At 55.3% G+C, this 41,446-nt stretch carries 33 protein-coding genes and 1 pseudogene; 18 read left to right on the top strand and 16 right to left on the bottom strand.

Annotation, left to right across the window (positions count from 1 at the left end):
• Window positions 1–45: 45 nt before the first annotated feature.
• The 5 genes from L248_RS09305 to L248_RS09285 form a co-directional block, all read right to left on the bottom strand.
• Window positions 46–1,005 carry a hypothetical protein gene (locus tag L248_RS09305; RefSeq protein WP_040535950.1) on the bottom strand — a complete coding sequence of 320 codons (960 nt, stop codon included), beginning with the start codon at window positions 1,003–1,005 and terminating at the stop codon, window positions 46–48.
• On the bottom strand, window positions 1,002–1,337 hold the full coding sequence (locus L248_RS09300) for a hypothetical protein (protein WP_040535948.1): 336 nt from the start codon (window positions 1,335–1,337) through the stop codon (window positions 1,002–1,004). Before L248_RS09300 ends, L248_RS09305 begins: the two co-directional genes overlap by 4 nt.
• Entirely contained in the window at window positions 1,300–2,364 is a 1,065-nt protein-coding gene (locus L248_RS09295; protein WP_196812018.1) for a WxLIP family cell surface protein, read from the bottom strand. The genes L248_RS09300 and L248_RS09295 overlap by 38 nt, the downstream gene beginning before the upstream one ends.
• 91 nt (window positions 2,365–2,455) lie before the next feature.
• Window positions 2,456–3,199: a WxL domain-containing protein gene (locus L248_RS15240; RefSeq protein ID WP_022529943.1), complete on the bottom strand. Its 744-nt coding sequence runs from the start codon at window positions 3,197–3,199 to the stop codon at window positions 2,456–2,458.
• 301 nt (window positions 3,200–3,500) lie between these two features.
• Window positions 3,501–4,319: an AraC family transcriptional regulator gene (locus L248_RS09285; protein WP_022529942.1), complete on the bottom strand. Its 819-nt coding sequence runs from the start codon at window positions 4,317–4,319 to the stop codon at window positions 3,501–3,503.
• Between the two features lie 143 nt (window positions 4,320–4,462).
• Between L248_RS09285 and L248_RS09280 the strand changes: the two genes are divergently transcribed.
• From L248_RS09280 to L248_RS09240, 9 genes and pseudogenes are all read left to right on the top strand, one after another.
• Window positions 4,463–6,655 (top strand): alpha-galactosidase, encoded by a 2,193-nt coding sequence (locus L248_RS09280; RefSeq protein WP_022529941.1) that lies wholly within the window; start codon window positions 4,463–4,465, stop codon window positions 6,653–6,655.
• A 14-nt stretch (window positions 6,656–6,669) separates the two neighbouring features.
• A complete protein-coding gene (locus tag L248_RS09275) occupies window positions 6,670–7,938 on the top strand; it encodes an extracellular solute-binding protein (protein ID WP_022529940.1) in 1,269 nt (422 codons plus the stop codon).
• A gap of 16 nt (window positions 7,939–7,954) precedes the next feature.
• Window positions 7,955–8,827 (top strand): carbohydrate ABC transporter permease, encoded by an 873-nt coding sequence (locus L248_RS09270; protein ID WP_022529939.1) that lies wholly within the window; start codon window positions 7,955–7,957, stop codon window positions 8,825–8,827.
• 13 nt (window positions 8,828–8,840) lie between these two features.
• A complete protein-coding gene (locus tag L248_RS09265) occupies window positions 8,841–9,674 on the top strand; it encodes a carbohydrate ABC transporter permease (protein ID WP_022529938.1) in 834 nt (277 codons plus the stop codon).
• 231 nt (window positions 9,675–9,905) lie between these two features.
• Entirely contained in the window at window positions 9,906–10,085 is a 180-nt protein-coding gene (locus L248_RS09260; RefSeq protein ID WP_022529937.1) for a hypothetical protein, read from the top strand.
• A gap of 732 nt (window positions 10,086–10,817) precedes the next feature.
• Complete coding sequence (locus L248_RS09255) at window positions 10,818–12,122, top strand: ABC transporter substrate-binding protein (protein WP_040535942.1); 1,305 nt, start codon at window positions 10,818–10,820, stop codon at window positions 12,120–12,122.
• 126 nt (window positions 12,123–12,248) lie between these two features.
• Window positions 12,249–13,094 (top strand): carbohydrate ABC transporter permease, encoded by an 846-nt coding sequence (locus L248_RS09250; RefSeq protein WP_040535939.1) that lies wholly within the window; start codon window positions 12,249–12,251, stop codon window positions 13,092–13,094.
• Window positions 13,091–13,933 (top strand): carbohydrate ABC transporter permease, encoded by an 843-nt coding sequence (locus tag L248_RS09245; protein ID WP_022529934.1) that lies wholly within the window; start codon window positions 13,091–13,093, stop codon window positions 13,931–13,933. The genes L248_RS09250 and L248_RS09245 overlap by 4 nt, the downstream gene beginning before the upstream one ends.
• Window positions 13,934–14,138: 205 nt before the next feature.
• Window positions 14,139–15,078: pseudogene (locus tag L248_RS09240) on the top strand (DUF7916 family protein).
• 195 nt (window positions 15,079–15,273) lie between these two features.
• Here the strand turns inward: L248_RS09240 and L248_RS09235 are convergent.
• The 3 genes from L248_RS09235 to L248_RS09225 all read right to left on the bottom strand — a co-directional run bounded on the left by L248_RS09235 (window position 15,274) and on the right by L248_RS09225 (window position 18,218).
• Window positions 15,274–15,879 (bottom strand): RloB family protein, encoded by a 606-nt coding sequence (locus L248_RS09235; RefSeq protein WP_022529931.1) that lies wholly within the window; start codon window positions 15,877–15,879, stop codon window positions 15,274–15,276.
• Window positions 15,880–15,881: 2 nt separating this feature from the next.
• Window positions 15,882–17,165, bottom strand: a complete 1,284-nt coding sequence (locus L248_RS09230; RefSeq protein WP_022529930.1) for an AAA family ATPase — start codon at window positions 17,163–17,165, stop codon at window positions 15,882–15,884.
• Between the two features lie 174 nt (window positions 17,166–17,339).
• The gene (locus tag L248_RS09225) at window positions 17,340–18,218 is read right to left on the bottom strand and encodes an AraC family transcriptional regulator (protein WP_022529929.1); all 879 of its coding nucleotides are present in this window, start codon (window positions 18,216–18,218) and stop codon (window positions 17,340–17,342) included.
• A gap of 150 nt (window positions 18,219–18,368) precedes the next feature.
• On the opposite strand from L248_RS09225, the gene L248_RS09220 reads away from it, so the two are divergent.
• The 7 genes from L248_RS09220 (at window position 18,369) to L248_RS09190 (ending at window position 27,515) form a co-directional block, all read left to right on the top strand.
• Window positions 18,369–19,931 (top strand): glycoside hydrolase family 31 protein, encoded by a 1,563-nt coding sequence (locus tag L248_RS09220; RefSeq protein WP_022529928.1) that lies wholly within the window; start codon window positions 18,369–18,371, stop codon window positions 19,929–19,931.
• 36 nt (window positions 19,932–19,967) lie between these two features.
• On the top strand, window positions 19,968–21,164 hold the full coding sequence (locus tag L248_RS09215; RefSeq protein WP_022529927.1) for an MFS transporter: 1,197 nt from the start codon (window positions 19,968–19,970) through the stop codon (window positions 21,162–21,164).
• Between the two features lie 256 nt (window positions 21,165–21,420).
• Window positions 21,421–23,346, top strand: coding sequence for a BglG family transcription antiterminator (locus L248_RS09210; RefSeq protein ID WP_022529926.1), 1,926 nt, complete (start codon window positions 21,421–21,423; stop codon window positions 23,344–23,346).
• The gene (locus tag L248_RS09205) at window positions 23,346–23,795 is read left to right on the top strand and encodes a PTS sugar transporter subunit IIA (protein WP_022529925.1); all 450 of its coding nucleotides are present in this window, start codon (window positions 23,346–23,348) and stop codon (window positions 23,793–23,795) included. Before L248_RS09210 ends, L248_RS09205 begins: the two co-directional genes overlap by 1 nt.
• Before the next feature lie 20 nt (window positions 23,796–23,815).
• Window positions 23,816–25,243, top strand: a complete 1,428-nt coding sequence (locus L248_RS09200) for a PTS fructose transporter subunit IIC (protein WP_040535931.1) — start codon at window positions 23,816–23,818, stop codon at window positions 25,241–25,243.
• A 236-nt stretch (window positions 25,244–25,479) separates the two neighbouring features.
• The gene (locus tag L248_RS16545) at window positions 25,480–25,614 is read left to right on the top strand and encodes a putative holin-like toxin (protein ID WP_022529923.1); all 135 of its coding nucleotides are present in this window, start codon (window positions 25,480–25,482) and stop codon (window positions 25,612–25,614) included.
• Window positions 25,615–25,829: 215 nt separating this feature from the next.
• Complete coding sequence (locus L248_RS09190; protein ID WP_022529922.1) at window positions 25,830–27,515, top strand: MutS-related protein; 1,686 nt, start codon at window positions 25,830–25,832, stop codon at window positions 27,513–27,515.
• Window positions 27,516–27,692: 177 nt separating this feature from the next.
• Here L248_RS09190 and L248_RS16540 read toward each other — a convergent pair whose 3' ends face one another.
• The 4 genes from L248_RS16540 to L248_RS09175 form a co-directional block, all read right to left on the bottom strand.
• A complete protein-coding gene (locus tag L248_RS16540; RefSeq protein ID WP_081701279.1) occupies window positions 27,693–27,857 on the bottom strand; it encodes a putative holin-like toxin in 165 nt (54 codons plus the stop codon).
• A gap of 141 nt (window positions 27,858–27,998) precedes the next feature.
• Window positions 27,999–30,911: an AAA family ATPase gene (locus L248_RS09185; protein WP_040535926.1), complete on the bottom strand. Its 2,913-nt coding sequence runs from the start codon at window positions 30,909–30,911 to the stop codon at window positions 27,999–28,001.
• A 441-nt stretch (window positions 30,912–31,352) separates the two neighbouring features.
• Entirely contained in the window at window positions 31,353–32,174 is an 822-nt protein-coding gene (locus L248_RS09180) for a hypothetical protein (protein WP_040535924.1), read from the bottom strand.
• A gap of 15 nt (window positions 32,175–32,189) precedes the next feature.
• Window positions 32,190–33,872 (bottom strand): DUF4091 domain-containing protein, encoded by a 1,683-nt coding sequence (locus tag L248_RS09175; RefSeq protein WP_022529918.1) that lies wholly within the window; start codon window positions 33,870–33,872, stop codon window positions 32,190–32,192.
• A 448-nt stretch (window positions 33,873–34,320) separates the two neighbouring features.
• On the opposite strand from L248_RS09175, the gene L248_RS09170 reads away from it, so the two are divergent.
• Entirely contained in the window at window positions 34,321–35,964 is a 1,644-nt protein-coding gene (locus tag L248_RS09170) for an ABC transporter ATP-binding protein (RefSeq protein WP_040535918.1), read from the top strand.
• A 253-nt stretch (window positions 35,965–36,217) separates the two neighbouring features.
• A complete protein-coding gene (locus L248_RS15630; protein ID WP_081701278.1) occupies window positions 36,218–36,328 on the top strand; it encodes a putative holin-like toxin in 111 nt (36 codons plus the stop codon).
• Between the two features lie 179 nt (window positions 36,329–36,507).
• Here the strand turns inward: L248_RS15630 and L248_RS09165 are convergent, their stop codons facing one another.
• The 4 genes from L248_RS09165 to L248_RS09150 all read right to left on the bottom strand — a co-directional run bounded on the left by L248_RS09165 (window position 36,508) and on the right by L248_RS09150 (window position 41,399).
• A complete protein-coding gene (locus L248_RS09165) occupies window positions 36,508–37,494 on the bottom strand; it encodes a phosphotransferase (RefSeq protein WP_022529915.1) in 987 nt (328 codons plus the stop codon).
• 94 nt (window positions 37,495–37,588) lie between these two features.
• Window positions 37,589–39,046, bottom strand: coding sequence for a response regulator (locus L248_RS09160; protein ID WP_040535915.1), 1,458 nt, complete (start codon window positions 39,044–39,046; stop codon window positions 37,589–37,591).
• Complete coding sequence (locus tag L248_RS09155; protein ID WP_022529913.1) at window positions 39,018–40,748, bottom strand: sensor histidine kinase; 1,731 nt, start codon at window positions 40,746–40,748, stop codon at window positions 39,018–39,020. Before L248_RS09155 ends, L248_RS09160 begins: the two co-directional genes overlap by 29 nt.
• Before the next feature lie 39 nt (window positions 40,749–40,787).
• Window positions 40,788–41,399 (bottom strand): YesL family protein, encoded by a 612-nt coding sequence (locus L248_RS09150; protein WP_040535913.1) that lies wholly within the window; start codon window positions 41,397–41,399, stop codon window positions 40,788–40,790.
• Window positions 41,400–41,446 lie beyond the last annotated feature (47 nt).

Genomic DNA, 41,446 nt, shown 5'->3' with positions numbered 1-41,446 from the left:
TCCAAGATTTTGTACGTCTCTATCCATTTTCGCCACCTTCATGAATTATTGGGGTGTCCACTGATAAGATGGCGTAAAGCCAGTTGGAAATATCTTCACATCATCTAAAAGAGCAGGCTTGTATGATATTGTTTTGTTTACTATCGTTGTCTGAGGGAGCAGGCCACCCACAATAACGTTGGCATTCCCCGAAACGGTTTGCGGGTCGGCCCCTGCATCATTTGTTGCTTTGGCTGGAATGTTAAGGTAAAGTCCGGAGTCATTCCTCAGCATTGCGTCAGTGGGCGGGGTGATTGATGTAAATGTAGTGGACGTACCAGTGGCAATTGAAAGATTGCCATAATTACTTGGCTCCGTCCAGGTAATGTCCGCAGTGGTATTAGCCGGCTGTACGTTCGCTGCCAAACTAGTACTTTGACCCCAAAAAATGGTTCTCGGCGTAGCTTGAGGATCTATTGCGGTCGCAGGAACAGGATTGGCCAAAATATTCACTTTGGTCATGGCACTATATGCTGTCGCCTGGAAAGGCCAGATGGTACCGTAATTGACAGCAAATTGAAAATAATAGGTGCCCACTGGAAGTGAATTACCAATATCGACGTTCACGGTTGCGCCTGGTGTCACAGCATTAGTCAAGCTCCATGAAGCAGAGCTTGAAAAGTCACTCCACTTTCCATTACGAAAGATTTGCGTTGTTACACTGGTAATTTTATTGACGACACCACTATCATACGTTGATGTAAACGATACCACTCTCTTTGATTCACTTACAACAAAGTTCGCACCACCTGGTTGCGCTGTTAAGCCGTTCCAAATAAACCAGCCTCCAAAAAGAAGAGGAAGTGCCCATCCGTTACTAGTTTGATCTTTCGGTGGCGTTGGTGCAGTATCCGCTGCCTGAACATTAATTAATCTACTGGCAGGCGGCTGATACCCAATCAGTGTTGTACAACCTAGGGCAAAACAGCTCAGAATTATAAAAGTCTTCAGCAACCACTTCTTCACTCCGCCCGCCTCCTTTCCCACAGCTGGTAACCAGCCATGCTGGTCAACGCGACCAGCTCAAAACCAATGACCACCAGGAGCGGTGTGGTCACTTCGTTAGTTTGCGGGAATACGCCGCTCTGTTTCTTATGGATTGAACTGCTTGGTTTCGTTTGGTCGTGGTGGGGCGGCGTTGGTTTCTTATCCTGGACCACAGTAAACTGCACTGTGCTCTTGCCCGTGCCCTCGGCTTGCACGGTGCCCGGTTGAGCGGCCGTCGTCAGTGTAAGGGCGCACCACAAGACTACGCCAGTCTTATAGAGAATGGTCAGTATGCTTTTCCTCTTCGTCATGTTTGTGCCCCCTTCGCACGCCGAGCAGGTAAAGACCATAAGCAACAATCAGGACAGCCAAGGCGATGGCAGCCCATAACAGCCATTTCTGCCAATCCAGTTTCTTGGCCGGTTGGGTAGCACCCAGCTTATTCGCATCTTGTTGACTCACCGTGAAGTTGCGTTTGAAGTGCCACGTCTTCCCCACCGCATTGATCGTCATATAGAGTGTGTAATCCCCAGCCGGAATGCCGTCTTTGTTCACGGGGACCGGCAAATCAAAGTTGGAATTTGGCGCCATCGAGCCATTCGTCAAAGTTTTCTTGAACTTCGTCTTACTGTCGCCTTTCGCTGTAATACGGCTGTTGACGGTCATCTTACCGAACAACTGAGGTGCCCGGTTCTGAACTCGGGCGAAGACGACGGGTGTTTTGTTTTCCACGCCGGGCCGCACTTGCTGAAGCTTCAGATCGGGCATCAAAGTTTTATCCGGATTTTCGCTGAGCAGGACACCCAAGGCCATAGCAAACCGGTTATGCAGCATTTCACTCTTGTCTGCCGCCTTCACCGGCGTCACGTCCAGCGCATAGATGCTGCCCGCAATCTGCCCCTTGAAACCCTTTGCCGGCACCTGATACTCGAAGGTGACCGACTTGCCCTCGCCAGGAGCCAAGGTCACCGTGACCCCCTTCGACATCATCCCAGCCAACGGATACTTCAGGGTCGGATCGGCTTTTTTCGTGCTGGGGGTGTAATTCATCTGCCCTGCATTGGTCGTCGTGGCCGTTACTGGCGTCAGCTTGATTGTTCTCGTATCGGTTTTGCTGGTATTCTGCACCTGCACACCGAATTTGCCGCGTTGCCCCGGTTTAACCTTCAAGACGAAGTAGCCAATGTTGGTATCCGTTTGGTTGCTCGGATAAAGCGGTGAGATGTAAAACTCGGACCCCTGCTGACCCGCTGCTTGGACAGTTGGCATGACCCAGAAAGCCGACAGCACCGCCAGTAAAACAGCCAAGCCGACACCCCATCGTTTTTTCCGTACCATACTGATCCTCGCTTCCTGATCAAAAGTCATTAAGAGAAAGATGGCGGCGCTTGCGTGCCGCCATCGTGGTGCTTATTTCAAAGTGAAACGGTTAAACTGCGCCGGCAGTCAGTGTCCAAATAATGTCGGATTGGTAAACAGCACCATTGGGCACTTTCCCGGTGGTCGCTTTGAATTCAAGGGAGGCTGATGCCGGTGTATTGATTACCCACTTCGTCTCACCTTTGCCCTCAGTGGCCGCAGCAGTGTACAACGTGGCCGCCGTCGTGCCAATGGTGGGCGCATTGATTGCCGGGTTGAGTGTAGTGTTGACTTTGTTGGTCCCGGTGGCTGTGAGGGCCATTGTGGTTCCGGTAATTGGGTCAGCGCCGTCTGTCATAGATGTGAAGGACGGACCCAACTGCGCTGTCAGCTTCCAGCCAGCAGTCGCCCCGCGCAAGTCATTAACAATCAAATTACCGTCGGCATTCCCGTCAAATGCCGTACCGTTCTTAGACACTACCCCGGCAGTGGCGACATCATTGTTAACCAGCTTCTGTGTCCCACCGTACAGCAGCGTTTCCATCGGCACTTCGCCGAAGTTCAAATCAGGGACAGCCATCAGCTGCAATGCACCGGCCCCTACCGTAAACTGGGCTGTTGAGTTGGCTTTTGCGGCACCGTCACCATCTGCGATAAAGCCTTGACCAGTGCTCTCAACAACGGTTGTCAAAGCCGAGGCTGTATCTTTACCCGGTCCATGATTGACAGCCGCCTTCGCCGGCGCGGCCGTGAACATCGCCCCGCCAAGCCCCAGCAACGCTGTCGCTGCCAATGCAGCATATGTGCGTTTCATGAAAAATCGCTCCTCTCAAAACTCCTTGTTAATCGGTTCACGCTACACCTTAATTATACAGAATCCGCTGCCACTGGACAATATCAGCCTAGCCCAAATGGCCGTCAAACGGTTTCAATATTCATTAAGAATATGCATGATTCTTGATATTAACCCCTTTTCCTGAAAAACACCAGCAAAAGGGCCCGCTTAGCCAATCCCCGTACAACTGCGGAGCAGCACCGATATAGTCCCACTTTTTAAGTACCCAGCGGCTGTTGGTTGATGCGTCTGCCACTCCAGTTTCCACGCTATACAGCCGTCACTGCCGAAACGCCCGCGGGCTGACCCCCACCGCCCGCTTGAACGCCTTCGAAAACGTGAAGGCGTCGCGGTAGCCCACGCGGTCGGCAATGGCATCGACACCGCTGGCCGTGTCCCGCAGCAGCTGCTTGGCTTCGTCCATGCGCAGCTGGGTCAGGTACTGTTGGGGGCTCATGTCCGCAAAACGGCGGAACAGGGCATATAAGTAACTGCGGGACACATGCAGTGCCGCGCACACGTCGGTGACGTTGCAGCGGCGGGCGTAATTCTGGCGCATGAAGGCCACTGCTTGGTTCATCGTCGCCGTGGCGCCGGCCCGCTCTTGCGCCCCCTGCCCCGGGAACTCTTGCAGCAGATCCGCGAACATGGCATACAGCCGGCTCTGGACCTGGAGCTCGTTGACCAGGCTGGTCGCGCCGTGCAGCGTCTTGAACAGCGCCGCGAACTGTGCTGCAAAGCGGCTATCGCCCACCTTTCTTAACCAGTACTTGTCGCTCAACCCGCTGCGGGCAAACAGCTCGCCCAGATGCAGGCCGGACAAGCCGATCCACTCGTAGGCCCAAGGATCGTCGCCATCGGCCTGGTAGAAGCACGGCACCGCCTGAGGAAGCAGAAAACAATCCCCCGCTTGGAGGGCCACAGTCTTCCGGCCCGCACTGGCGAACCGGCCGCGACCGGACACGATGAGGTGGAGGACGTAACTGTCCCGGACATTATTGCCGCCGAAGGCATAATTTGGGTGGGTCTGCTCCTGACCGTAAAACACAATGTTACAGTCTACATGTTCAATATCGACCCGCTTGTACTCAATGTCCATCAGTATTCCTCCTGATATATCTGTCATTATGTCCTGTCTCCATTATGACATATTTCGAGCGGACTCCGCCATGTTTATGTTTTCTCCCCGCCGGTACACTGAACAGTATAGAAAACGATTGCAGAACCAGGGAGGAATTCAGCATGTCAGACTTGATCACGTACGACCCGGATCAGCGGGTCTTCCACCTGCACAACAGCAGCATCAGTTACCTCTTCGCCATCGAAGACGGTGATGTGCTTAGCCACTTATACTTTGGCCCCGCCGTCGCCGGCTATCACGGCCAGCGCCGTTATCCCCGCAAAGACCGGGGCTTCGCCGGCAATTTGCCGGTGGCCCATCCCGAGCGCGGCTTCTCCCTGGACACCCTGCCCCAGGAGATCAGCAGCCGCGGGGAAGCCGACTTCCGCACCCCGGCCTTCGTTGTCCGCCAAGCCAGCGGTGCCGAGGCCAGCCGCTTCACTTACCAGAGCCATCAGATCATCGCTGGCAAGCCCAAGCTGCCCGGACTCCCCGCCGCCTACGTGGAGTCCCCCGACGAAGCGGCCACGCTGATCGTCACGACCATTGACCAGCCCAGTGGTCTGCTCGCCGACCTGTACTACACTATCTACCGCGACCGGGCGGTCATCGCCCGCTCCGTCCGTTTCCGCAACCCGGCGGCCGCGGAGCCTGTCACCTTGGTCCGCGCCGCCTCCGCCCAGCTGGACTTCCCTGCCGGCGACTGGCGCGTCCTTTCTCTCCCCGGTGCCCATGCCAATGAGCGCCACGTGCAGACCGAGTGCGTCGGTTACGGCGTGAAGGCCTTCGCCAGCGGTCGCGGCACCACCAGCCACCAGATGAATAACTTCATCGCCCTGACCAGTGCGGATGCGGACGAGTGCCACGGCGACGTCTACGGCATCGACCTGGTCTACTCCGGCAACCACGCCCTCACCGTCGAGCGCGACCAGATCGACCAGGTCCGGGTCGTGGCCGGCATCAATCCGGCCAACTTCTCCTGGGCGTTGCAGCCGGGGGCTGAGTTCCAGACCCCTGAAGCCCTGCTGGTCTATTCCGACACCGGCCTCAACGGCATGAGCCAGACGTACCACAGCCTCATCCGCGAGCGCATCGTCCGCGGTCAGTACCGCGACCAGGAGCGGCCCATCCTCGTCAACAACTGGGAGGCCACCTACTTCGACTTCACCGAAGCCAAGCTCAAGCCCATCGTCGACGACGCCAAGCGTCTGGGCATCGAGATGTTCGTCCTGGACGACGGCTGGTTCGGTCACCGGGACGACGACACCACCAGCCTCGGCGACTGGGTGGTCGACCGCCGCAAGTTCCCCCTGGGCCTCAAGCATTTCGCCGATTACGTCCACCAGCAAGGCCTCCAGTTCGGTCTCTGGGTCGAGCCAGAGATGATTTCTATGGACTCCGACCTCTACCGCGCCCACCCGGATTATCTGTTAGCGGTACCAGGAAGAAAACCGTCGCCTTCCCGCTTCCAATACGTGTTAGACCTGAGTCGAGAGGACGTGCGCGCCAATATTGCCGGGCAGTTATCCGACCTCTTGGACGGCGGCTACATCGACTACATCAAGTGGGACATGAACCGGCACTTGAGCGATGTTTATTCCCAAGCCCTGCCGGCCGCGCGCCAAGGCGAGGTGCTGCACCGTTACACCCTGGGCCTCTACGCACTGCTGGAAGAGCTGACCACCAAGTACCCCCACGTTCTGTGGGAGGGCTGCTCGGGCGGCGGCGGCCGCATCGATACCGGCTGGGCGTACTACATGCCCCAGTCCTGGACCAGCGATAACACTGACGCCGTGGCTCGCCTGGGTATCCAGTACGGCACCTCGCTGGTCTACCCGCCCAGCACCTTCACTGCCCACGTGTCGGCGGTGCCCAACGAGCAGACCGGCCGCACGACGCCGCTGGCCACCCGGGCCGCCGTGGCGATGAGCGCCGTCTTCGGCTACGAGCTGGACCTGACCAAGCTGACCAAGACCGAGCAGAAGGCCATCGCCCAACAGGTCGCCACGTACAAGCAGCTGCGTCCGCTGGTCCAGTTCGGCCGGTTCTACCGGTTAGAACGCGGCAACGACTACGCCTGGATGTTCGTGGCACCGGATCAAAGTGAAGCCTTACTGGTCACCTGCCACCTGCTGGTGAACGGCCAGCCGCCGTTCCACATCGTCAAGATGACCGGCCTCGACCCGGCCAAGCACTACGAAGACACCGCTACCCATACCGTTTACGGCGGTGACGAGCTGATGCACTTGGGACTGTACCAGCCTGTCGTGCGGGAAGACTTCGCCGCGCACGTGGTCCATTTTCTAGCTAAATAAAGGAGTGGGGAAACATGACACACTGGTTCAGAAAATTCGCCGGCATTACCTTGCTGGCCACCTCCGCGATGCTGCTGCTCAGCGCCTGCGGCAGTAATAGTAACAGCGCTGGCGGCGTCACCACCATTGAGTTCTTCAACCAGAAGACCGAAATGACGGCGACCTTGCGCAGCATCATCAAGGACTTCGAGAAGAAGAATCCGAAGATCAAGGTCACCTTGAGCAACGTGCCCAACGCCGGCACTGTTCTTAAGACCCGGATGCTGTCGGGCAACGTGCCGGACGTGATCAATACGTATCCGCAGAACATTGACTACCAGGAATGGGCCAAGGCCGGCTACTTCCAGGACATGACCCACGAAGCCTACATCAAGAACATCAAGAATCACTACGCCCAGCAGTACGCGATCAACGGTAAGGTCTACAACGCCCCGCTGACCGCCAACGTCTACGGCTTCTACTACAACAAGACAGCGTTCGCCAAGCTGGGGCTGAAGGTGCCCCAGACTTGGAGCGAGTTCGAAACGCTGGTGAAGACCATCGAGGCCAAGGGCAAGACGCCCTTCGCCCTGGCCGGGACTGAGGGCTGGACGCTGAACGGCTACCACCAGCTGGCGCTGGCCACCGTCGCCGGCAGTGCCGACGCAGCCAATAAGATTCTGCGTTACAGTCCGGTCAACGGCATCAAGCTGAGCAACCCCGTCATTCAAGGGGACATCACCCGGCTCAACCTGCTTCGCGGCAATAACGCCGCCCAGAAGAACTGGAAGGGTGCCAGCTACAACGACGCCGTCGTCGCCTTCACCAAGGGCGAGGCGTTGATCATGCCTAATGGTTCCTGGGCGAACCCGGTCATTAAGACTCAGGAACCCAAGTTCAAGGTCGGCACCTTTGCCTTCCCCGGCAAGGAGAAAGGCCAAGAGCTCACGGTCGGTGCCGGAGATATGGCCCTGAGCATTTCTGCCACGACCAAGCACAAGGCCGCGGCCAATAAGTTCGTCGCCTACATGGCCTCCCCCGCTGCGATGCAGATGTATTACGACGTGGACGGTTCGCCTTGTTCCGTCATCGGCGTCAAGCAGAAGACCGGGGCTGACACGCCCCTGGGCGGTATCGCCAAGCTGGCCTTCACCAAGCACCAATTCGTCTGGATGGCGCAGCATTGGAACAGCGAGAACGATTTCTTCACCCTGACCACCGATTACGTGACCACCGGCGACAAGAACAACCTGGTCGCTGAAATGAACGCATTCTATAATCCCATGAAAGCCAATAACAACTAGGAGGGGGACATCCATCATGCAAAAATTCATTAGTAAATACTGGGGCTGGCTGTTCCTCATCGTCCCCCTCGTACTCCAACTGATCTTCTTCTACGCCCCGCTGATCCAGGGCGCGTTCTACAGCTTCACTGATTGGACCGGCCTGACGTACAACTTCCACATGGTCGGGTTCAACAACTACAAGATCCTCGCTTCGGACCCGCGCTTCCTCAAGTCCATCGGCTTCACCCTCATCCTGACCCTGTGCATGATCGTAGGAGAAATTGCCTTGGGCATCTGGATCGCCCGCATCCTGAACAGTAAGATCAAGGGCCAGACCTTCTTCCGCGCCTGGTTCTTCTTCCCCGCCGTTCTCTCCGGCGTGACCGTCTCTCTGATCTTCAAGCAGGTCTTCAACTACGGCTTGCCCGGCATCGGCAACTTCCTGGGCATCAAGTGGCTGCAGACATCGCTCCTGGGCACCCCCGCCGGCGCCATCTTCTCGGTCATCTTCGTGATGCTCTGGCAAGGCGTGGCCATGCCCATCGTCATCTTCCTGGCCGGCTTGCAGAGCATTCCTGACGAGATCAAGGAAGCCGCCCGCATCGACGGCGCCAATGACAACACCATTTTCTGGAAGATCGAGCTGCCCTACCTGCTGCCCAGTATCTCCATGGTCTTCATCATGGCGCTCAAGGGCGGGCTCACCGCCTTCGACCAGATCTTCGCGCTGACCAGCGGCGGTCCCAGCAACGCCACCACCTCGCTGGGCCTGCTGGTCTACAACTACGCATTCAACAACAACTCGTACGGCTACGCCAACGCGATTGCCCTGGTGCTGTTCATCCTGATCGGCATCATCTCGCTGATTCAGCTGCGCATCTCGTCGCACTTCGAGATCGATCAATAAGGGGGAGCTTAATATGATAGAAGAAAAGAAAACACATAACGTCGGCAAATACATCCTGCTGACGGTCGGCGGTATCCTCATTCTGATTCCGCTGCTGGTCACCCTCTTCAGTTCCTTCAAGACGACGAAGGACATCATGGCGAACTTCTTCGCCTGGCCCAAGCCCTTCACGCTGGACAACTACCAGCGCCTGCTGGCCGACGGTGTTACCCACTACTTCCTGAACTCGGCGATCATCACCGTCGTCTCGGTCCTGCTGGTGATGCTCATCGTGCCCATGGCCGCCTACTCGATTGCCCGGAACATTTCTAAAAAACGGGCCTTCAGCTTGATGTATACCTTCCTTATTCTGGGAATCTTCGTCCCCTTCCAGGTCATCATGATTCCCATCACCGTCCAGATGAGCAAGCTGGGGCTGGCGAACATGTACGGGCTGATGCTCTTGTACTTGACCTACGCGATCCCGCAGACGCTGTTCCTGTACGTCGGCTATATTAAGATGAGCGTGCCGGTCAGTCTGGACGAGGCGGCTGAAATCGACGGCGCCAACAAGATCACGACGTACTTCAAGATCGTGTTCCCGATGCTGAAGCCGATGCACGCGACGACGCTGATCATCAACGCGTTGTGGTTCTGGAACGACTTCATGCTGCCGTTGCTGATTCTGAACACGGATAACAAGATGTGGACGCTGCCGCTATTTCAGTATAACTACCAGTCACAGTACTTCAGTGACTACGGCCCGTCCTTTGCCTCGTATGTCGTCGGTATTGTGACCATTACCATCGTGTATGTGATCTTCCAGAAGAATATTATTGCTGGGATGAGTAATGGAGCGGTGAAGTAAACCGCCACCCGACAGTAATTGCAATATTGTATTGGCAATTCTGCGCATGTCATCGCAGAATTGCCTTTTTTCTGGCGGGTTTTGGGTGGGATTGGTATCACAGCAATCAGTTGCGGTTTCCGACATGTTACTGTTCTCTTTTACAACCGACACATTACTCATACCTGTGGACATCTACGTTGGCAGCCACCATGCGTGTTGGTTATAATACACTAATGAGGTGGTTGACTGATGGAATATAAATACAGCATGGACGAAATGGACAAGCAAATTGACGAATTCTATGACAAGTATGATGTTTACAAGATCGTCGCTGTCATGGCCGGTTTGGAGCCACCGTTGAAGCCTCATTACGACAAAGATGGCAACCTTTTACCCGTTCGGCCGTCCAAAACCGAAAAGTTCCATTAATCAGTCGGGAACCAAAATACTGGCCGTCACAGCAGGAGTAATTTCCACTGTGACGACCAGTAGCTTTTTGCCTTTCAACTGAAATATAGAAATCCAAATTCAGCTGAATCTCTTGGCGGAAATGGCTTAGACGCCCCAAAATTAAGTACACGCCATTAAACTAGGGACGTTCCCCAGCCTCCTGGCCGCGCCATATTGCGAAAAACCCGGCGACATGTCTCGATCACCCCGGCTAATAACTCCGGTATGCGACGCAGAAGAAAACTTGCGCTTTTGTCGTGCAGTCATAAAGTCTAGAACGACGGTCTTGAAGGGCAAAAAGGCCGATTGAGCTTTCACATTGCAGCAGCAAGGTAAAACTTTGCCTCAAAATGTACCAGATCAAGCAAAGCACCTCATACCATTCACGTAGAAGTGGGATGAGGTGCTTTTATTCTCCTTTGTACTATTGAGTTGTGCACGCCTAATTCAGCGCAACAACAAGATGACCAATTTGAGGTTTCATTCACTAAATGTTTTTCTTTTCGTTTCCTGTCAAACCAGCCGAATAATGGGCACTATGACCGCCTACCTGCCTTTATTTGCGGATTTTATGTGCACCGTGCCCAATCAAACTGATATATATCGAATCGTTTAGTGAATTTTGTTGCTTTTTTACCGGTAAAGATCTACCATTGAACTTGAAGTTGGGAACGCTTCCAATGGGAGACTGTTTCTTGAGGAGGAAAAATCATGAAGTTAAAACATTTATTGGCCGGTGTGGCTGTAATCGCACTTGGTGCTCTTTTAACCGCTTGCAGCGGTGGTGGCAGCAAAACATCATCTAGCAATAATAGCAGTGGAAAAACTCTGACCGTCTGGTGCTGGGACGAGACATACAACACCAAGGCAATGCAAGATGCCATTGCCTCTTACAAGAAGGCAAACGGCAAACAGAAGGTAAAAATCGTCACGATGGCTCAAGACGACATCGTTCAGAAATTAAACACCGGCTTGGCCTCGGGAAATAACAAGGGATTGCCTAACATCGTCCTGATTGAAGACTACCGCATTCAAGGCTATCTGACTTCTTATCCAGATGCTTTCAGTGATTTGAGTAACATCGTTAAGAAGGATGACTTCTCCAGTTACAAGGTTGCCGCAGGTACAAAGGGCGGCAAACGTTATGGTGTGCCATTCGACAGTGGTGTCGCTGGTCTCTTCTACCGGACGGACATTCTGAAGAAAGCCGGCTACTCCGATGCCGACATGCAGAACATCACATGGGACAAGTTCGTTCAAATCGCCAAAGATGTAAAATCCAAGACAGGCACTTATATGATGACCCAAGATCCCAGTGATTTGGGCTTGTTGCGCATCATGATGCAATCCGCTGGCTCTTGGTACTACAAGTCCAACGGTAAGACTGTCAATTTAGCAAATAACCAAGTACTGAAAGACGGTCTCAAAGTCTACAAGGAATTGATGACTGATGGGACAGTTGAAAAAGTCTCCGGCTGGGATGCTGGCGTCGCTGCAGTACAAAAAGGTAAAGTGGCCACTGCCCCGACTGGTTCCTGGTATTCAAGTACTATCCAAGGCGCCAAAGATCAAAGCGGCAAGTGGCGAATTGCACCGATTCCTCGTCTAAGCGGTGATGATTCTGTCAATGCGTCGAGTATCGGTGGTGCAGGTTGGTATGTTTTGAAAGGATCCGGTAATGTTGCCGGTGCGAAGGACTTTTTGAAAAAGACCTTTGCTAGTGATCCCAAGCTGATGAATACCATTGCCAAAGATATCGGTGCGGTCGCTTCACTGAAGAGTGCCTTAAAGCAGCCCAACTACCAAGCAGAGTATCCTTTCTACTCTAACCAGAAGGTCTTCAATGACCTGTTGACCTGGGCTAAGAAGGTCCCAGAGGTTAACTATGGCAGCGGCACATATCAAATCGAGGACGTATTGAAAGATCCTGTTTCAGCCATCGTGAAGGGTGCCAATGTGGACTCCACTTTGAAGGATGCCCAAACACAGGCAGAAGCAGCTGTTAAGAACCAGTAAAGCAGCACATGTATCGTACAATGCAACTCGTCTTTCATCGATACGAGTTGCATTGTTCATTTTTCCTACCATTTCGGAAAGAGGGATGCAACTGTGAAAGACAACTTAGCACGACGCAAAAATCGAATGGGATGGGGATTTTTCAGTCCAAGCGTGATCCTAATCTCCGTGATGGTCTTCATCCCCATGATTTATGCGCTGTTCACTTCATTCATGGCTGGTCCGCCAGTCAACATGCACTGGGTCGGCTTGCAGAACTACCAAGCGATGTTCAGCGATAAGACCTTCCTCACGGCCGCAAGTAACACTTTCCTGTACCTTATTGTACAGGTCCCTATCATGTTGTTCCTGGCGATGATTATCTCAGTTATGTTGAACGATAACCGATTGAAATTCCGCGGGTTGTACCGCACCGCGATTTTTCTGCCGTGTATCACCTCGCTGGTTTCTTATTCCTTGATTATGAAAACAATCTTTGCTCCGACGGGTATTGCTAACAAGCTCTTGATGGATGTCCACCTCATTGGCGCACCCATCCAATGGCTGACTGATCCGTTCTGGGCTAAAGTACTGATCATCATTTCAATCACGTGGCGTTGGACAGGGTACAACATGATTTTCTTCCTGTCTGGACTACAAAACATTGATACCGAAATCTACGAGGCTGCCGAAATCGACGGTGCTTCCCGGTGGAAGCAATTCACCCGGATTACGATCCCGATGCTGAAGCCCATCATTCTGTTCACGGCAATCACCTCAACAATTGGGACATTGCAACTGTTCGATGAAGTAAACAACATCACCAAAGGCGGCCCAGGGAATGCCACGACAACGCTGTCTCAATACATCTACAATCTCAGTTACAAGTACACACCGAACTTTGGATATGCAACAGCCATTTCCTTCGTTGTTGTCATTGCCATCGTGGTTCTATCACTGATTCAACTGAAGGCTGGGGGTGAAGACAAATGATGCGTAAGAAAAGTCATTGGGGATTGATTGGCGAGTACGTATTCCTAACCATTATCGCCATCATTTCAGTTTTCCCATTTTACTTTATGATTGTTGGGATGACTTCCACTTCGCAAAACATTGTTGCTGGGAGCTTAGCCTTTGGTGGAGAACTGTTCAAGAACTTTCAAAATCTGTTCTCCAATAATTTAGGATTCGTTCGTGCATTGGGCAATTCTGCTTGGATTGCCGTCATCCAGACAATCCTCGCTCTATTTATCTCATCGTTAGCAGGTTACGGCTTCGTCATCTACCATACCAAGCTATCGAACAGAGTGTTCAATACGCTGTTGCTCTCGATGATGGTCCCGTTCGCCGCTTTGATGATTCCGTTGTACCGGATGTTTAGCGCGTTAAGCAACACACCGTTCGAAATCTTCGGAATCAACACATTTGCGTCTGTCATTTTACCGTCGGTTGCCACTGCCTTTCTGATTTTCTTCTTCCGTCAGAATGCAAAGGCATTCCCAATCTCGTTAGTTGAGGCAGCACGCATGGACGGCATGAGTGAGTTCAATATCTTCACCCACATCTACATGCCGTCATCAAAAAACACGTACGCCGCTGCAGCCATCATCACGTTCATGAACTCCTGGAATAATTATCTGTGGCCATTGGTCGTATTACAGTCCGACGACAAGCGGACAATTCCACTGGTACTTTCCGCCATGGGTGCATCGTACACACCAGACTACGGCATGATGATGTGCGGCATCGTGATTTCCACCTTACCGACCGCGATTCTGTTCTTCTTCTTACAACGGCAATTTGTTCAGGGTATGCTGGGATCCGTTAAGTAGCATCACTACCTTATCGATTGCTGATTCAAAGCGCCTCGGGAATTTTCCCGAGGCGCTTTTTTTCAGAAATGTGAACCCCAATCCAGCAATTTCAACTACTGCGATACTATATAATGGCATTGTGACTATCAATGAGCGAGCAGTCAGGCTTCCTTTTGATTTGTCGTCACCTTCACGCAACTTGTTTTGCGGGATGACGCATTGACTGCGGCAACTAAAGAAAAGAAATCCACCCACGACAACCAGATTAATCAGCGCCAACACCGCGAAGTCCTCAAAGTGAACGGCACCGAACTGAAGCAAAGCATCAAGGTCGGGTCGTTCTCAGCGAGAACGTCGTCGGCCACGAGGTCGGGGACGGCTTACCGAATCAGAGATCGCCGCAGCCTTCGGGGCCGACCTCATCCTCCTGAATGGATTGGACGTCTTGAACCCTACCATCTTCGGTCTCTATCCGAACAAAAGGGCCGTCGTTCATCACGACGGCCAGAGTATCAAGCGGCTGCAGCACCTGGTGGGCCGCCCCATTGGGGTGAACTTGGAGCCAGTGGATCCGAATGCTGATATGGCAGGGAACCGGTTAGAAATTTCGGCTGGCCGCCAAGCCAGCACGGAAACGATGGTCGAAGCTGAACGGTTGGGCTTCAACTTCATCTGCCTCACCGGCAATCCTGGCACCGGGGTGACCAATGCCCAAATCGCCGCGAATGTGCAGGTCGCCAAAGAAGTTTTCTCCGGCTTAATCATCGCCGATAAGATGCACGGCGCGTGTAAATGAACCCGTTGTCAGTTTGGCTGCCGTCCGTTCCTTCCTGGAGGCAGGCGCTGATGTTATCCTGGTGCCGGCAGTGGGTACGGTTCCTGGTCTGACCGACGACGAAGTCCAGGCCGTCCTGAAGCTGGCTCACGCTCAGGACGCGCTGGTGATGAGCACCATCGGCACCAGTCAAGAAGGCTCCGGCGCCCGGTACATCGAAGATGTTGCTATCCGTAACAAGACCAACGGGGTGGACATTCAACATGTCGGCGATGCCGCCTGGGACATTCAGTCGCCATTCGAGAATATTTACGCAATGAGCATGGCCATTCGCGGCGAGCGATTCAGCGGATGCGCGGTCGCTCAACCGCTAATTCAGAATCAATAAGAAATGGACCGGTACTGGAAGTAGCCGTTGTTGACGCAATGATGACACTCTGGTCGCAGTTCATTTTTGACTCTTACATCCAGCTTTATTTGTCATCAGACAGCGGCCAACCACAGATTGCCCCACACGAACAGAGCCGGACCACCACAGACGTCATAAACCCTGTGGTAGTCCGGCTTCTTCCTCCCAGCAGGGCTAGAATTCATCTGTGCCGAATATTTCCCCAATGTACTGGTCAATGTTAGTGTACGGATTATTCTGAAACCACGGGGTATTTTCTCCAACATGGAGCCTGTGGGCATTCTCAACAGCGATCTTTACTCGGTCATAAAGATAGTCATCGTATCGCTGACCTTTGAATTGTTGATATTCGGTATTGAAATATTCCTCCCGAGAAAGAATGCGATACAGTTCGGTTGGCGTATAAGCGCGCGTCACGGGCTGGAAATGGAGTAGAATCCACACTTCGATATTAATGCTGGAAAAAATGATTCGCATGTCGTTTGCCTTCGCCAAGGCAATACACTCGCGCATTTCGGAATCTGAAATTTGGTCGCGGTCAAAAACCACATACGCCCTTTCAATACGCTTTTCTCCGGATAGCCGATTCATCTTCGCAATAGCTTTTTTGAGCAGCGGGAGTCCCTGCTTACGCAACGTGTCGACCTGTATTTTCTGAGGATGGACATTAACACTGCCGTACTTTGCCTTGAGCATCTCAAAATAGCGTGTTTCCGACTCGCCCTCGCAGTATATGGCAATAATGGGCTTGATTGGGAGATTTCTCTTCTTTCTGGCCATCGTTACTTCTCCAAATCCTGTGCGGGCTGGGATTGATTTAATGCCTCCAGCATACCAGACAGCCGAATTTGCGGCACCGCACCGAAGCGTCCTTCAATGTATCGCTTCATGAACTGGACATCGTTACGTGCGCTTGACCGACTGTCTTGAAAATCAAAAATGGATTTCAATTCGCTTCGTCCTTTGAAATTCTTCTCTACGAGATAGATTTGGTCTGTCCGCAAGTTGGAATTCAGCAGTTGCAGTTCGTGGGTCGTGAGAATGAACTGATTTTGATTCTGCTTTGAGTTAAACACATCGAGGAGGGCACGAGAAAGCTCGAAATGCAGTGAATCGTCAAATTCATCAAAAAGCAGCGTCTTACCATTGCCAGTCAGTTGAGCATAAATAATGGATAACGCGATCAGAAATATTTTCCCAGTCCCTTTCGATTCGCTTGCCAGTGGAATTTCCTGCTGCCCCACGACATCACCGTCTGCATTGTACTTCTTGTGCACAGCGTACAATTCTTGGCGTGCTTGGGGAATATCACCTTCGAACTTAAGCGCCCGCAAGACCTCAACAAATTGTTCAGGCACTGTCACTGGCACATCACGAACCTTGACGTCAATAATGTTGAAGTCTGCAAATTGTAAAAACCGCAACAGTTCATTTTTGATTCTGTCATCATTGACCAACTCTGCCAATTTATCGGGAATTTGCACATCGTTGACAAAAAGCAGATCCTCTTGGAACCACTGCATCACTGAAATGGCGGCAGCATCATTGCTTTTCTGGGCCCCAAAAAGAAGAAGCGAATTGCTCTTAGTAGCGTTGGCAACAGACTTGAGCTGCTCCGGTAGAACAGGGAACTGCTGACCTTGACGTTGAAAATAGACCTTGTGGCTCGCCTTACTAAATGTCGTCAATTGTTCTCGAACGATTTGATCACGGGTATATTCAAACTCGTATTTGAATTCCTTGCCGCTGTGGTTGAACCGCACGGAAAACAACGTTGGTTGGTTGGGCGATTCCGTTTGCAACAAAAAAGGCCGATAGGGAAGCTTGTCGGTTGCTTTGGTGGTATCGTTCAAGACCATGGAACGCATGTAACGGAGCCCTTCCAATAAATTGGACTTACCGGAACCGTTGGGTCCAATCACGACGAGACTCTTCAGAAGATTGGTCGTGTTTTCTCGGATGGTATTGGTTTCTTTCAGGCGGCTCAGTCGGGCCCCCGTCTCAGCGGACAGTGTTACCTCACGTTCGAATGACGCAAAGTTGCGCGCAGAAAAATCAATCAGCATGGAATCCCCTCCTTGACTTCAAACCACAAGTCTTTCCGCCATTGTATCATTTTTTGACGGAAATTATTCTTTCAGTTCACGGATTCCTGTGATTTGGGAGACTTTTTAATAATTCAGACTGCGGCAGCACCCCGCGAATACCTGTAACGGTTTGTCCGCCTTTCTTCCACCCTCTCACCCCGTCACATGCGCCTCCGGCCGCCCCAACCGCGCTGCCCGATATGCCCGCGGACTCACCCCCGTCGCCCGCTTGAACGCCTTCGAGAAATAACTGGCGCTGCGAAACCCGCTGGCCTGGGCCACTTCGGCCACCGGCCAGTCGGTAGTGAAGAGGATCTCCTCACTGCGCGAAATGCGAAACGTATTGAGATAAGCCTTGACCGAGAGACCAGTATACCGCTTGAAGACGGTGGATAGATAAGCCCGGTCGAGATTCAGACGGGCGGCCAGGGCGGTGACCGTCAAATCGTCGCGGTAGTTCTTCTGGATCAGCTGGATAACCGCATTGACATGGTTCCAGGCGGCAGAAGCGTGGCCGGTGATGTAATTGCGCTTGGGCGCAGTGAGTGCCACCGGTTCGTGGAGGCCAGCCAGCTCGGCCAAGATGGCACAGGCCCTGCTGGTGACGCGCAGGTTGCCGGCCCACGTGGGCTGATAGTCCCGCATCATCGCCGTCAGGGTCTGCCAGATACTTCTGGCCACCTCATCGGGGAGCGTTAAAAAAGGATAGTCGAAGCCCAGCGCCGCCACGGCTTGGAGTGCAAAAGAACCGGCCAAGGCGATCCAGCCGTAAGTCCACGGCTGGTGATGATCCGCCTGATAGTAGACCAGTTCGTTGGGGCGGATTAGAAAGGCTTGACCGGCATGCAGCCGATAGGTCCGACCGCCGACGATCAGGCGGCCCTGACCCGTGTGAATAAAATGCAGCAAAAAGTATGGCCGCGCACCGGGGCCATACGCATGATCTGGGAAACACTGAGACTGGCCGCAGAACGCCACCGTCAACGCCGGATCGCGCTCACCGGCCATGCGGACCAAGGTTTCTTTCTCCACTTTGCTCTACCTCCTCGCTTCCATTCTATACCCAACAAAATGACAAGTTTTCCGAACACCTTCGCCGGCGTAAATGCCGAAAGCGCTGTTATGATAAGAGTAGAAGGTTTGATAAGACTTGAAAGACATCATGCACTGGGGGCATTTGGTATGAGTAAGTTGAAAGAATTGCGTAGTACGTTAACCGACACGGTGACACTTCCCATCCAAGAAGGTGAATATTGGTACGGCGGCTGCGTCATGGATGGGCCGGTCTATCCGTTCACCCGGGGCGCAGACTACCGCCTGGATATGATTAATTTGAACAGTCCCAACCAGGTGGCGCCGAGCTTCCTTTCTACCCATGGCCGGGCCATCTGGAGCAATGAGCCGTTCAGTCTGCGGGTCGTGGGCGATAATATGGAGATCATCACCCGGTCACCCCTGTTCGTGGACGATTCCGGCAAGAACTTGAAGGATGCCCAGCAGACGCTGGCCAAGCACGTCTTCGCGCTGGGTAAGATGCCGCCGGCTGAGTTCTTCCGGATGGCCCAGTGGAACGACTGGATCGAGCTGCTTTACAAGCAGAACCAGGCGGACGTGCTGAAGTACGCCCACGGCATCGTGGACCACGGCTTCCCCGCCGGCATCATCATGATCGACGACTTGTGGGCCGAGTATTACGGCCGCTGGGCTTTCTCCGTGCGCAAGTTCCCGGACGCCCCAGCGATGGTCAAGGAACTGCACAATCTGGGCTTCAAGGTCATGGTTTGGGTCTGCCCGTTCATCACACCCGATACACCCGAGTTCCACTACCTGCGCGACCACCACATGCTGACGGAGAACAGCAGCGGTGCGCCGGTCATCCGTCAATGGTGGAACGGTTACGGCGCCCTGCTGGACCTTTCTAACCCAGATACGAGAAAGTGGCTCAGCGACGCCCTGCACAAGGTCGAGCACGATACCGGCGTGGACGGCTTCAAGTTCGATGCCGGCGACCCGCAGTTCTACGACGACAACGACGTTACCCGGATGCACCTGACCAAGACTGAGGGCAGCCAGCTCTGGGGCCAATTCGGTTTGAACTTCCCGTACAACGAGTACCGGGTGAACTTCAAGAACCAGGGCGCGCCGCTGGTCAACCGGCTTCAGGACAAGTCCTTCGAATGGGGCACCGGCGGCCTGTCTGAGCTGATTCCTGACACCCTCACCCAGGGCCTGCTTGGCTACTACTACAACTGTCCCGACATGATCGGCGGCGGCGAGTACCTGAGCTTCCTCGGGAAGAAAGGTGACCTGGACCAGGAGCTGATCGTCCGCAGTGCCCAATGCGCCGCGCTGATGGCAATGATGCAGTTCTCCGTGGCGCCGTGGCGGGTCCTGGACAAGAAGCACTTGGACCTCTGCATCGCGGCGGCCAAGCTGCACACGCAGTACGCGGATTATATTCTGGCGCTGGCCCAGAACGCCGCCAAGACCGGCGAACCAATCACCCGGCCAATGGTCTACGACTACCCGGAGACGCCGCTGCAGTTTGTGAAAACCCAATTCATGCTGGGCGATAAGCTGCTGGTGGCCCCGGTCCTGGAGAAGGGCGCGACCACCAAGACCGTCTACTTCCCGGCTGGCCAGTGGCAGTCGATCAATGATGCCGCCGATGTCGTCACGGGCAGCGGTGAGCAGACTGTCCCGGCGGACCTGAGCACCTTGCCGGCTTATAAGAAGATCGATTAACAAGTTTCACGTGAAACAACTGAAAGGACTGAAACTATGATGGATGCAAAAAAGCGTGAATCGACGCCTTTGCTGAAGTACTCGTTACTGTCCATTTCACTGGTCCTGACGAGTGCCTACGCCATTTCGGCGACGCTGCCCGCCATGCACCGGGCGATGCCCCAGCAATCCTTGGCGTCTTTGGAGACCTTGGCCACCGTGCCGACGTTCTCTGTGATGATCATGATCCTGCTGAGCAGCTGGATTGCGAAGAAAATTGGGGCGAAACTGACCGTCGCCATCGGCTTGCTGCTGGTGGGCTGTGCGGGGACCGTGCCGGCCTTTACCACCAACTACGGGCTGATCCTGGTGTCCCGGCTATTGCTGGGGGCCGGCTTCGGGATCTTTAACTCCCTGGCTGTCAGCCTGCTGTCCGTCTTCTTCAGCGGCGAGGTGAAGACCCAAGCGATTGGGTTCCAGAGTGCCTTCCAATCCATTGGGAATGCCGTCATGACGTTCATCGCCGGCTTGTTGCTGGCGGTGAACTGGCACCTTTCTTACCTGATCTACTTGGTCGCCTTCCCGATTCTGATCGTGTTCTGGCTGTTCGTACCGAATGTGGCCGCGACCAAGCCGGCGGACAAGACGACGGCGAAGGTGCATCAGCATGTGAACCTGAATGTCATCGGTCTGGCGCTGACGATGTTCGCCTTCATCGCCGTGCAGGCGGCGTTCAATGTGCGGATTCCCACGCTGGTAGTGGACGCCGGGTACGGCAACGCCACGGAAGTGAGCACCATCCTGAGTATCACGACGATTGTCGGGATGCTTGCCGGACTGCTCTTCGGCAATCTGCACAAGGCCATTAAGCAGTATGTCTTCCCGCTGGGGGCGCTGAGCATGGCGCTGGGGACTCTGCTGACAGGATTCTCGAATAATCTGTGGCTCACCGGCCTGGGCACGATCCTTGTGGTCGGTGTCGGCCCGACTCTGCTGGGTTCCTACGCCTTCAACCGGGGCACCGAAGTCGTCGATGAACAGTCGGGCACGCTGGCCACGTCGCTGATCCTTATCGGCTGCAACCTGGGCGGTTTCTGTGCGCCGTACATCATGCGCTTCGTCGAACTCTTCGTTAGCGGCAACGCCAACGTGATGCTGGTCTTCGGAATCTTCTCCCTGATCATGACCGCCGTTTTGTGGGCCGTTAGCGTTCGGTTGGGCCACCAGCAGCACTTGGTCAGCCACACCGCATAACGGTCTAGACCACGACTTAAGTCCCATTGAGAAAGCCTGCGGTCACTCATACAATGGAATGTTAACTATCCGCTCCGGGGGGAGTTTTCCGCCCGGAGTTTTTTTATGTTCTGAAAGTAAGGGCGCCCTTTGCTCTTGCTTTCATTCGAAAGAAGATGGGACCGATTATTGCCACAACGTTCTTGCAAAAGAAAACGTTTGCCCAGGGTGAAACCGCTTGTAGTATAGAAAATGAAAGTGAGATGGATGACCGACTGTGAAAGCCCGAGAAATTGAGATCCTGCGTTATTTATTGCATCACCGCTGGACCCATTATGCGGACATTGCTGCGGCCACTCACCTTTCTGAACGCACCGTAGCCAATTACCTGGACTTGCTGGCCGCGGACGTCACGCCTTACGGGGTCACCGTCGAACGGAAGCCCAGCGTGGGCATTCGCCTGACCGGCAGCCGCAGCGGCAAGCAGAAACTCGGCTTGCTGGTTCAGGCCAAGGGCGGTCTCACCTCTCAAGATGAGCGGGAACACTACCTGGAAGTGAAACTGCTGCTGACGGACCGGCCTGTAACGCTGCAGCAGCTGGCGGACGACCTCTTCGTCAGCCGCAGCACCGTTGAAGGCGACTTCAAAGCCGTTAAGCAGCGTCTGCAACAGCAAGGCGTCACGATCCGCAGCAGTCATACCGGTGTGGCCGTGACCGCCACGGAGGAACAGCGCCGCCACCTGATTGCCCAGCTGCTTCGCCAATACTGGGGCGATAACCTCTACGTGAAGCAGACCAAAGACGGCCAGCTGATGCAGAACGTGCAGCTGCCCCGGCAGTTGCAGACCTTCTTTTTACCGGCACTGGTGGACGGGGTAATGGCGGCCTTTGCGGAATTCACCGAGCAGACCCACGTCACCTTCAACGATTACGAGTTCCAGTCTTTGGCGATCCACCTGGTTATCGCCTATAAACGGGCGGAGGGCACCCCCGTACCGCCTGCTCGCGACCCGGCAGAATTACGGCCGGAAACACGGGTGCTGCTGGCCCTCCTCGCCAAGCACCTGCACCTCCAGCTGCCGCCCAGCGAGCAGGATTACATCAACCTCCACCTGACCAACATGCTGGACCAAAACCAGCATCCACTGACCGTATCGGCTGACGCCGACACGGCAGTGCTGAGTGAGCAGCTCACCGCCTGGCTGCGGGATTTGCAGCCCGATTCTGAACTGCTTCAGGGGTTGACATTACATCTGGCGTCGGCCCTTTACCGGCTCCAAGCCGGACTCAGTATCACGAATCCTTACGTGGCGGAGATCAAGCGCAACCTGCCCGTGGCCTTCGACACCGCCCTGGCGTTAACGAAGCAGCTCCGCACCGCGTACCGCGTCACGTTCAATGACGATGAAGTCTGCTACCTGGCCCTGCATTTTGCCTCGTTTTTCGAACGCCAGCCCCGCCGCCGGCGCATCGAGACGGTGGTGGTCTGCAGTTCCGGGATCGGCACCTCTCGCCTCTTGGCTCAGCGGTTGGAAGAAAGGTTCGCCGACAGTCTGCACATCACGCGCACCATCGGCTTGGCGGAACTGTTGAAAAACGGTGTCCACGCCCAGCTGGTGATCAGCACGATTCCCATTGAGGGGGTCGCGGCGCCAGTCGTTACTGTGAACCCGCTGCTGTCGCCAGCTGACGCCCAGCACGTCACCGCCGCCATCCAGCAGCTGACGCAAACGGCCCGGACGGATTCCTTCCTGCAATTGCTCCCGTCCGATATGGTCGTCGTCACCAATGAGGCGACAGCTTATACCGACGTGATTCCGGCCATTGCGACGCGGTTGGGTGAACACGGCGTCACGGCTTCGCCCAAGGTGGTCACCCAAGCCGCCGTCGCCCGGGAAAACTTGGCGTCCACCGCATTGAAAGATGTCGCCATCCCCCACGTCTCGCCGGAACTGATCCAGCGGTCCGCCATCTGCTTATGGATCGCGCCCCACGGCATCGCGTGGGCGGGCGGCGCCACCGTCCACTTGGTTTTCTTCATGGCCGTGAACCAAGCGGCTGAACAAGATCTGCGCCACATCTACGCCGTGATCAACCAAATCATCGACGACGAAACGTTCTGCCGCACCCTCAGCCAGGTACCAGACGCCGTCGCTGCCCGGCAAAAATTAACAGACTATATTGAAAGGTCGCACGAATAATGAAAACACTGGTTACTACCAATATCTATACCGACGTCACCGCGCCCACCGATAAGAATGGTGCGCTGGGCGTGATGGCCGGCCTGCTGGCCAAGGACCACCACCTGAACGAGAAGAACCTCTTAGCCGGTTTCGAACAGCGGGAAGCCGAGAGCTCCACCGGCTTCGGCAACGGCGTTGCGATTCCCCACGCCAAGATTGACGGCCTCACCGATCCGTTTGTCGGCGTGGTCACCTTCACCCAGCCAGTCACCTGGCAGTCCCTGGACGCCGCCCCCGTCACCATCGCCATCGCCCTAGTGATGCCCGCCGACGACCCGGACCAGCTCCACCTCAAGGTCCTCTCGAAGCTTGCCCGCAAGCTGATGGACGACGACTTCATCGCCGCCCTGCACAAGAATCAGCACGATGCGCAAGCCCTCGCCGATGTCTTGAACGAAGTCCTGTAAGTTAGAAAGGAAGTTTACCCATGCCCAGTTTTGTTGGGGTCACCAAATGCCCCGTCGGCGTCGCCCATACTTATATGGCCGCCGAGAAATTGCAGAAAGTCGGCCAATCCCTTGGCTATACCGTAAAGATTGAGACCCAAGGCGCCTCCGGCGTTGAGGACCACCTCACCCCAGACGACGTGAAAAACGCCGACTTCGTGATCATCGCGGCCGACGTCGAGATCGACGGAATGGACCGCTTCACTGATAAGAAGGTCCTTTTCTCGACCACTGCGGCCGCCATCAAGGATTCTGCCGCACTGATTGACAAGGCGAAGAAAGCCGACATCTACGGCGGTAAAGAAGACGCCGCGGACGAAAAGGTCGAAGGCGACGCCCACGAGCAGAGCCCGCTGATCAAACAATTGATGAACGGCGTTTCTCACATGATCCCGTTCGTCGTGGTCGGCGGCCTGTTCATCGCCCTTTCTATCACTCTGGGCGGTCACGCCACCAAGGCCGGTATGGTCGTGGCGCCGCACACGATTTGGGCCACCATGAACCAAGTCGGGACGCTGGGCTTCACCCTGATGATTCCCATCTTAGCCGGTTACATCGCCACGGCGATTGCCGGTCGGGCTGCCCTGGCACCGGCGATGCTCAGTGCCATGGTCGCCAACTCCCCGGACATTCTGGGGACGAAGGCCGGCACTGGCTTCATTGGCGCGATTATCGTCGGGTTCGCCGCCGGTTACCTAGTCAAGTGGTTCAACTCCTGGCCCGTTCCGAAGAGTCTGCGCGCCATTATGCCGATTTTTGTTATTCCACTGTTGGGCACCGCGATTATCAGCGGGGCGTTCGTCTTCTTCCTGGGCGGTCCGATTTCTTGGCTGATGACTGCGTTGACCAACATGCTGAACGTGTTGTCGAAGAACCCCCAAACCAGTATTATCCTAGGCTTGTTGCTGGGTGCCATGGTTTCCATCGACATGGGCGGTCCCATCAACAAGGTCGCCTTCCTGTTCGGTGTGGCTTCCATTACTGCCGGCAACCCGGAGATCATGGGCGCGGTGGCCTGCGCCATCGCGGTACCGCCCCTGTCTGCCGGTATCGCCACGCTGATCCGCAGCGATCTCAACTCCTCTGAAGAGACTGCGGCCGGCGTACCCGCCATCCTCATGGGCCTCATCGGCATCACTGAAGGGGCCATCCCCCTGGCGACGGCTAATCCGAAGCACGTCTTCCCCGGTATCATCACCGGCTCGGCAGTTGCCGCCGCCATCGGTATGTTCTTCAAGATTACCGATGCCGTACCCCATGGCGGTCCTATCGTCGGCGTCCTCGGGGCAACGAACAATCTGCTCCTCTTCTTCTTGGCCATCATTATCGGCGTCGCCGTTTCCGCGGCGATTATCGTGACGTTGAAGATTCGCGCAGCGGCACGTGAAGAAGCGCATGCCCAAGCTTAAGTGAGAAATTGGTTGAGCACGTCCAGCCGGGCGTGCTTTTTTATTGGTATATACCTACATTTAGTATGCAGTAGGATTTTCCGGTACAAAAATACCATCTGGGCACATCCACGTCCAGATGGCATACTATGTGAAGCAGAGTTTGTAGAGACGGTGGCTGCTTTGAATAGTTGCGGGAGGTGATGCGCTTCATGACATCACTGTTCGACCACGATCTATGGAAAGGATAGTCATTGATGGTGTCCCCCGCGGACACGTTGCTGGTCATGATTGCGTTCGGCTTATTTGTCGTCGCACTCATTGCCCTTGTGGTAACAATCGTTGTTGCCCTGAACAGCAGAAAAATAACCGTCTCTCGCTTGCAGGCCTAGACGGTTATTGTTGTCGTCGATTTAAGGGCCGCCGTCAAGCAGCTCTGTGTTTCAGAGGGCATCGCCTTGGGAAAGCGGTGCTCTTTTTCTGTCTTCAGTCTAACAACAATCCAGTCTCGTGTCATCTTCAAGACATATGCCACAATATCCGTCGTTCCAGTGCCTTTCTTCCCCCACATCCGCTATACTTAACCCAAGAAAGCAGGTGACGCACCATGTCTACACCGTTCTTGACCCTGATCACCGTCATTGCCGCCGTCGTCCTCCTCATGGTCGGCTGGCTGTATGTCGCGGACCAGCGGCTGACCGCTCGGCTGAAGCGGGAATGGGGCCAGTTCCCAGAAAGTTATCAAGGCAACGCCGAGGCCAGCTTGAAGGAAGCCTTCGCGGCCCAGAAGAAATTGCAGAAGTTCGACAGCCAAGTGGATGACCTGACGTGGAGCGACCTGGATATGTTCCCGGTCTTCGAGCAGATCAATGCCACTCAATCCAGCGTCGGTGCCGAACGGCTGTACCAAGTCCTGCGCAGTTATAACTTCGGTGAGGCGGCCGCACGGGAACCGCTGATCACGTACTTTTCTGACCATCCCGACGACCGGCTGGCGGTGCAAAAAGACTTCGCCAAGCTAGGCCGGACCGACCACAACCAAAGTCAAAACTATCTGCTGCATACGACGGAAAGCAGCCTGTCCGGAATGGCCAAGTACGTCATCCTGGGGACATTGCCGGTCGTCTCGCTGATTGTCCTGCTGATTGGCTTCTTTCTTCAGCAAAACAGCTTATTCACTTGGGGCGGGCTGGTGCTCATGGTCAGCGCCGTGTTCAACATTATCTACTACCAAACCCGCAAGGCCAAGCTGGAAGGCGAGCTGACGGCGATGAGCTACTTGGTGCGGACCATCGTCGCCGCGCAGAAGTTGGCGAAGGTGCCCGGCCCCAGTCAGGCGCTGATCAAGAAGAATCTGAAGCCGCTGCGGGCCATCTCCCAGTTCGGCTTCGCCTTCCGCACCACCGATGCCAGCGATATGGCCATCATCATGGATTACATCAACGGCCTCTTCATGCTGGCGTTCATCGCCTACAACTTCGTTCTCAAGCGGCTCCAGACGCAGCACGCTGCCGCCCTCGGCCTGTGGACTGCCCTGGGCGACCTGGAAGTGGCCATCGCCATCGCCAATTACCGCATCGCGGCCGGCAATACCACGATTCCCACGTTCAGAAAGGGGCCCGTCGAAGCCGAAGCACTGGTCCATCCGCTCCTCCCCGATGCTGTGTCGAACCCCCTGCATTGGCGGCGCAACACGATCATCACCGGTTCTAACGCCTCTGGGAAATCGACTTATGTCAAAAGCGTCGCCATCAACTGCATCCTGGCCCAGACCATCAATACCTGTACCGCTGCATCCTTCGCGCTGGGACCGGGCCACGTTATCACTGCCATGGCCGTGAGCGACGACCTGGCCGCCGGCGACAGTTACTTCGTCGCTGAAATCAAGGCCATCAAACGGCTGTTGGATTTAGTCGCCACCGGCCAGCCTTGCTACGGTTTTGTGGACGAGATCCTCAAGGGGACCAATACCGTCGAACGAATCGCCGCTTCGGCCAGCGTCGTGCAGTGGCTCAACCAATATCCCAGCCTGGTGATGATCGCCACCCACGACAACGAGCTGACTGAGATGCTGGCCAGTTCCTGCGACAACTGGCACTTCCAAGAGACCGTCACCAAGGACCACGGCGTCGAGTTCGATTACCTGTTGCGACAGGGGCCGGCGACATCGCATAACGCCATTGCCCTGCTGGGGACGATGCACTATCCAGCATCGCTGATCAATGAGGCGAATAAGCTGGCGGAGGCATTCGAGGCCAGTAAGAGCTGGCCGGAGGTGCCGGCGACAACGTAATTGCCAGCAGCCTTGGAACCAGCAAGCAAACAGTGACAGGATCAGTCAAAGTTGCTATACTAAAGACAGAAAAAGAACGTCGCTTTCCAAGGCGGCGTCCGTTTAACTCAGAGTTGCTAGGCGGTAGCCCTGGTTCTACGACAAAAAATAGCCGTTAGGCTCCCAACCTATGGACGGCTATTTTTTGTTGTCCATTTTGTCGATCAACGTCACCATGAGAGTAATGAGTGAAACGACGAATGAGCCGAATCCAATCATCACTAGTAACGTATCCTGGAAGGACACCAATTGGCTTACCCTTTCTCGGAAAACCGTGGTCGAACAGTGATGTAACGTGCGCATCACCTCCCGCAACTAACCTAAAGTAGCCACCGTCTCAACAAGCTCTACTCAATTAGTATACCATCTAGCAGTACATGTGCCTATAGCGGATTAAATAGGCTTTATCTCCCACTTTGTGTTCGCCATATACTTATATACCAATTATTTATAATCGTGGCCAAACATCCGTCGGAACTCCGCCAAGAGCGGATCCTGCCCATCGACAATCTTTTGTTGTGCAGGAGTATAACGTGACGAATCAGGGGCTGGCTGCGTCGGCTGACGCTTTTTCTTGGTTTGTTGTTTTTCTTCTTGTTTTACTTCGGGCGTTTTTCTGACGTTGTCAGAAACCGCTGCCTTGCGTTCGCGCAATGCCTTTCTCGCTCTGGCCACGCGTTCAAGTACGGCATCCAACTCGGGCTGGATGGGAAAACGGTTCTCCGCAGCCCACTTGGCCTTGGCTCGATTCAGAATGGCATCGGGATCCTCTAAGACAGCTTTTTTCCGACGGGCCTTTTTATTCTGGTCAGACGGCCTTGGCTGTTCCCCATGCCGGTCGCCTTCAGCGGATTGCTTGGCCCCCGCTTCTCCAGTTTCATCCTCGTCAGCTTTCTGCGGCACCGGCAGCTCCTCCTGCTTCGCCTTGGGATCCAGCGCCTTTCTCAACTCGTCCGCCGTCATCAAGGCATAAGTGTCCGGGTTCAAGCGGCCAGAGAGAAAATTGCCCAGCAGATCGTGGCGCTTGTCCCGCGGCACGACCTTGAGCTTCGCCCGGAGCATGCCAAAATCGGCGTAACAGTCCACTGTCTCTTTGGCCCGGGTGAGTGCCGTGTAGAAGGATTGAGCATCCACCATCCAGCCGCCGGCCCCAAAGCCCAGGAGGACGTGGTCGGCCTGGCCGCCTTGTGCCTTATAGACAGTGACAGCGTACGCCAGGGCCAGCTTCTGCAGTAATCCCGCGAAGGCAAAGTAGACGTATTCGTCCTCGACCTGGACAACCATGTAGCGGTGCTTGGTATCAATGTGGGCCACCCGGCCCAGGTCGCCGTTGGTTACCGCAGTGGTCTCGTAGCTGGGGGTGCTGTCATCGCTGTCAATGTCATCATCCGGATCGGTATCGGGAATCCGCTGCCAGGTCTCCGGATCGACCAGCTCGGCGCTGCCGTCGTTCTTGAGGATCATCACCTTGTCGTTGAGTCGGATGACATCCTTGTCGCCGGTGTCCTGGTCTAGAACGGGCGAAACATACTCTGCCTCGCCGGGCTGGGGCGGGGTCACGAAGGTCTGGATCCGCCGGTTCAGTGTCCGCTGGCCCAGGGCACCGCGATTCTGGTTGACACAGAGCATAATCGTGTCGGTGTTGCGGTCGTGGGCTTCCCACAACTCACGGTACCGTTGGACGAGAGTGTCGGCGATACCCTGGGCATCATTCCGATTGTACATTTTCAATGCACCGTTGACGTAGGTTTCCTGAGTCCGGTAGAACGGCATTGGCGCCAGCTCCCGCACCCGGGTCGCCAAGTCCAAGATGCCGGATTTCTCCCCCTGCCGGTACACGTGGGTCAGCGTCACCGTCGTCACCTGCTTGGCGGTGGCTAAGTCGTTGAGAAAGTTGCCCGGCCCAATCGCCGGCAGCTGGAAAGCGTCGCCGACAAAGATTAGGTGCTGTTCGTTATAGTCCACGGCCCGCACCAGTTCCCAGGCCAGATCTTCGGTGACCATGGACGATTCATCCACCACCACGAAGCCCTGGTCGCCGAACGTCCCGCGGTTACTGGAGAACCGCCGGTACGGCTTTGTCTCGAACCCCGGCAGCAGCCGCAGCCGAGAGTGAATCGTCTTGGCCGGGGCTTGAGTATACGCCTGGAGTACCTTGGCCGCCCGGCCGGTGGGTGCCAGCAGACTGAAATCCACCTTGTTGCGCCGCATGATGTCCACGAACACCTTCACGATCCAGGTCTTCCCTGTGCCCGCTGACCCGTTCAGGATGGTAATCCCATTGACGTTCGCAGAGTGAAGAAAGGCAATCTGTTCATGGTTCAAAACGACGTGGTTGATCCGTTGAAAGTCGGCGATGGCTTGATCCAGCTGAGATTTGGGCAGAATCGGCCACGGCGTATGTTCCGCAATGCCGATGATCCGATAGATATCAGCCTCTTTGAGGAACATCAGACTGGTGGTGATGGTCTTTTTCCCAGTCGGCTGGTCAACGTTAACAATAAAATCATTTTTCAGTGCTGTCTCAGGATCAAGCTGGGGTGCTAGCACTTCGGGTTCAATGTCCAGCATCTCCGTGCAGGTTTTGGTAAACCAGTCCAGCGAAGCAAAGGTGTGCGCGCTATTGAGAACTTTGCTCTCGAAGGCAAAGTGCATGCCAAACTTGATTCGGTCCGGGTCGTCTTTCTTCACGCCCCGGGCCAGGGCAAACTTATCGGCAGTCTGAAACCCGATGCCGCCGACGGCAATGATGATGTAGGGGTTCTTATTGATGGCATGGATGGCCCGCTTGGCATCCAGAAAGTGGTCGTAGATCCGCTGATAAGCGATGGGCGTCAGGTCCTCGCCATACTCGCCCATTAGAATGCCCAGGTCTTTCGACTTCTTGATCCGATCGTGCAGCTTCGTCAGGGTGACTGCGCCGATCCCCTTCACTTGGCCGGGTGTCAGTTCTTCGTCGACAATCATATCCAGCACCATCGCGGTCGGCGGCAGGGCGTCCGATAACTTTTCATACATCGACTTGCTCTTGCGGGTGATTTGAGCGAGAAAGTGCCATTGGCCTTCGGCGTCTTTTGGGAGGCCGTAATGAATGGCATGTACCGTGAAGCTCGGCCGGTTGAACTTGCGGCTGGCATTCTCGTCGTACACCAGATCCATATCCAGTACGGAACCATCCTCGAAATTCGCCATCTCGCCCGAGACTGAAATACCGCCAAAAGAATCTAAGGGAATATCGTAATTGGGGTCGGTGACCTTCATGCCGTATACTTTGTAGTCACTATCCGGAGCAGCGAAAAGCTGCCGGTCAACCCGGACGGGGACGTGCGTGAATAAGTGCTGGTCTTCGTATGCCATGAATGTCACCGCCCCTTCGTTAAGGTTATCTATAACTCAGATTATACACGTATTTGTCCTGTTAACAAGCATTTGCGCGCATTTAAAGACATTTTATGTATACTAGATAGCTTGCATATGGTAATTCCACAGTACGGTACACTCAACAAACGGCTTATCTCGGATGAGTAACCCAATAGGAAAACGCCCATGCAATATTTCAGTACAAAATGATGTGTTTTGCCACCATATAATTGCCATTATGTGTGTTCTTTGGCGCATTGTAAACAAATCTTCGACTTTATGCCCGCCATTTCAATGCATATTGACAAGTACAACACGCAATCCGTGTTGTAAGTGAGTAGCGTTCGACATCGGCCTCTGCCTTCTATAAAAAAAGCGGGTGTCCCGGATTGATCAAGCCCGGCAGACATACCGCTAAATTGATATCGAGTGAAAAGATTACGTCCACCAGCCCCGCACGTTGGTCCGCAAAAATTCCTGCCAATACGCTAATTCCTGGACCGTAAACTGTTGGCCGAACATCCGCGGAACTAAATAGCCACGAATGAAATGCCGCATTTCGCGGCGCTTAACGTCCTGTTCTGCAATCATGTCATCGGGAGTGCTCGCCATCGCGGACACAATAAGTTTCGTCGGCACGGCATAAAATGCGTCTAGCTGCATCAATTCCAAAAGCGCGTCTGTTTTTTCTGCGTTCAGCGCTTCTACCAGTGCTAGGTAGTCGTCGCTTGAAATCTCTGGATCATTGTTCTGTTGCACTGCCTCAAGAAGTCCAGCAGCCCATACGGAATTGGGTTCCTGCTCGACCCGCTCCCGGGCATCCGCCAAGGTGCCTGCGATTTGTACCCCATCCGGCAATTCGTCTTTGGCAATAGCGGTGAGGTACTGTTTTTCCGCCGGATTCAACGGCTCAGAGAAATAGGTCTTGGCCTGGACCATCGCTCCGATGTAATCGTACATAAGAGAAAAGTCCCAAGTACCAACGTAAGCCCGGAGATAATTACGAAAGGCCTGGGCATCTGCCCGAGCAGCTTGGGGGAAACGCTCACGGAAAACCTGCACGGCTTTATTCTCGAAGACCGGCGGATATTGCAGACGTCGAGAAAAATGGCCTGGTACGAAAACACGCGTATATCGATTCCAGTTCCGATCGCTGTAACGCTTGAGCAAACCATAGCGGGTCGCATAGCGGTCACCAATCGGGTTGTCGTCCTTTTCTGGTATGGTCCGATACACGCCTAGTTTTCTGATTCTCTTCATCGTTCGCTCCTTTCTTCACCACATCATTGCCGTCACAGCCTGGGTCGCCGCGGCCAGCAGCTTCTCAATCTTCGCCACCACGGCTTGCATCTCCTTGCGGTCGGCGGCGGGATGCACCGCGACGGTCGCGCCGTAATCGTTGGTCGTCTTGGCTGGCAGGGGCAGGTCGGCCAGCATTTGGATATAATCCGTGAGCGTGTGCACTTCAGGCAGGTCCCGAGTGTCTTCATCCGAGGCCAGGAAGCGCCACTGGCGAACCTGACTCATCGCATGCTCGAGCATCATGCCCCGGGGCGTACGGTAGGCGCCGGTCTCGCCCGGATGGTGGGGATAGATGAGGAACGGGTCGCCGCTCTCCCAGTACCAGTGGCTGATTGACGTATAGGGCGCCGCCGGCCAGGCATCCAGTGCCCAGCGAAGAAAGCCGTCGACCCCCAGTGCCGCAAAGTACCAGATCAGGTACGCCGTCTCGATGGGATTACTCAGAGCAAACATGCTGGGATAGTTGCCCACACAATTGTAGAACGTCGTCTCCTGCCCCTGGGCCCGCCGCGCCGCAGCGAAGGCTTGGAACTTCTGGGGATCGCCCAATTCGGCTTGGTTGATGGACAGGTCATCGTAGTGGGCCAGCACATCCGCCGCCGCTGTCTGGTAATTCACCGCGCCGGACAGCTTTAGCGATTCGCCGTATTTGTTCTGGAATCCGGCAAGAAAATCGATCACCGTGCGCATCTCGTCGATGGGCCGCTCGTCCAGCGCCATGTACGTATGCGTAAACCAGCCGGCGTCCGTCAAATGGGGAATGAAGGCCGTTAAAAACGCCGTCCAAATCTCGCGCCAGCGGGGAGACCCCACCGCCGGCCTTTCTTCCTGCCACTTCCCCTGGGCATCCTTATAGCGAATGATGTTGTCCCACGGGAGCAGCGAAAAGCACTTAATCTTCCGGTTGATACCTTCATCAATATTCCAGTCCACATACTGGTCGAAGTGGGAGAAATCGAAGGTGAACCCGCCATTGGCAGTCTGCTGCCACTGGACCAGACTGGGGTAGGCATCATACGTCTGGTGGTGCCAAGGATCCTCGACGATGGTCGTCGCAATCGTGTCCCCGCCCCACTGCACGTAGCGGTGCAGATTCTCCCGAACCAGTGCCTCGTGTTCCGGACTGAAGGGGGTGACACCGTAATACCGGGCCACCGCATAGGGGTATTGCCACAGTTCCAGACTGAAGAGCTGGGGAGAAATGTACAGGTAATCCAACACTGCGATATTGATCGTCAGCGGCAAGGTCTTCTGTCCGGCACGAATTGTCGTGGTCACTGGCCCTGGGTCAATATCCTCATCTGGGACTGCAATCGCCGCCACACAATGCAAATACGACGCCGGTGCTGCAGTGAGTGACGCGAGGGGCTGCACATAATCAGCCGCTGGTGCATTCGGCCCGGTGGGAATCTCACCCCAGGTCATGCCCCGGCCAATGTAAGCAGACGTCTCTCGGATGACCCCAATCTCAACCTGCCAATTATCAGGCAGGTCAATCGAAATAGTCGGCACCTGGTCTTTTGCGACAGGGCCCACAACAAAGCTGACAAATATGCGCTCACCAGCCCAAGCGCTAATGGTGGGATGCTTCTGTTCCCGGACACGGGCTAGTTGGGCTTGGGTATAGTAACGGCCAAGATCGGTGAAGGCTAACATGGGACTTCCTCTTTTCTTCTGTTACGGTATGATAGCCATTTCATTGTGTGCGATTGAGCGATGGATGTCAACTTTGGTACCCGCGCTGGTTCGTATATACTACCGAATCCAAAGCATGACGTATATAAGAACCAAATTGGGGGCGCCACAGTCTTGTGTTTTCTGATCCGCATTGCTACACTGAAACCAACAAGTGAGAGCAAACGAAAGGGCGTGTGGCTAATGTTAAACAATCGAACAGGAACCACCACCCAATCGTCCGCTGCGGTTCGCCGCTGGCGGTAACGTTCGTCTTTGCTTTCAATTCTTTTTGAGGCAGCCCGAATCTTAGCGATTGGTGCTGTCTTTTTTCGTTGGCTCGGTTTCTGACCCACGCGCCTATGCGCGCAATCCGCTCCTCACTTCTCACCTTTCTTCACGACACGGAATCGAGAAATGAGGTTACTTCATGACATTAATGCATTACTTCCGCCAACGACGCGGACGCTTCAGCCTGCTCGTGGTGATTATCGTCGCCAGCGCGGCGCTGTCCACGCTCAGCGGGATTGCCAGCGCCACCGCCTTGACCGTCATCGTCAAGCGTCAGGCAGGCCGCTTCTTCTTCTGGGTCGGCATTAACCTGGCGGCGCTGGTCGGTTACGCCCTGCTCATCTATTGCCAAGACGTGCAGCAGGCCAAGCTGACGCAAGAGATCGACACACTCATTCGGACCGACGTCGCCGCTCGTCTGGGCGCCCAGGATTACGCCGGCTTCCACCGTACCACCACGGCCACGTACACCTCGTGGCTGACCAACGATATTACCACGATCAACGATTACGGCATTGACGACCTGCTGATGATGATCCAGCAGGTGGCCGAGATCATCTTCAGCGGTGCCACCTTGGCCGCCTTCCATTGGAGTCTGCTGGCCACGGTTGCCGCACTCACCCTGGTGATGGTCGCCTTTCCCCGCGTCTTCAAGCCGTGGCTCGACCGCACCTCCCTGGCCCGCACCCAAGCCAACGAGCGCCTGGTCAACGTCCTGGAAGACATGCTCAACGGCTTCGATACGCTGTTCATGACCAATTTGACGGCGGTGATGAGAAAGAAAATCACGGCCGCCTCCCGCGATGTGAACCACCACTACGTCGCCTATGGCCGGGCCAGCGGCGCCATGCACGCCAGTAATAACGGCCTCGCCTTCATCAGCCAGCTGGTGCTGCTGGCCCAGACCGGGTGGCTGATTCTCCGGGGGCTGACGCCTGTCGGGGCCATCACCGGAGCCCAGTACTTCGGCGGTACGATCTTCGCGGAACTCAGCGGGATCACGTTCAACTGGCGGGAGTTCCGCTCCGTTGCACCGATCCTCAAAAAGTTAGCGGGCGGCGAAGTGCGGCCGCCCGCGGAAGCAGAGGGAACCGGCCGGAGCAAGCAGTTAGTTCGTTTGACAGCATCACTGCAGCTGCGGGACGTTTCTTATGGTTACAATGACGACCGAGAGGCGCCGGTGTTGCAGCATGTTGATTTAACGATCCCGGCACGTCAGAAAATTATTCTCACGGGCGATTCCGGAACAGGGAAGTCGACTCTGCTGGGTATTTTGGCCGGTCAACTGACCGACTATCAGGGCACCGTTACCTGGGATGGCCAGAATTATCACAACTTGGATGTGCGGGCACTGCATACGCAGATTGCTTATGTGACCCAGACGCCGTATATCTTCAACGCGGATTTGGCTTGGAACCTGACGTTGGGGCAGCCCGTTGCGCCAGAACAACTGGAGGCTGTGCTGGCCCAAGTCGGCTTAGCACCGCTGGTGGCCCAATTACCAGCCGGTTTAGCCACCGTCCTCACCCATAACGGCACGGACCTTTCCGGTGGCCAGAAACAGCGGATTGCTATCTCCCGGGCACTGCTCAGCGGCCGCCGGGTCTTACTGCTGGACGAAGCCACCTCGGCGCTGGACAAGACGGCAAGCCTGGCAGTGGAAGAAAGCCTGCTGGCGATGCCGGACATCACCTTGGTCATGGTTACCCACCATTTGCGGCCGGCAGTTGCTGCAAAGGCGGATGCAGTGGTGGCATTGGCAGCAATTAACCGCCAGGCTTGACGATTGTTTGTCTGACATTTTGGGGCATTCAAGGGAGATCAGAGACGCCAATATTTATAATTGGTATATATTAATTAATATCACCATAAGTGGGAATTACAGGCACAGAAATACCATCTAGGAATCATTGCCTTAAGATGGTATACTATTGGCGCAGAGTTTGTAGAGACGGTGGCTACTTTTGTTTGTTGCGGGAGGTGATGTGCCCATTCCATCACTGTTCGACCACGGTGGACCTGAAAGGAAAAGCCCCTTGGTATCCACTTCGGATACTTTGCTGGTCATGATCACGTTCGGCTCATTTGTCATCGCACTGATTGACCTGGTGGTAACGATCATCGTTGCCACGAACGCAAAAAAATAACCGTCTCTAGCTTGGCAACCTAGACGGTTATTTCTGACCTCGAAACACGGGCCACTGTCGAGCAGCTCTGAGTAACATGGAACGTCGCCCTGGAAAAGCGGCGTTCTTTTCTTGCCTTCAGTATAGCAACTTTTGAACCCCTTGTCACCATCTAGGTGCAACACTGCTTTTCTCCCCGGCTACGGCACCGCAATCGTCTCCGCATAAGCCAGCCGGCTGGCGATCCACCCGGTCAAGAGGTCGATCAGCGCCGCACCGCTGGCATCTTCTGTCGCCAGCGCGCGCCGATACAGCTCGCCGAAATACCAAAAGAACATCTCGTACGTATAGTAGGCCAAGCGTTCCGGCCGCAGCGCGTAATCAACCCCATGCTGGCGAAGCGCACCATCGAAAGCTTCCCGAGCCCAAGCGTCAGGCGCCATCACCCAGGCGTCTCGCTCGGGCGCGGCGTACTGCACCTCGTCCCAGTCCAGCAAATGATAGCGGCCCGCCGGATCGCGGAGCAGGTTGCTGCCGGCATCGCCGTGGGTGAAATACAAATGACTGAGGTCCTGCGTACAGGCGGCCGCGAACGCATCCGCCCGCTCTGCATAGTGATAGATCTCGGGCGCATAGGTCTGCATCTTCTGCCATAACGCAGTGATGGTCGGGTTCGCCGTGGGCGCTTCGTCCGCAAAATACCGCATGCCGTCCAGGACCAGCCGACCATTCAAGGTATTCCGGGCTGTAAACCTGTCCGTGGGAATCTCAAATCCCGGCACGGTGGCGGCGTAGACCTGGCTGAGCAGCGCGTACTCGGCAGGCTTGGTGGCGTCACTCTCCACGTTCTCACCAGGAATCCAGTCGAATACCGCCAGCACCGCGCCGTTGATTCGGGCAAACAAGCTGCCATTCTTCGTCTTCACCACCTGCTGGACGAAGGTCAGGCCCTGTTCGTTCAGGCGGTCGACCACGGCCAGGCTCTTCTGAAGATGCATCTGATGAAGCGGGTCGTAATCGAGCTTCAGGGAATAATCACCCGCTGCCGTCCGCATGCGCCATGTCTCACCGTAGAAGCCGCGGTTTGTGGGTGTGATTGTTTGGGCAGAAAGGCCGTAATAAGCCGCGATGGCGGCGGCAAGTTGGTGCAGGTATGCTGGTTCGTTGTCGTGCGTGATGTTGGTCATAGACGCCTCCCCGGGCACTTTTCTTCTATAGACATATCATACAGCAGTGAAAGGGATTTCTCCCACTGGCAAAACTTCGCCCGACACCCTCATGTCACACCAGCATCTGCCGCTCCTGCGCCCGGTACACCCGGGGCGACACGCCCACTTGCTTCTTGAACACCTTATAGAAATACCCGTTATTCTGGTAGCCCACCAGCTCCGCAATCTGGCCGATGTCGGTATCACTGCGGTGCAGAATTGCCTTCGCCCGCTCGATCCGCCAATTCACCAGGTACTGGGAGAACGTTGCGCCAGTCTCCTTCTTGAACAGCTGGCCCAGATAGATCGGGCTCAGGTGCAGGTCATCCGCAATCTCCGTCAACTGCAGCGGGTCTTGGTACTGCTTCTGAATCAGCTCGACGACCCGCTGGACACTGGCAGAAAAGTGATTGTCATGCACCGCGCGGCCATCTGCAATCGCCTGCTGCAGCGTCTCGGTCAGCGCCGCCACCGTCGTCACCGCATTGATCCGGCTGACGTAATGGTCGTAATGGGGCAGACGGTGGTGGCTGCGGGCGTTGACCGCCATCAAGACCACCAGCCCCAGCTGCTTGGCATAAGCCACCGCCGCCCGCTGTTGGGTCAGGACATCGTACAAGGCCAAGGTCTGTTCCGTGAGCTGGTCAAAATCGAGAGGTGCCAGTTCCGCCATCACCTGGTCCAAGGTGGGAATCGGCAGCTTGCCCTGCGCTTCCGGCGACTCTGGAATGACCATCAAACCATCCGCCGACTGGTAGAAATATGTCCGTTGCGCGGCGTGCAGTACCTGTATGTAGCTATCGTGCAAGTCCGCCAGGGTGGGCGCCAGCGGACTGATCACCACCAGCCGGCGAGCCGGCCCAACGCCCGCCGGCAAGGTGCTGAGCCAGTGGCGGACGTTCGGCCAATCCCCTTCTAAGAGGAGAAAGGCATCCTTCTGCTGCCAGAAGTACCCATTGACGGCGCCCGAATGGTTAAGAAAATCCGTCAGCTCCGGCCGCTGCAGGTTTAAAATAGCGACAACCCGTCGTTCGGCCGGCACGGTCAGGTGCAGCGCCCGCTGGATGGCCGCATCGGTATAGCCCAGAGGCGTCACCAGCAGCTGCTGGACCTGCTGCTGCTTGGCCAAAGCCGTGACCGCGTGCCGTTTCGCCACTTGGGCCAGCTGCGCCTTTGCTTTGGCTAATGCCGCCGTCAGTTCATCCGGGTCCACCGGCTTGCGCAGGTAATCCAGCGCCCCGCTCTGCAAACTGGCCCGGACGTAGTCAAAGTCGCCGTAACCGGACAAGACGATGATCACCGTATCCGGCTGGGCCGCCCGCACCCGCCGGACGAATTCGGGCCCAGGCACGTTGGGCATGTTCATATCCGTAATGATCACCCCAGGCGGATGGGCGATCACGTCGGCCAAGGCTTTCTCCGCCAACGTGAACGTCTTGGTCACCGTGAAGCCCAGAGCAGACCAATCGATCAGCTGCTTCATCCCCATGGAATTCATGTATTCATCGTCCACTAGCACGACTGGAATCATCTGCGTCCCCCTGCCTTTCTGGAAGTTCGAACGTCACCATGGTCGTGATGCCATGGTACGCGTTATGCTGTACCGTCAATGATACGCTTTCACCGAAAAACTGCACGAGCCGGGCGTACACGTTCTGCAGGCCAATCGACTCCGGCTGGGTAACGATGGGCTGGACCACTTTCTGGTTGACCCGGGCCAGTTCCTCGTCGCTCAAGTCCTTGCCGTTATTGATGATGGCGATGGCCACGTTCCGCCCCACCCGGTGCGCCCGAATCTCGATGGCGTTGTTCATCTCCGCGAAGTTCACCCCGTGGACGAAGTAATTCTCCACCAGCGGCTGAATCGTGAACTTGGGAATCACCACGTCCCGCACGGCGTCGTCGATTTGAATCTGATACGCCAACTGATCCGGATACCGAATCTGATATAAGAAAATATATTTCTCGACGAAGGTCACCTCCTGGCCCACCGTGGTCGTCGCCTGCTGATCGGTATTGTTCCGCAGCAAGCTGCCGAAGCTGAATACCACCTGGGCCAGCTCCCGCTGACCCGCCGCCACGGCGGCCATCCGAATATACTCCAGCGTGTTGTACATGAAGTGCGGGTTGATCTGTGACTGCAGCGCCTTCATGTTGGCTTCTTGCTGAGAAATCTTCAGCTGATAGATCTCGTACACGTACTGGTTGATTTCTGCCAGCATATCGTTGACGCCGTCCGCCAAGATGTTCAAATCCTCATTCGGCCCGTGATCATTCAGCTGCATCGTCAGGCGGCCGCCGCCGATCTTGTGCATCCGGGTAACCATGTCCGCCAGTTGGGCTTGGTAATTACGGAACGTGAAGAGCAACGCCAAAATGAGCAGCAGCAGCAAAATACCGCCGACGGCCAGGATCGGCAAGACCAGCCGGACTTCCTGCTGCCGATGAGCCGCTTGGTCCATCAGGGTGTAGACCGTCAGGCCAGAGTCCAAGCTCTGCTGGTGCAGCTGATACTGACCGCTCTTCAGCAAGCTGGCTAACTGACCCGCTGCCGCCTGCTTCGTCACCACCCGGGCTTCCGTCCGCCCGACCTGGCCATCACTGAAGTGAAACAGCAGTCGGTCGGTCCCGCTGACCACCACGGCTTGAATGTGACCGTTGGTATTGATCTGGTCCAGGTCCCGCTTCAGCGGCGTCTGGCTGAACGTCAGCGCCAGCATGCCGACATTGGCCAGCGTCTGCGGGTTGTTCAGCGCCTCGGTCAGCGTGAACCCGCTGATCGTGTACTTGCCCCGGTGCACCTGACCGCCCTTGTTGGCCTGCGTGGCTGCGTAGACTTTCTCACCATTCTGCAGTTGAATCCGCAGGGCAGAAATGCTGGGATTCCGCAGCAGCGCAGTGTTGGCCTCCGTCGGCACAAAGTAATACTGCCCCGTCTGGCGGCTCTGGTCGATGGCAAAGTTGGCATAGTCCGCCAACGGTTCCCGGAAGAATGTCTCCAGATTCGTCACGTTGCCGCTGGTGGCGGTAATCTGGCCGGCCATGTCGCTGGCCATCTCCTGGTAGCGATTGACCGTGTCACTGACCCGGTTCAAGACTAAGCTCTGTTTCTGCTGTAAGGTGGTATTCACGGCCCGCAGCTGCAAAAAAGCAGCCCCCACCGTGACGAGGACCGTGATCGCCGCCAGAATGGCGATGTAGATCCGGACCAACCGGTGAAAACTGCCATGCATATAAGTCGTCCTCTCCTGTTACCGTCTGTGTGTCATCGGTCAGGCGGCGGCGAGCATCTTGTCTACCCGCGCATACCACGGCTGACCGCAATGATTAAACCATTTTATCATAACACTGACGGTGAGAAAGATAATCAGGCCCTTCCAGAGGAACGACGCCACCAGGATGCCGGCCAGGCCGGCAAGGGTGACCAGGAACTTCGGGAAGTTCGACAGGAATTGACCGAACGCCAGCTTCAAGGCGTTCTTCGTATCCACCGCGAACTTGCTGACCAAAAGGAGCGTATTACCGCCGAGCACGATCCCCGCCGCGATGGCGAAAATCAGGATGAACTGGATCATCAGAACCCAGAGGCCGTGCAGTTCTGTGGAGAGGACCAGGTTGAAAATCAAGACGGCTTCGATGCCGGCGAAGAGGTAGAACTGGCCGTTGGCGATTTTGAAGTACTTCTTGAAATACGCCCAGCCTTTCCTAAACTTCACGTTCTGGTAATCACTCTGACTGTCCAGGTACAGCTCGGTAATCGCCCGCAATGCGGGGCCGACGCCCAACACGACGCCGCCAATCAGCGTGAAGGCCCAAAAGTACAAATTCAACAGCAGCATCACGTACACCTGAACAAAAACCTTCTGACTCATTTTTCCCAGCATGGGGCGTGCTCCTTTCTCTGGTTGGATAGATAGACAGATAATGATCG

Origin of the sequence: Schleiferilactobacillus shenzhenensis LY-73, assembly GCF_000469325.1 — a bacterium.
GTDB lineage: Bacteria > Bacillota > Bacilli > Lactobacillales > Lactobacillaceae > Schleiferilactobacillus > Schleiferilactobacillus shenzhenensis.
Note: the sequence above shows the minus strand (reverse complement) of the source record. Positions and strands in the feature narration are given on the sequence as shown.

Bases quoted from the DNA above. Each gene is read 5' to 3' on its own strand.
- L248_RS09300 (WP_040535948.1), bottom strand. From the start codon at position 1,337: ATGACGAAGAGGAAAAGCATACTGACCATTCTCTATAAGACTGGCGTA.
- L248_RS09295 (WP_196812018.1), bottom strand. From the start codon at position 2,364: ATGGTACGGAAAAAACGATGGGGTGTCGGCTTGGCTGTTTTACTGGCG.
- L248_RS15240 (WP_022529943.1), bottom strand. From the start codon at position 3,199: ATGAAACGCACATATGCTGCATTGGCAGCGACAGCGTTGCTGGGGCTT.
- L248_RS09285 (WP_022529942.1), bottom strand. From the start codon at position 4,319: ATGGACATTGAGTACAAGCGGGTCGATATTGAACATGTAGACTGTAAC.
- L248_RS09280 (WP_022529941.1), top strand. From the start codon at position 4,463: ATGTCAGACTTGATCACGTACGACCCGGATCAGCGGGTCTTCCACCTG.
- L248_RS09275 (WP_022529940.1), top strand. From the start codon at position 6,670: ATGACACACTGGTTCAGAAAATTCGCCGGCATTACCTTGCTGGCCACC.
- L248_RS09270 (WP_022529939.1), top strand. From the start codon at position 7,955: ATGCAAAAATTCATTAGTAAATACTGGGGCTGGCTGTTCCTCATCGTC.
- L248_RS09265 (WP_022529938.1), top strand. From the start codon at position 8,841: ATGATAGAAGAAAAGAAAACACATAACGTCGGCAAATACATCCTGCTG.
- L248_RS09260 (WP_022529937.1), top strand. From the start codon at position 9,906: ATGGAATATAAATACAGCATGGACGAAATGGACAAGCAAATTGACGAA.
- L248_RS09255 (WP_040535942.1), top strand. From the start codon at position 10,818: ATGAAGTTAAAACATTTATTGGCCGGTGTGGCTGTAATCGCACTTGGT.
- L248_RS09250 (WP_040535939.1), top strand. From the start codon at position 12,249: ATGGGATGGGGATTTTTCAGTCCAAGCGTGATCCTAATCTCCGTGATG.
- L248_RS09245 (WP_022529934.1), top strand. From the start codon at position 13,091: ATGATGCGTAAGAAAAGTCATTGGGGATTGATTGGCGAGTACGTATTC.
- L248_RS09235 (WP_022529931.1), bottom strand. From the start codon at position 15,879: ATGGCCAGAAAGAAGAGAAATCTCCCAATCAAGCCCATTATTGCCATA.
- L248_RS09230 (WP_022529930.1), bottom strand. From the start codon at position 17,165: ATGCTGATTGATTTTTCTGCGCGCAACTTTGCGTCATTCGAACGTGAG.
- L248_RS09220 (WP_022529928.1), top strand. From the start codon at position 18,369: ATGAGTAAGTTGAAAGAATTGCGTAGTACGTTAACCGACACGGTGACA.
- L248_RS09215 (WP_022529927.1), top strand. From the start codon at position 19,968: ATGATGGATGCAAAAAAGCGTGAATCGACGCCTTTGCTGAAGTACTCG.
- L248_RS09205 (WP_022529925.1), top strand. From the start codon at position 23,346: ATGAAAACACTGGTTACTACCAATATCTATACCGACGTCACCGCGCCC.
- L248_RS09200 (WP_040535931.1), top strand. From the start codon at position 23,816: ATGCCCAGTTTTGTTGGGGTCACCAAATGCCCCGTCGGCGTCGCCCAT.
- L248_RS16545 (WP_022529923.1), top strand. From the start codon at position 25,480: ATGGTGTCCCCCGCGGACACGTTGCTGGTCATGATTGCGTTCGGCTTA.
- L248_RS09190 (WP_022529922.1), top strand. From the start codon at position 25,830: ATGTCTACACCGTTCTTGACCCTGATCACCGTCATTGCCGCCGTCGTC.
- L248_RS16540 (WP_081701279.1), bottom strand. From the start codon at position 27,857: ATGCGCACGTTACATCACTGTTCGACCACGGTTTTCCGAGAAAGGGTA.
- L248_RS09185 (WP_040535926.1), bottom strand. From the start codon at position 30,911: ATGGCATACGAAGACCAGCACTTATTCACGCACGTCCCCGTCCGGGTT.
- L248_RS09180 (WP_040535924.1), bottom strand. From the start codon at position 32,174: ATGAAGAGAATCAGAAAACTAGGCGTGTATCGGACCATACCAGAAAAG.
- L248_RS09175 (WP_022529918.1), bottom strand. From the start codon at position 33,872: ATGTTAGCCTTCACCGATCTTGGCCGTTACTATACCCAAGCCCAACTA.
- L248_RS09170 (WP_040535918.1), top strand. From the start codon at position 34,321: ATGACATTAATGCATTACTTCCGCCAACGACGCGGACGCTTCAGCCTG.
- L248_RS09165 (WP_022529915.1), bottom strand. From the start codon at position 37,494: ATGACCAACATCACGCACGACAACGAACCAGCATACCTGCACCAACTT.
- L248_RS09160 (WP_040535915.1), bottom strand. From the start codon at position 39,046: ATGATTCCAGTCGTGCTAGTGGACGATGAATACATGAATTCCATGGGG.
- L248_RS09155 (WP_022529913.1), bottom strand. From the start codon at position 40,748: ATGCATGGCAGTTTTCACCGGTTGGTCCGGATCTACATCGCCATTCTG.
- L248_RS09150 (WP_040535913.1), bottom strand. From the start codon at position 41,399: ATGCTGGGAAAAATGAGTCAGAAGGTTTTTGTTCAGGTGTACGTGATG.